At 71.0% G+C, this 40,585-nt stretch carries 44 protein-coding genes and 1 pseudogene (1 of these 45 running past the window's edge); 27 read left to right on the forward strand and 18 right to left on the reverse strand.

Translation table 11 applies throughout. From position 1 onward, the window contains the following. Positions 1–240: the 3' end of an NADPH-dependent FMN reductase gene (locus ACO1BR_RS28290; RefSeq protein ID WP_426797928.1), read on the forward strand. The gene continues 327 nt to the left of window position 1, outside the view; the window shows 240 of its 567 coding nt (coding positions 328–567); the start codon falls outside the window, past its left edge; it ends in the stop codon at positions 238–240. 271 nt (positions 241–511) lie between these two features. Here ACO1BR_RS28290 and ACO1BR_RS28295 read toward each other — a convergent pair whose 3' ends face one another. Together ACO1BR_RS28295 and ACO1BR_RS28300 are read right to left on the reverse strand one after the other, a co-directional pair. Then, a complete protein-coding gene (locus ACO1BR_RS28295; RefSeq protein WP_426797929.1) occupies positions 512–817 on the reverse strand; it encodes a hypothetical protein in 306 nt (101 codons plus the stop codon). A 437-nt stretch (positions 818–1,254) separates the two neighbouring features. Beyond that, the gene (locus ACO1BR_RS28300) at positions 1,255–1,830 is read right to left on the reverse strand and encodes a TetR/AcrR family transcriptional regulator (RefSeq protein ID WP_426797930.1); all 576 of its coding nucleotides are present in this window, start codon (positions 1,828–1,830) and stop codon (positions 1,255–1,257) included. A gap of 122 nt (positions 1,831–1,952) precedes the next feature. On the opposite strand from ACO1BR_RS28300, the gene ACO1BR_RS28305 reads away from it, so the two are divergent. Continuing rightward, positions 1,953–2,366 carry a VOC family protein gene (locus ACO1BR_RS28305; RefSeq protein WP_426797931.1) on the forward strand — a complete coding sequence of 138 codons (414 nt, stop codon included), beginning with the start codon at positions 1,953–1,955 and terminating at the stop codon, positions 2,364–2,366. Positions 2,367–2,395: 29 nt separating this feature from the next. Here ACO1BR_RS28305 and ACO1BR_RS28310 read toward each other — a convergent pair whose 3' ends face one another. After that, positions 2,396–2,812: a VOC family protein gene (locus ACO1BR_RS28310; protein ID WP_426797932.1), complete on the reverse strand. Its 417-nt coding sequence runs from the start codon at positions 2,810–2,812 to the stop codon at positions 2,396–2,398. 358 nt (positions 2,813–3,170) lie between these two features. On the opposite strand from ACO1BR_RS28310, the gene ACO1BR_RS28315 reads away from it, so the two are divergent. Together ACO1BR_RS28315 and ACO1BR_RS28320 are read left to right on the forward strand one after the other, a co-directional pair. Continuing rightward, positions 3,171–3,752, forward strand: coding sequence for a TetR/AcrR family transcriptional regulator (locus ACO1BR_RS28315; RefSeq protein WP_426797968.1), 582 nt, complete (start codon positions 3,171–3,173; stop codon positions 3,750–3,752). Beyond that, positions 3,752–4,126, forward strand: a complete 375-nt coding sequence (locus ACO1BR_RS28320) for a VOC family protein (RefSeq protein ID WP_426797933.1) — start codon at positions 3,752–3,754, stop codon at positions 4,124–4,126. The genes ACO1BR_RS28315 and ACO1BR_RS28320 overlap by 1 nt, the downstream gene beginning before the upstream one ends. Before the next feature lie 158 nt (positions 4,127–4,284). Here the strand turns inward: ACO1BR_RS28320 and ACO1BR_RS28325 are convergent, their stop codons facing one another. The 3 genes from ACO1BR_RS28325 to ACO1BR_RS28335 all read right to left on the reverse strand — a co-directional run bounded on the left by ACO1BR_RS28325 (position 4,285) and on the right by ACO1BR_RS28335 (position 6,234). Next, the gene (locus ACO1BR_RS28325) at positions 4,285–5,271 is read right to left on the reverse strand and encodes an aldo/keto reductase (RefSeq protein ID WP_426797934.1); all 987 of its coding nucleotides are present in this window, start codon (positions 5,269–5,271) and stop codon (positions 4,285–4,287) included. A 157-nt stretch (positions 5,272–5,428) separates the two neighbouring features. Continuing rightward, complete coding sequence (locus tag ACO1BR_RS28330; protein ID WP_426797935.1) at positions 5,429–5,818, reverse strand: winged helix-turn-helix domain-containing protein; 390 nt, start codon at positions 5,816–5,818, stop codon at positions 5,429–5,431. Then, complete coding sequence (locus ACO1BR_RS28335) at positions 5,815–6,234, reverse strand: hypothetical protein (protein WP_426797936.1); 420 nt, start codon at positions 6,232–6,234, stop codon at positions 5,815–5,817. Before ACO1BR_RS28335 ends, ACO1BR_RS28330 begins: the two co-directional genes overlap by 4 nt. A gap of 612 nt (positions 6,235–6,846) precedes the next feature. Between ACO1BR_RS28335 and ACO1BR_RS28340 the strand changes: the two genes are divergently transcribed. Together ACO1BR_RS28340 and ACO1BR_RS28345 are read left to right on the forward strand one after the other, a co-directional pair. After that, positions 6,847–7,731 carry a putative protein N(5)-glutamine methyltransferase gene (locus ACO1BR_RS28340; protein WP_426797937.1) on the forward strand — a complete coding sequence of 295 codons (885 nt, stop codon included), beginning with the start codon at positions 6,847–6,849 and terminating at the stop codon, positions 7,729–7,731. Positions 7,732–7,763: 32 nt separating this feature from the next. Further along, positions 7,764–7,958: pseudogene (locus ACO1BR_RS28345) on the forward strand (maleylpyruvate isomerase N-terminal domain-containing protein); the annotation flags it as partial. Positions 7,959–7,993: 35 nt separating this feature from the next. On the opposite strand, the gene ACO1BR_RS28350 reads toward ACO1BR_RS28345, so the two are convergent. Further along, positions 7,994–8,359, reverse strand: coding sequence for a hypothetical protein (locus ACO1BR_RS28350; RefSeq protein ID WP_426797938.1), 366 nt, complete (start codon positions 8,357–8,359; stop codon positions 7,994–7,996). Positions 8,360–8,556: 197 nt separating this feature from the next. Between ACO1BR_RS28350 and ACO1BR_RS28355 the strand changes: the two genes are divergently transcribed. The 6 genes from ACO1BR_RS28355 (at position 8,557) to ACO1BR_RS28380 (ending at position 13,008) form a co-directional block, all read left to right on the forward strand. After that, positions 8,557–9,153: a dihydrofolate reductase family protein gene (locus tag ACO1BR_RS28355; RefSeq protein WP_426797939.1), complete on the forward strand. Its 597-nt coding sequence runs from the start codon at positions 8,557–8,559 to the stop codon at positions 9,151–9,153. 158 nt (positions 9,154–9,311) lie between these two features. Continuing rightward, positions 9,312–10,223: an alpha/beta fold hydrolase gene (locus ACO1BR_RS28360; RefSeq protein ID WP_426797940.1), complete on the forward strand. Its 912-nt coding sequence runs from the start codon at positions 9,312–9,314 to the stop codon at positions 10,221–10,223. 44 nt (positions 10,224–10,267) lie between these two features. Then, positions 10,268–11,005, forward strand: coding sequence for a MerR family transcriptional regulator (locus ACO1BR_RS28365; protein ID WP_426797941.1), 738 nt, complete (start codon positions 10,268–10,270; stop codon positions 11,003–11,005). Positions 11,006–11,284: 279 nt separating this feature from the next. Then, a complete protein-coding gene (locus ACO1BR_RS28370) occupies positions 11,285–11,737 on the forward strand; it encodes a helix-turn-helix domain-containing protein (RefSeq protein WP_426797942.1) in 453 nt (150 codons plus the stop codon). Between the two features lie 33 nt (positions 11,738–11,770). Beyond that, positions 11,771–12,412, forward strand: coding sequence for a hypothetical protein (locus ACO1BR_RS28375; protein ID WP_426797943.1), 642 nt, complete (start codon positions 11,771–11,773; stop codon positions 12,410–12,412). 248 nt (positions 12,413–12,660) lie between these two features. Next, positions 12,661–13,008, forward strand: a complete 348-nt coding sequence (locus ACO1BR_RS28380) for a DUF2516 family protein (RefSeq protein ID WP_426797944.1) — start codon at positions 12,661–12,663, stop codon at positions 13,006–13,008. 135 nt (positions 13,009–13,143) lie between these two features. Here the strand turns inward: ACO1BR_RS28380 and ACO1BR_RS28385 are convergent, their stop codons facing one another. Next, positions 13,144–14,742: a PP2C family protein-serine/threonine phosphatase gene (locus ACO1BR_RS28385; protein WP_426797945.1), complete on the reverse strand. Its 1,599-nt coding sequence runs from the start codon at positions 14,740–14,742 to the stop codon at positions 13,144–13,146. Positions 14,743–15,119: 377 nt separating this feature from the next. After that, positions 15,120–16,223 (reverse strand): NlpC/P60 family protein, encoded by a 1,104-nt coding sequence (locus tag ACO1BR_RS28390; protein WP_426797946.1) that lies wholly within the window; start codon positions 16,221–16,223, stop codon positions 15,120–15,122. A gap of 388 nt (positions 16,224–16,611) precedes the next feature. Between ACO1BR_RS28390 and pstS the strand changes: the two genes are divergently transcribed. The 4 genes from pstS (at position 16,612) to pstB (ending at position 20,865) form a co-directional block, all read left to right on the forward strand. Next, positions 16,612–17,739 carry a phosphate ABC transporter substrate-binding protein PstS gene (gene pstS, locus ACO1BR_RS28395; protein WP_426797947.1) on the forward strand — a complete coding sequence of 376 codons (1,128 nt, stop codon included), beginning with the start codon at positions 16,612–16,614 and terminating at the stop codon, positions 17,737–17,739. 129 nt (positions 17,740–17,868) lie between these two features. Continuing rightward, positions 17,869–18,858 (forward strand): phosphate ABC transporter permease subunit PstC, encoded by a 990-nt coding sequence (pstC, locus tag ACO1BR_RS28400; protein ID WP_426797948.1) that lies wholly within the window; start codon positions 17,869–17,871, stop codon positions 18,856–18,858. Positions 18,859–18,976: 118 nt separating this feature from the next. Next, a complete protein-coding gene (gene pstA / locus ACO1BR_RS28405) occupies positions 18,977–20,050 on the forward strand; it encodes a phosphate ABC transporter permease PstA (protein ID WP_426797949.1) in 1,074 nt (357 codons plus the stop codon). A gap of 38 nt (positions 20,051–20,088) precedes the next feature. Beyond that, positions 20,089–20,865 (forward strand): phosphate ABC transporter ATP-binding protein PstB, encoded by a 777-nt coding sequence (gene pstB / locus ACO1BR_RS28410; protein ID WP_159508674.1) that lies wholly within the window; start codon positions 20,089–20,091, stop codon positions 20,863–20,865. Between the two features lie 158 nt (positions 20,866–21,023). Here pstB and ACO1BR_RS28415 read toward each other — a convergent pair whose 3' ends face one another. Further along, positions 21,024–22,022, reverse strand: coding sequence for an anion permease (locus ACO1BR_RS28415; RefSeq protein ID WP_426797950.1), 999 nt, complete (start codon positions 22,020–22,022; stop codon positions 21,024–21,026). A gap of 9 nt (positions 22,023–22,031) precedes the next feature. Then, positions 22,032–22,652 carry a DUF47 domain-containing protein gene (locus tag ACO1BR_RS28420; protein WP_159508676.1) on the reverse strand — a complete coding sequence of 207 codons (621 nt, stop codon included), beginning with the start codon at positions 22,650–22,652 and terminating at the stop codon, positions 22,032–22,034. Positions 22,653–22,846: 194 nt separating this feature from the next. Between ACO1BR_RS28420 and ACO1BR_RS28425 the strand changes: the two genes are divergently transcribed. Beyond that, entirely contained in the window at positions 22,847–23,287 is a 441-nt protein-coding gene (locus ACO1BR_RS28425; protein ID WP_426797951.1) for a metal-sensitive transcriptional regulator, read from the forward strand. Between the two features lie 59 nt (positions 23,288–23,346). Here the strand turns inward: ACO1BR_RS28425 and ACO1BR_RS28430 are convergent, their stop codons facing one another. Both ACO1BR_RS28430 and ACO1BR_RS28435 read right to left on the reverse strand, forming a co-directional pair. Beyond that, entirely contained in the window at positions 23,347–23,532 is a 186-nt protein-coding gene (locus ACO1BR_RS28430) for a hypothetical protein (RefSeq protein ID WP_426797952.1), read from the reverse strand. Positions 23,533–23,691: 159 nt separating this feature from the next. Then, positions 23,692–24,552 (reverse strand): hypothetical protein, encoded by an 861-nt coding sequence (locus ACO1BR_RS28435; protein WP_426797953.1) that lies wholly within the window; start codon positions 24,550–24,552, stop codon positions 23,692–23,694. A gap of 171 nt (positions 24,553–24,723) precedes the next feature. On the opposite strand from ACO1BR_RS28435, the gene ACO1BR_RS28440 reads away from it, so the two are divergent. After that, positions 24,724–24,909: a hypothetical protein gene (locus ACO1BR_RS28440; protein WP_426797954.1), complete on the forward strand. Its 186-nt coding sequence runs from the start codon at positions 24,724–24,726 to the stop codon at positions 24,907–24,909. A gap of 242 nt (positions 24,910–25,151) precedes the next feature. Then, positions 25,152–26,729: an FAD-binding oxidoreductase gene (locus ACO1BR_RS28445; protein WP_426797955.1), complete on the forward strand. Its 1,578-nt coding sequence runs from the start codon at positions 25,152–25,154 to the stop codon at positions 26,727–26,729. A 97-nt stretch (positions 26,730–26,826) separates the two neighbouring features. Here ACO1BR_RS28445 and ACO1BR_RS28450 read toward each other — a convergent pair whose 3' ends face one another. Together ACO1BR_RS28450 and ACO1BR_RS28455 are read right to left on the reverse strand one after the other, a co-directional pair. Beyond that, positions 26,827–27,555 carry a phosphatase PAP2 family protein gene (locus ACO1BR_RS28450; RefSeq protein ID WP_426797956.1) on the reverse strand — a complete coding sequence of 243 codons (729 nt, stop codon included), beginning with the start codon at positions 27,553–27,555 and terminating at the stop codon, positions 26,827–26,829. 219 nt (positions 27,556–27,774) lie between these two features. Beyond that, positions 27,775–28,764: an NlpC/P60 family protein gene (locus tag ACO1BR_RS28455; protein ID WP_426797957.1), complete on the reverse strand. Its 990-nt coding sequence runs from the start codon at positions 28,762–28,764 to the stop codon at positions 27,775–27,777. Between the two features lie 216 nt (positions 28,765–28,980). Between ACO1BR_RS28455 and ACO1BR_RS28460 the strand changes: the two genes are divergently transcribed. The 7 genes from ACO1BR_RS28460 to ACO1BR_RS28490 all read left to right on the forward strand — a co-directional run bounded on the left by ACO1BR_RS28460 (position 28,981) and on the right by ACO1BR_RS28490 (position 37,195). Then, positions 28,981–29,103, forward strand: coding sequence for a hypothetical protein (locus ACO1BR_RS28460; protein ID WP_426797958.1), 123 nt, complete (start codon positions 28,981–28,983; stop codon positions 29,101–29,103). Positions 29,104–29,332: 229 nt separating this feature from the next. Next, complete coding sequence (locus tag ACO1BR_RS28465; RefSeq protein ID WP_043265539.1) at positions 29,333–29,641, forward strand: hypothetical protein; 309 nt, start codon at positions 29,333–29,335, stop codon at positions 29,639–29,641. 634 nt (positions 29,642–30,275) lie between these two features. Next, positions 30,276–31,127 carry a hypothetical protein gene (locus ACO1BR_RS28470; RefSeq protein ID WP_426797959.1) on the forward strand — a complete coding sequence of 284 codons (852 nt, stop codon included), beginning with the start codon at positions 30,276–30,278 and terminating at the stop codon, positions 31,125–31,127. Further along, positions 31,117–32,427: a hypothetical protein gene (locus ACO1BR_RS28475; RefSeq protein WP_426797960.1), complete on the forward strand. Its 1,311-nt coding sequence runs from the start codon at positions 31,117–31,119 to the stop codon at positions 32,425–32,427. Before ACO1BR_RS28470 ends, ACO1BR_RS28475 begins: the two co-directional genes overlap by 11 nt. After that, positions 32,424–33,986, forward strand: coding sequence for an SCO6880 family protein (locus ACO1BR_RS28480; RefSeq protein ID WP_426797961.1), 1,563 nt, complete (start codon positions 32,424–32,426; stop codon positions 33,984–33,986). The genes ACO1BR_RS28475 and ACO1BR_RS28480 overlap by 4 nt, the downstream gene beginning before the upstream one ends. Positions 33,987–34,025: 39 nt before the next feature. After that, positions 34,026–35,495 (forward strand): ATP-binding protein, encoded by a 1,470-nt coding sequence (locus ACO1BR_RS28485; RefSeq protein ID WP_426797969.1) that lies wholly within the window; start codon positions 34,026–34,028, stop codon positions 35,493–35,495. Between the two features lie 161 nt (positions 35,496–35,656). Further along, entirely contained in the window at positions 35,657–37,195 is a 1,539-nt protein-coding gene (locus tag ACO1BR_RS28490) for a TraM recognition domain-containing protein (protein ID WP_426797970.1), read from the forward strand. A gap of 104 nt (positions 37,196–37,299) precedes the next feature. On the opposite strand, the gene ACO1BR_RS28495 is transcribed toward ACO1BR_RS28490, so the two are convergent. Beyond that, positions 37,300–37,959: a TetR/AcrR family transcriptional regulator gene (locus ACO1BR_RS28495; RefSeq protein WP_426797962.1), complete on the reverse strand. Its 660-nt coding sequence runs from the start codon at positions 37,957–37,959 to the stop codon at positions 37,300–37,302. Then, a complete protein-coding gene (locus tag ACO1BR_RS28500) occupies positions 37,956–39,017 on the reverse strand; it encodes a saccharopine dehydrogenase (RefSeq protein WP_426797963.1) in 1,062 nt (353 codons plus the stop codon). Before ACO1BR_RS28500 ends, ACO1BR_RS28495 begins: the two co-directional genes overlap by 4 nt. A 118-nt stretch (positions 39,018–39,135) precedes the next feature. On the opposite strand from ACO1BR_RS28500, the gene ACO1BR_RS28505 reads away from it, so the two are divergent. Further along, a complete protein-coding gene (locus ACO1BR_RS28505; protein ID WP_426797964.1) occupies positions 39,136–39,804 on the forward strand; it encodes a 4'-phosphopantetheinyl transferase family protein in 669 nt (222 codons plus the stop codon). A gap of 48 nt (positions 39,805–39,852) precedes the next feature. Here ACO1BR_RS28505 and ACO1BR_RS28510 read toward each other — a convergent pair whose 3' ends face one another. After that, positions 39,853–40,380, reverse strand: coding sequence for a GNAT family N-acetyltransferase (locus ACO1BR_RS28510; protein ID WP_426797965.1), 528 nt, complete (start codon positions 40,378–40,380; stop codon positions 39,853–39,855). Between the last annotated feature and the right edge of the window lie 205 nt (positions 40,381–40,585).

The raw sequence follows: 40,585 nt of genomic DNA on the forward strand, positions 1-40,585 counted from the left end.
GGCGGGATCTCCGGTGGCCTCCGTGCGGTCGAGCAACTGCGCCTGATCTTCGCCGAGTTGCACGCCACAACGGTCCGCGAGACGGTCAGCTTCGTGCTCACCGCCAAGCCCTTCGACGAGGCGGGGCAGCTGCGCGACCCGGCGCCCGCGGCCCAGGCCGCCGACGCCCTGCTCCGCCAGCTGACCTGGTGGGCGGTGGCCCTCAGGGAAGCGCGCACGGTGCGCCCGTACGCCGCCTAGTGCCGCAGTAGCCGTCTGCCCTCAACGTTGTCGATCTCCCGCACGCGTTCCGCCATCCCGTCAGCGTGGCGGTCGATTGGGGCAGGTCATCCCAGACCGGCCGGCTCGCGATCCGGCGGAAGGACCACGGCTTCAGCTTCACAAGCCGGGCAGGAGCGGAGTCGAAGCCCATTCTTCGGTACGGCCGGGCCGGGTTCCTGCGCCTGCCGTCGGCCGCGATCTCCCGGCCCCCGCACGAAGCGGGTGCCGGGAGGGAACGGCTGCGAGAACCTCACAGGCCGCCGACGCCGACGCCTTCGTTGCCGTTGCGGCCGAGGCCGCCGACACCGACGGTGGCGCAGGCGTCGACGCCGCCGACGCCGACGCCGACGTCACGGGCGCCGTCGCCGACACCGCCTACACCGACGCCGCCGCCGTGGCCGTGGCCGCAGCCGTGACCACCGCCGTGGCCGCCGCCTTGCGCTTGCTGGGTGACCGCAGGGGCCTGGGACTGGTCGGGCGCGGCGTTGGCTATACCGGCGCCCAGGAGGCCGGTGAGGGCGGTAGCGGCCAGTACCGTGGCAGTCGAGCGGAACATGATCAGATCCTTTCGGTTCCCCCCTTTTGTCCCGCCCATCCTCACCGCGGTCGGACGGTTCTGCCGGTCGGCGCGGGCCATCGCGGTGACGTCGCCCGGTGTCGGTTCCAGCCCCGAGCCTCTCCGCACCGCCCTGCGCGGGGCATGCTCAGCCAACGCTCACGGCCGCATGTCGCGGTGCCAAACCCCCACGCAGCCGCGACGGCGACCGTACGTGGCCTGGACCGCCGCGGCCCCCGGCGGCGGGCGCAACTGGTCCGCAGCGGTGCGCGCGGTCCCTTCGGTCGCGCGCGAGAGACGCACGAAGCGTCCGACGCGCAACAGCTACAGCGCCGGCAGCCTCAGCTGCGCGCGCTCTGATGGTGTCGATCACACATCAGGCTGTCGATCGACGTGGCGCCTGGAGCCCGAGGAGGCGAACGTCGCCTGACGGGGCCCTAGTCGGGCCCGATAGTGCGGTCGACCAGCGCCGCGATCAGCCCGTCGGTCTCCCCCTCCGGCACCACCCCGGGCAGCGTGAGCTGCTCCAGCATCAGTCCGGTCATCGCGAGATAGATCAGAACCACGGCGGTACGGTCGCCCGGCAGTCCGCCCTCCAGGTGGAAGCGGATGTCGTCGTCCAGCGTCTCGCGGATGACCTGGGTCAGCGCCGTCCGCAGCTCCGGCCGCCGGGTCGCCTCCAGCCGCAGTTCCAGCATCGCCAGGTATCCGGTGCGGTTCTCGGCGACCCGGCGGTTGATCCAGCGCATCAGCTCGGCGACCAGCGCCCGGGTCGGCGGCGCCTGCATCACCGCGGTCACCTCGGCCGGATCGGGCGCGATCCGCTGGTGGATCTGCCCGGTGACCTGGGCCAGCAGATCGTCCCTGCTGGCGAAGTAGTTGGAGGCGGTGCCCACCGGCACCGCCGCTTCCGCGTCGACAGCACGGAAGGTCAGCCCCCGCGCCCCGTCCCGCGCCAGCACGTCGATCGCGGCGTCCAGCAGCGCCGTACGCCGCTCCGGGTTTCGCACCATGCGGACCTCCTCTTTCCCCTTCCGGAAACTTTGCCACGCCAAAGGACTTGCAACCACTACAGTCAGAGTACTACAACTGGAGTGGTTGCAATCGTGCGGCTTCCATTGCGGAGGGGACCCCCATGCGTTTCACCAAACTCGGCACCGCCCTGCTCACCGACGACCTCACCGCCAGCGTCCGCTTCTACATCGACCACTTCGACTTCGAGCCGCTGGTCGACCTCGGCTGGTACGCCAGCCTTCAGCACCCCCAACACCCCGACTTCGCACTGGACTTCATGGTGCGCGGCCACGAGTCCATGCCCGAGCGGTTCCGCGCACAGGAGACCGGCGGCGTACTGCTGGGGTTCCTGGTGGCGGATGCCGCCGCCGAGGAGGCCGCACTGCGCGCCAAGGGCGTCCCCATCGCCGAACCCCTGCGGGACGAACCCTGGGGTCAGCGCCGCTTCAACGTGTGGGCCCCGGAAGGAACCCTGATCGAGGTACTCCAGACCATCGACGCCGACCCGGACTGGATGGCCGCGCAGGGCCTGTAGGGGCGCAGGACCTGTAGGGGCGCGGCCCCTCACGCGCCCCCTTCGGCGGGCCGCTGCTGCACCGCCCAGCCGTTACCGTCGGGGTCACGGAAGTAGACGAACGAGTTCCACGCCCCGCCGGGCCCGTCGGCCATCTCCCCGTTCTCCACGTGCTGCACGGGCCCGACCGCCACCCCGCGCGCGATCAACTCGCCCCGGGCCGCGGCCACATCGGACACCACCAGTTGCACACCCTGCACCGATCCGGGGCTCGCCCCGGCCACACCACTGCCGGCACCGAGGACGATCGAGCACCCGGAACCCGGCGGGGTCAGCTGCACGATGCGCACACCGTCGCCGAGCGAGATGTCGTGGTCGACGACGAACCCCACCCGCTCGCTGTAGAAGCGCTTCGCCCGTTCCACATCGCTGACCGGAATCGGTACCAGCTCCAGCTTCCAGTCCATGGTGCGCCGTCCTCCCGTTCGGTCGGGGGCTCGCAGGGGGTGGGACCGGCGGCCGGGGTGAGCGGTCAGGCGGTGGTGGGTCGCGAGTGGTGGCCGGCGGTATTTCCACACTTCGGGAGAGCTCGTTGCAGAGAGTTGCCGCAAGGAGTCGCTGCAGAGACGCACTGCTGAGAGTCGCTGCTGAGAGTCGCTGCAAAGAGTTTAGGGATGTCCGCGGGCGTACGCCTGTTGCGCGAACCCTTGACGGAGTGAGCCCTCACTCCGTACCGTGGAGCGCATGACACCACCCACAGCTCCCCAGGAGTCCCCTGCGCCCCGACGCCGTGCCCCGGGCATGAACGTCGAGCAGCGCCGGGCCATGATCGTCGCGGCGACGCTGCCCCTCGTCGCGGAGTTCGGTGCGGCGGTCACCACCAGTCAGATCGCCCGCGCCGCCGGCATCGGCGAGGCGACCATCTTCCGCGCGTTCAAGGACAAGGACGAGGTGTTGGACGCCTGCGTGGCAGAGGCCGTCGGCACGGAACACGTGCTGCGCGAGCTGGCCTCCATCCCCCTCGACGAACCGCTGGACGCACGGCTCACCGAAGCCGCCGAGGCGCTCTGCGCCCACATGGAGCGGATGGGCGCCGTCGTCGGCAGTCTCTACGCCTCCGGGCACCGCCGCGGCCGCGACCGTACGCCCGACGCCGGGCCCGGTGAACGCCCCCCGCAGGACAGCCGGGCGCAGTCCCTCGCCGCGCTGCGCGAGGCCGTGGCCGAGCTGATCGAACCCGACCGGGACGCGCTGCGCCTGAGCCCCGAGCGCGTCGCCTCCGCGTTTCTGGGCCTGCTCTTCACCCGCATGACCACGCCGGTGAACGAGGCAGATGCTCCGCTCGCCCCCCAGGAACTCCTCTCCGTACTCCTCCACGGCACCCTGAAGAGCCCCGGGGGCAACTGATGGCCGTCACCCTGAACCACACCATCGTCCCGGCCACCGACCACCGCGCGGCGGCCCGCTTCTTCGCCTCGGTCATGGGCCTCCCGGAGCTCCCGCCGGCCGGCCGCAACGGCCACTTCGCCCCGGTGCGGGTGAACGAGACGCTCACCCTCGACTTCATGGCCGTCCCGGACCCCGAAGGGCATCACCTGGCCTTCGACGTCGACCCGGAAACCTTCGACGCGGTCCTGGCCCGCCTCCGCTCCGCGGGTATCCCCTACGGCAACGACCCCGCCCACCCGGACAACCACCGCATCGACCACCCCCTGTGCCCCCGCGGCCTGTTCTTCGTCGACACCGATCGCAATCTCTATGAAGTGATGTCGCCGGCCTGACGGTAGGAGGGGCTGGTGGCCCCGGTTCGAGGGGCGAATTCAGGAGCCACCGGCCTTGAGAAACGGACCTGCGGGGCGAGCGACGACGCCCGGCGGCCCGGGGGCGAGGGACATCGCCTCCCGGGCCGCCGCCCGCGCGGCGCACGCCTCGCGACGCGTCACCGGCCGACGAACGTCATGTTCACCTCGTCGTAGCGCGTGCCGGCTATCCGGTCGAGCGGAGCCGCGGCGTCGATGGTGTCCAGCTCCTCGGCGGACAGCGTCACCTCCAGTGCGCCCAGGTTCTCCTCCAGGTACTTCTGGCGGCGGGTGCCCGGAATCGGGACGACGTCGTCGCCCCGGTGCTGGACCCAGGCCAGCGCCAGCTGCCCGGCGGTGACGCCCTTCTCCGCGGCGAGTTCGTCGAGCTTCTCCACGATGGCGAGGTTCTGCTCCAGGTTGCCGTCGGCGAAGCGCGGCTGGGTGCGGCGCACGTCGGTCTCCGCCAGCCCCTCGACGGAGGTGTAACGACCCGTCAGGAAGCCCCGGCCGAGCGGCGAGAACGGGACCAGGCCGATACCGAGTTCGCGGCACACCGGCGCGATCTCCCGCTCCAGATCCCGGCTCCACAGCGACCACTCACTCTGCAGCGCGGCGATCGGATGCACCGCGTGCGCCCGCCGGAGGGTCTCCGGGCCCGCCTCGGAGAGCCCGAGGTGCCGCACCTTGCCCGCCGCGACGAGTTCGGCCATCGCCCCTACGGTCTCCTCGATCGGAACGTCGGGGTCGACACGGTGCTGGTAGTAGAGGTCGATGTGGTCGACGCCGAGCCGGCGCAGCGACGCGTCGCACGCCTCGCGCACGAAGGCGGCGTCACCGCGGATCCGGGTCGGCTCACCGAGCCGGTTGGCGAAGCCGAACTTGGTCGCCAGCACGACCTCGTCCCGCCGCCCGGCGATGGCCCGGCCGATCAGCTCTTCGTTGTGTCCGGCCCCGTAGAAGTCGGAGGTGTCCAGCAGGCTGACACCGAGGTCGAGCGCGTGGTTGATGGTCGCGATGGACTGGTCGTCGTCCGAGGAACCGTAGCCATGGCTCATTCCCATGCAGCCGAGTCCCTGGGCGGAAACGGCCAGTTCGCCAAGGTGACGGGTGGAAATCTCCGACATGCTGCTGCCTCCTGGCACGTGCTGCGCATGCGGTGGCGAGGGCCACGGCGACTGCGGCGGTGATGTGGCTGCGGATGTTCCGCATTCCGTTGCAGACGGTATGAGTTGGAGAGCGCTCGAAGTCAACCGCGGCCCGGAACCGCCGACTCGGCCGCCGTCAGCCGCCACCGCCGGCTATCGCCCGCAGCGCCTGGCAGTGTGCCGCGAACGCGGTCCGGCCGTCCCTCGTGAGGGAGAGCCAGGTGCGCGGGCGCTTGCCCACATATCCCTTGGTGACCGCCACATAGCCGGCCTTCTCCAGAACGGCCACCTGCCGCGACAGGACCGAATCGCTCACCTCGACCGTGTCGCGGACGAAGGCGAACTCGGCTTTGTCGGCGGCCGCCAGGGTCGCCACGATGGAGAAGCGCACCGGGGCGTGGATGACCTCGTCGAGCCCATGGCGCGGATGGCCGCCCGCACCTCCCGCACTTCCCGCGCGCGGGGCCGCCCCGGCCGACGCCGCGGCCTGAGGCGGCGGGGTGGTCGCACTGTGCGGATCCGTCACCGCCGGGCCTCCAGATATCCGCCTATCAGGCCGGGGAGGGCAACCACCGCCGCTCCCACCATCCACCAGGCCGCGACCCCTTGGAACCAGATCAAGCCCGGCACCAGCACCGCCCCATGGAGCAGCCCCCATGCGCCGATCATCGCGTTCCGCCGCCGCCCGAACCCCAGCCGGGCGACGGACTGCCGCATCTCATAGACCGAAAGCCCGGCCATGGTGGCACACCAGATGCCGACACCGGCCGCGACTCCGTACGGCGGCTCCAACAGGCCGATGGCCAGCACCAGCAGACCGGCGGCGAGACCGTAGATCACCTGGTAGCGCACATACCACTTGCCGCCCTCGCGGACCGTTGAACCCAGCTCCTGCGCGCGGGCCAGCGCGGCTGCCGCGTCGCTTGAGGCGTACTCCCCCATGTCACTTCCCCCTGACTGCTTCGTCCGACCGTTTCGTCGACGTCGTTGCCTTCTTCGACGTAGTCGTCTTCTTCGTCGTCTTCGTCGTCTTCCTCATCCGCTTCGTCTCGCGGATGCCATCTCGCCTACTACGTCGTCGCGTTCGTCCGCCTGCTGTGCCGCGGTCTCCCGCATCCGACACTCATCATGCTGACAAGTACTTTCCAATATGACAAGTACTTTCCGGCCATCCGCCCGCGAGGGAAGGCCGGCGCGCCGGAAGGCGGGGGCATGGCAGGCCCGCCCCGATGGACACGGGCGACAACAAGGCGGGAGTGGCTGAACCGCAGCCACTCCGGACACCGCGGACCGCGGCGCCGGCGGCCGTTTCGTGGCGGCAGGGAAGGGAGTTCACGGGGGACACGGCCCAGGTCAGGTACTGTTGCCCCGGCCACTGGCGCATCCATGCACCGGTGCGCGCAGGCCGTCAGCGCACTACCCGAGGAGGTGAGACCGATTCCCCGCCAGACCAGGCAGGTGCTCCCGTCTCATGTCCGTGCGTCCACCCGATTCAGGTGACCGACCGACAGACATGACCCGGGAAGCGCCCATCGGCGCCCCGAAAGGTTCCCCATGTCGTCACTCTCGTCATCACATCCTGTTTCTCCGTCGCCCCTCCCAGCCGGGCTCTCCCGCTCCGCCGTCGTCACCGCGCTCCGTAGCGCCGGCTGTGTCTTCGCCGAGGACGAGGCCGAACTGCTGATCTCCACCGCGGCCAGCCCGGCCGACCTCGCCGCCATGGTGGTGCGGCGGACGGCCGGGCGCCCCCTGGAACACGTCCTCGGCTGGGCCGAGTTCGCAGGGCTGCGGATCTCCGTGGACCCCGGGGTCTTCGTACCGCGGCGGCGCACCGAGTTCCTTCTCGGCCAGGCCGTGGACCTGGGCCGCCGGGCCGCCGGGCGGACCGGGCGCGGCACGGTGGCCGTCGACCTGTGCTGCGGCTCCGGCGCGGTGGGTGCCGCGCTGGCCGCGGCGCTGGACGGGGTCGAGCTGTACGCCGCCGACATCGATCCGGCGGCGGTGCGCTGCGCCCGCCGCAACGTGGCCGCGGCCGGCGGCGAGGTCTACGAGGGCGATCTCTTCGCTCCGCTCCCCGCCCGCCTCCGGGGCCGTATCGACGTCCTGGTGGCCAACGTGCCGTACGTCCCCACCGAAGAGGTCGGGCTGCTGCCCCCGGAGGCGCGCGAGTACGAACCGCTGGTGGCGCTCGACGGCGGCGCGGACGGGCTCGATGTGCTGCGCCGGGTGACCGCCGAGGCGCCGCGGTGGCTGGCACCCGGCGGCCATCTGCTGGTCGAGACGAGCGAACTCCAGGCGCCGCAGGCCGTAGAGACCTTCGCCCGCAACGGTCTGACCGCCGGGGTGGCCACCTGTGACGAGCTCTACGCCACGGTCGTCATCGGCACCCGGCCGGACGGTAGAGGGGCGGACGGCCGAGAGGCGGCGACAGGCGGCTGAGCGCTGTCAGTGGCGCGATTTACGGTGGTGGCATGGGTCCGCCGAGCCTTGACCGCCACGGTGCCGAAATCACGGCACGGACCGCGCTGTTGACGTCCCATGTCGACGGCGCGGACTTCGCGACGCCCGTCCCCGGCTGCCCCGGCTGGACGCTCCGCGAGCTGATACGGCATTTCGGCGGCGCCCATCGCTGGGTGGAGCGGATCGTACGGACCAGGGCGGCGTCCCCCGTCTCCGAGGAGCAACCCCCTTCGCCTACCGTTCAGTTGCTGCTGCCCCCGGCGATCGCGTCGAACAGCGGCCAGCCGTCGAGTTCCGTCACGCCGGGGGCCGACGGCAGCCGGCCGCGCGATCGCGCCGCGTCGAGGAGTCGGCGTACGACGCCCGGCTCGTGCAGGTTGAGCAGCCGGCGCCGATCGTCCATCACCGCCCCGGAGTGCAGCAGCCCGTCGGGCACCCACCGCCCCGGGCCGGCCCGGAAGACGATGCGGAGCACCGCCCGGGTGCCGTCGCGGCGCAGCGAGAGGACCTCGCTGCAGGGCGTCTGCCCGTCGTGCCGGTGGCGCACCGACCACAGCCAGCACTCCTCGCCGACGGTCAGCCGCCGGAGCTGGTGGTCCTTTCTCACCCGCCCCACGGTAGGCCGGAGGCGGCGGCGCACGCGCGGCGGTGTCAGGACACCGGTGGGCGCGGGCGTGCCAACACCGGTGGGCGCGGGTGTGCCACATCACGCCCGCGGGTTCCCGTGCGCGCGATGATTTCGGCGCGACGCGGCAGTCTCCCTGCCGTCACCCTTGAAAAACGAAGACCCGAGGAGCGAATCCCATGCGCATCGTGATCAGCGAGTTCATCAGCCTGGACGGCGTCGTACAGGCGCCGGGCGGCCCCGAGGAGGACACCGACGGCGGCTTCGCCCACGGCGGCTGGTCGCACCCGTTCTTCGACCCGGAGGTCGTGGGCGGCGCCTTCGCCGACGCGCTGACCAAGGCCGAGGCGCTGCTGTTCGGGCGCCGTACGTGGCAGACGATGGCCGCGGCGTGGCCCGAGCGGGCCGGCGACCCGTTCGCCGACCGGATGAACGCCATCCCGAAGTACGTGGTGTCCCACACGCTCGGCGACGACGAACTGACGTGGGATCACACCACCCGCATCCCCGGTGACGAGGCCGTCGCCCGTATCCGGGAGCTGCACGGCACCGAGGGCGGCGACCTGCTGGTCATGGGGAGCCCCACCCTCGTCCGCACCCTGCTGCGCGAGGGCCTGGTCGACGAGCTCCGGCTCGTGATCATGCCGGTGCTGCTGGGCGGCGGAAAGACGATCTTCCCCGACGACGGTGCGCAGCGCCCGCTGGAGCTGGTGTCCACGGTCACCAGCGGCACCGGCGTCCACGTGTGCACATACCGGCCGGCCGCGAAGGGGTAGGGCAGGCGCGGGGGGGCCGTAAGGGGCCCGCCCCCGGCGGCGAACCGGGTCGGCGTCCGCGTACGTCGCGGCGACTGCGGGCGCGTACCGCGCACGTTTCGGGTGCGGCGGCGGAAGGGGTTGACCCTGCCCCTGCGTCAGGGTTGGAGCCTGGTCGCATGACGAACAACAGCACTTCCTCGACGCGGCTCGCGCCGCCGATCGGAGGGTTCCAAGAGATCGGCGGCCGTCGCGTTTTCGTGCATCGGTCGGGCAGCGGCGGACCGGCCGTGGTGTTCCTGCCGGGCGCCAGCGCGGTCGGCCTGGACTATTTCGGTGTCCAGCAACAGGTTTCGCAGTTCACCACCGCCGTGGTGTACGACCGCGGCGGCACGGGCTACAGCGATCCCCTCCCGCTGCCGCGCACCGCCACCGCGGTCGCCACGGAACTGCGCGAGCTGCTGCGCGCCCAGGACATCGCCGCCCCCTACGTTCTGGTGCCGCACTCCCTCGGCGGCTTCTACGCGCACCGGTTCGCGCAGCTGTACCCGCAGGACGTGGCCGGGCTGGTCTGGTTGGATGCCCTGCACCGCGACTGGGACGACTTCATGCCGCCCGCGGCGGGTCTGGCCGCGGTCGAGCAGATGGCACCTGATCGGGAGCAGTTGGAACGGATGCGCCCGGCCCTGCGCGAGATGAACGCCGAGTTGCTCGCGGACTACCCGGAGCACATACGGCAGGCGCTGATCGATGCCAAGGTGAGTGACGCATGGACGCACGCCGGCGTCGCCGAGCGCACCAAGTTGGCCGAACTCGCCACCGAGCTGCGGGCCGGGCCGAACCTTCCCGACGTCCCGTTGGTCGCTCTCACCGTGGTCGGCACCGACCCCGCCCAGCAGGCGCTGACGTCGGAGCGGACGCTGCGAGCGATGCACGACGGCCACACGAGGATGGACGCGGCCCTGGTGAGCGCGGTCTCGGACGGGGAACAACGCGTCCTCTCCGACACCGTCCACCACCGGCTCTGCTTCGACCGGCCCGATGCCGTGGTCCAGGCGATTCGCGACGTCCTCGACCGAGTTCGCCCCTAACTAGACTCGGCGCGACCACGTTTCACGAAGACCCGAGGGGGACGGTGCTCACGATCAGCCAGCTCGCGGCAACCGCCGGCGTGACCGTGCGCACCGTTCGCCACTACCACCACGTCGGGCTGTTGCCCGAGCCCGAGCGTGATGCCTCCGGCTACCGCCGCTACAGCGCGCAAGCGGCGGTGGATCTCATCCGGATCAGGACCCTCGCCGATGCGGGGGTGCCGCTGGCCCGTATCGACGCGATGCTGCATGCGCACCCCGCCGAATTCGCCGCGGCGGTCACCGAGCTCGACGCCGCATTGCAGCGCAAGATCGACCAGCTCGCCGAATACCGCCGCCGGATCGCCGAACTGGCCGGCGGCGAAAGGCTCGTGCTGCCCCCTGAGGTGGTCGCCCTCCTGGACCGGATGCGCGGTCTCGGGGTCGGCGAACTGAGGGTACGGGTCGAACGCGACGCGTGGATCCTGATGCAGGCGCTGGATCCGCACGCCGTGCCGCAGCGGCTACGGGAGAAGAACGCCGGCTTCGACGACCCCGAGACGACGCGCCTGTATCTCGCCTGTGATCAATCGGTCGACTGGGATCCGCACGATCCACGCCTGGACCGGCTCATCGACGACCTGGACGCATGGGAGATCGCACACGAACGGGACGGCACCGGGGCGGGGTACCTGAAGCTGGTCTCCTCCCGGATCTCCGAGGCATCACCGGCATGGCAACGCATCGTCGATGCGCTCGCCCACCGCGCCGAGCAGCGCCGAACCGCCGGGCACGACAGCTGAAGCCGGTACCCCGGCCAGGTGCCGGGGTACCGCGGCAGCCGCTGTCCCGGCACCGGACCGGGCACGCTGGTCGGCCACTTCGAGCGTCGCAGTCGGCCGGCCCGACGAACGGCCGGTTGAGGCCCGGCCGATGGCTGCGCATGCGGGTGCTCCAGCTTCAGGCGTCGAAGCAGCGGCGGGCGGTCCGAGGAGGACACCGACGGCGGCTTCGCCCACTGCGGTACACACTCCAGCTAGCGCTTGCTTGCAAAAGTTAGCACCAGCGTGCACCATCGAGACATGGCATCACTCAATGTCGGCAATCTCGGCGAGTTCCTGCGGGAGCAGCGGCGCACCGCGCAGCTGAGCCTGCGGCAGCTGGCCGATGCCGCGGGGGTGTCCAACCCGTACCTCAGCCAGATCGAGCGCGGCCTGCGCAAGCCGAGCGCGGAGATCCTGCAGCAGCTGGCCAAGGCGCTGCGGATATCCGCGGAGACGCTGTACGTCCAGGCCGGGATCCTCGACGAGCGGCGCGGTCTGGACGGTGTCGAGGTGCAGACCGCGATACTCACCGACCCGTCGCTGAACGAGCGGCAGAAGCAGGTGCTGCTCCAGATCTACGAGTCCTTCCGCAAGGAGAACGGGATCGCCGGCGACGGCGCGGACGACAGCGGCGCGAGCGGCCGAGAGGACGGCTCCGGCGCGACGCACCCCCATGAGGCAGAGGCCGACGGCGGCCCGCACGCCACCTGAGCAACCGCATTCGTTTCCAGGAGGAACCACGTCATGGCCATCAACACCGATGACCTCCGCAAGGCCCTGACCGACGCGACCCCGCTGTACGCGCTGGCCGGCACCGCCGATCTCGCAGCCGAGAAGCTGGGCGAGGTGCCGCAGCTGGTCGAGCGGATCCGGGCCGAGGCGCCGAAGCGCTTCGAGTCCGTCCGCAGCACCGACCCCAAGGACGTCCAGGCGCTGGTCGCCAAGCAGGCCAAGGAGGCCCAGGACAAGCTCGTCGAGCTGCTGGGCTCGCTGGACGGCGACCTGAAGAAGTTCCGCGACCAGGCCCAGGAGCTGGCGCTGCGCGGCGTCGGCCGGGCCGCCGAGGTCGCCGTGCAGGCCCGCGAGACGTACGACGAGCTGGCCGAGCGCGGCCGGGGCGCCGTGCAGACCTGGCGCGGCGGGGCCGCCGAGCAGGTCGAGGAGCTGGCGGTGGCGATCGAGCCGGAGCAGGCGGACAAGCGCGACGCGAAGAACAGCTCGGAGGCCGCCGGCCGCCCGAAGACCGTGCCCGCCAACGGGGCCCGTACCGAGGCCAAGGCCACCGCGTCGACGCAGCCCCGGCCCGCCGGTGCCAAGAAGCCCGCCGCGCAGCGCAAGCCGGCGTCGGGCCCGGCGCGGAAGAACACCCCGCCGACCTCGAAGTGAGCCGGAGCACGGGACGGCACGGCGGCGGCCGGCCTGCTGTGCGCGGCTGACCGATCGGCGGCACCCCGGGATCGCAGCGGATTCCCGCGGATCCGAACGGGCCGGGCACTCCTCACGTGTCCGGCCCGTTGTGCGGGTACGGTGGGCGCAGAGGTTCGGGCAGAAGGTCCGGCGGAAGTTCTAGCGGCCACTAGAGACCGAGTGACAGACCGAGATTTCTGGCGAACGGCCAACGGGCGGTGGATGGCGTGCTGATTTACGGGTTCCAGAGCATTCTGAGCTGGGTGCAGCTCGCCCTCGGCGTGTTCGCCGCGGTGATGCTCGTCGACGCGGCGGTGCGCCGCGAGGACGCCTATCGCGCGGCGAGCAAGCAGAACAAGGGCATGTGGCTGATCTTCCTGGGGCTCGCCACGGCGCTGCTGTTCCTGCTGCCGCTGATGTCGTTCCTGCCGATCATCGGCGTGATCGCGGTGATCGTCTACACCGTCGACGTCCGCCCCGCGCTGCGCGGGGTCACCGGCGGCGGGCGCGGACCGCGGCGCGGCGGCGGCTCCAGCTCGGACGGTCCCTACGGGCCGTACAACGGCCGCCGGTGAGCACACCCGAGCGCGGCGACTGACGACAGACCGGGCAGGTCCCCCCGAGGGACCTGCCCGGTTTCGTCGATGCCGTGGTAGTACGTCCGGTGCCCGGCCCGCCGTCCCGTCCCCGCCAGGCCCGCCGTCCCGTGCCTAACGGCGGGCGAGCAGCAGCACGGCCACGTCGTCGGTGAGTTCCCCGCCGTTCAGATCGCGCACCTCGCGGACCGAGGCGTCCAGCAGTTCCTCGCCCTGGAGGCCGGCGGCCAGCTGGCGGGTGACGAGTTCGGCCATGCCCTCCTGGCCGAGGCGCTGGTTGCCCTCGCCGATGCGGCCCTCGATGAGGCCGTCGGTGTACATCATCAGGCTCCAGGAGCTGCCCAGTTCGACCTGGCGGCGCGGCCAGCGGGCGTCGGGCAGCAGCCCGAGCGCCGGGCCGCCGAACTCGTACGGCAGCAGCTGCGGCTGCTCCCCGGCGCGGGCCAGCAGGGGCGCGGGGTGGCCGGCCAGGCACAGGCCGGCCCGGCGGCCGTCCTCGGAGATGTCGACGGTGCACAGCGTCGCGAAGATCTCGTCGTCGGCGCGCTCGTTCTCCAGCACCTTCTGGAGGGTGGCCAGCAGCTCGTCGCCGTACAGCCCGGCGAAGGTCAACGCCCGCCAGGCGATGCGGAGTTCGACGCCGAGCGCGGCTTCGTCGGGGCCGTGGCCGCAGACGTCGCCGATCATGGCGTGGACGGTGCCGTCCGGAGTGCGGACGGTGTCGTAGAAGTCGCCGCCCAGGAGGGCGCGGCTGCGCCCGGGGCGGTAGCAGGCGGCGAACCGCAGGTCGGAGCCGTCCAGCAGGGGCGTCGGCAGCAGGCCGCGCTCCAGGCGGGCGTTCTCCTGGGCGAGCATCCGGGACTCGGTGAGCTGGCGCTGGGCCAGGTCGGCGCGTTTGCGTTCCACGGCGTAGCGCACCGCGCGGCTGAGCACCGCGCCGTCCAGCTCGTCGCGGAAGAGGTAGTCCTGGGCGCCGACGCGCACCGCGTCCGCGGCCCGCTCGGCGTCCGTCTCGCAGGTGAGGACGAGGACGGCGTGTGTGGGGGCCATCCGCAGCACGTCGTGGAGCGCGCCCAGTTCGTCGCCCCGGGCGGCGTCGGCGGCCCGCTCCTCGCCGTCGGTCGGGGTGAGGTCGAGCAGGATGCAGTGCACGTCGTCGGTGAGCAGCCGCTCGGCCTCGGTGAGGTTGCGGGCGGTGCGCAGTCGGACCTTGCGGCCGGCCCAGTCCCACATCTCCGGGACGTGGTTGTTCGGGTCCTCGCCTATGAGGAGCAGGGTCAGGCCCTGGGGCGTGGACACCTGGGGACGGGAGTCCGGGGTGGCCGATTCCTCGCGGGTGGACTCCCCGCCTGCGGCGCCCTTGGCCGGGGACCCGTCGGACGTGGCAGGGGTCACCACACCGGTCGCGGGGTCGGCGGCATGGTCGTCGGCCGGGTGGGCAGCATCCTCTTCGGCCGAAAGTCGACGCTCGGTGGCCTGGTGCGGAAGCCGGGACTCCGGCAGGTCCTTGGGCAGCGGGGAGGGGCCGGTGGCCGTAGGGGACGCCGCCAGGGGCGTACCGACCGCCTCCGACGTGCGCACAGTCCCGAGGGAGCCCCCGTGCGCCGGCACGCCGACGGCCGCCGCGCGGGTGTTCGCCGCGCAGCCGTCGTCCACCGGTGCCGCCTGGTGCGGCAGCACGACCGACCGCCGGTGCGGTGCGGGTACGGGCATGGGTCTGCTTCCTTCCCTCCCCCCGAGGGGTGCGGTGGTGCGCCGACCGGCACATCACCACGTCCGGCTCAGCCGCGCTCGTCGGTCGAATGAGTGGGGTTCTGCCGGGCGTCGAATGGCGACCATAGCGCCAGTACGGCCCGGCATGGAATGGGCCACGGCAATCCGCCAACGTCATATGCCGCGGCCCATAAGCGATTTCACCTGGGGCGGGCGGAAATCGGAATGACGAACATCACCCCGGACGACCGCATTCAGCTACGGGTCCACTACGGATGGGCACCCGTTCGCACCCCGCGAGCACTCCTCCGAAATTAAACAATCCGGCCCTTCACGCCGCCATTCGGCAAATATTGGCCGGCCGAAAATGTCCGGGATCACTCCGCCCCGCTATTGACACCGCCGCCGGAATCGCCGTCGGGGCGTACGACGCCGAGGATCGGCATCGAGCCGGCACCGGTGATCGTCACCTGCCGCCCGGGCCGCGGCGCGTGCACGATCGCGCCGTCGCCGAGATACATGCCCACATGGCTGGCGTCGGAGAAATAAATGATCAAGTCGCCGGGCCGCATTTCCCTGAGCGCCACCCGCGGCAGCTGCCGCCACTGCTCCTGCGAGGTCCGCGGAATCGTCCGGCCGGCGGCCTGCCAGGACCGCAGGGTCAGCCCGGAGCAGTCGAACGTGTCCGGACCCACCGCCCCCCAGACGTAATCCTTCCCGATCTGCGCGGTCGCGTACGAAATCGCCTTCTTGCCCTGATCGGACGCTTTGTTGGTGATCTCCTTCAGTACGCCGGAGTCGAGCCATTTCTGCTGGGCCAGCAGCGCCTGGTCGTCCTCCAGTTTCCGCAGCCGGTCCTTTTCCTTGGCGGCCAGCCGGGATTCCAGCGCTTTCGCCGCGTCAATCTTGCTATTGATCTCCTTGCGGGCCGCGTCCTTCTTCTTGCGGTTGGCCTCCAGTTGCTCCCACCGGTCACTGGCGGACCGCGCATAGCCCTCCAAGTCTCTTTTCAGGTGCGTGAGTTGGTAGATCACGCCCTTGGCCGCCTGCTGCCCCTTGCGGGCCAGGACGGCGTTGTCGAGAAAGGCTTCCGGGTCGGCGTTGAGGATCAGCTTCGCCTCGGTGGGGATCCCGCCGCCGCGGTACTGGGCACTGGCCAGCGCGCCGGCCTGACGTTTGAGGGCGGCGAGTTTGCGCTGCGCGCCGTCGATGGTGCGGGCCAGGTTGACGATCTCCTTTTCCTGGAGCCGTACCTGTTCCTCCGCGGCGTCATAGGCGTCGGTGGCCTGCTCGGCCTTGCGGTAGAGGCCCTCGATCTCCTTGCGGACGTCCTCCAGGTGCCGGGCCTCGCCGGTCGGGTCCGGACTGCGCTGCGCCGCGGTCGCCGTGCCGCCGAGCAGCCCCGTCGCGCAGAGGACGACCGTGGTGCAGACCGCCAGCCGGCCACCTCTGACCGCCCGCGCGGCCCTTACGCCCCGCACCGCCGTTCCGCCCCGTACGCCCCGTACATCCCCATCCTCACCCTCGCCCCGAACGCCCTGTCGTGCCCCCTGGCTCCCCACCAGTCACCTCCGGTCGTTCCGCACCGATTCGTGCGCGCTCCTTCGGCGCGGATGCTGCCATACCGACCGGTACTTCAACAGAGCGACGAGCCGTTTTGTACGGGATACGGAGTGCTTCTCGCCTCGCACCCAGCTGACGGCCGAGGTTCACCGTGCGTTCACTCCGCTCCATCGGCCGCTTCACCTGATCTACCTAATTTCGGCCGTACCGAGTGCGCGTCACGCCGGAAGGCAACGTGATGCCGCCCTATCCCGTCACCACCCGCACGCCGAGGAAACGGCGCGCACCAGGAAGGAACTCTCGACAGTGAAGCTTCAGCGCAAGAACCGGGTTCGCGCCCTCGCCGTTGGCGCTCTCGCCGTCTCCGGTGCCCTGGCCCTGACCGCGTGCGGCTCCGACAACACCAGCGGCTCCAGCGGCGGCAGCGGCAGCTCCGCCAAGGCGGCCAACATCAAGTGCGACGGCAAGGGCAAGCTCCTCGCGTCCGGCTCGACGGCGCAGAAGAACGCCATGGACGTCTGGGTGCAGAGCTACTCGGGCGCCTGCTCGGGTACCGAGATCAACTACCAGGGCACCGGCTCGGGTGCCGGTGTCACCACCTTCCTCCAGGGCCAGACCGCCTTCGCCGGCTCCGACTCGGCGCTCAAGCCGGACGAGATCGCCAAGTCGAAGGCCGTCTGCAAGGGCGGCCAGGCGATCGACCTGCCGATGGTCGGCGGCCCGATCGCGGTCGGCTACAACGTCCCCGGCGTCGACAGCCTCGTCCTGGACGCGCCGACCCTGGCGAAGATCTTCGACTCGCAGATCACCAACTGGAACGACCCCGCGATCAAGAAGCTGAACCCGAGCGCCAAGCTCCCGGACCTCAAGATCCAGGCGTTCCACCGCTCCGACGACTCGGGCACCACCGACAACTTCACCAAGTACCTCAAGGGCGCCGCCCCCGACGCCTGGAAGCACGAGCCGGGCAAGAAGTGGGAAGGCACCGGCGGCCAGGCGGCGTCCGGCTCGGCCGGCGTCTCCTCGCAGGTCAAGCAGACCAGCGGCGCGATCTCCTACTTCGAGCTGTCCTACGCGACGTCCGGCAAGATCCCGACGGTCAAGATCAACACCGGCGCCAAGGCCCCGGTCGAGGCCACCGTCGACAACGCCTCCAAGGCGATCGCCGAGGCCAAGCCGGCCGGGCAGGGCAACGACCTGGCGCTGAAGCTCAACTACGCCACCAAGGCCGAGGGCGCCTACCCGCTCACCCTGGTGACGTACGAGATCGCCTGCGACAAGGGCAACAAGGCCGACACCCTCGCCGCGACCAAGTCCTTCCTGACCTACGTCTCCGGCCAGGACGGCCAGAACGCCCTCAAGGCGCTCGGCTACGCCCCCATCCCCAACGAGACGATCGACAAGGTCCGCAAGACCGTCGCCTCGCTCTCCTGACCTTCCGGGCGGCGAGCCCTCGTTCCCGTACGGACCGGAGCCTTCCGGTCCGTACGGCCACGGGGCCGCCGCCCGTCCGGTGCACCGCCGCGCCAGGAGCCCCCGCGGGCTCCGCAGACCGGAGAAACCATGAACTACTCAGCGCCCCCCATAGCCAACACGCCTCCACCGGCGACCAGTTCGGTCTCCGGCAAGGCGGTCCGCCCCGGTGACCGGATCTTCCTCGGGCTCTCCCGCGGCTCCGGGATCGCCCTCCTGGTGATCATGGCCGCCATCGGGGCCTTCCTCACCTACCGGTCCGTGCTCGCCATATCCGGCGACAAGGCCAACTTCTTCACCACCCTCGACTGGAACGCCGCCGGCCTGGAGCCCAAGTTCGGCATCGCGGTGCTCGCCTTCGGCACCGTGGTCAGCTCGGTCGTCGCGATGCTCATCGCGGTCCCGGTCGCGGTCGGCATCGCCCTCTTCATCTCGCACTACGCGCCGCGCAAGCTGGCCTCGCCGCTCGGCTACGTCATCGACCTGCTCGCGGCCGTCCCCAGCATCGTCTACGGCCTGTGGGGCGCGCTCTTCCTCGTACCGCACCTCGGCGGCTTCTACGGCTGGCTGAACGACTACCTCGGTTGGACCGGGATCTTCAGCTACAGCGACGGGGCCGCCCGCTCGCTGTTCACCGTCGGCATCCTGCTCGCGATCATGATCCTGCCGATCGTCACCAGCGTCAGCCGCGAGGTCTTCCTGCAGGTCCCCAAGATGCACGAGGAGGCCGCGCTGGCCCTCGGCGCCACCCGCTGGGAAGTCATCCGGATGTCGGTGCTCCCCTTCGGCCGCTCCGGCGTCATCAGCGCCTCGATGCTGGGCCTGGGCCGGGCGCTGGGCGAGACGATGGCCGTCGCCACGGTCCTCTCCCCGAGCTTCCTGATCAACGCCAGCCTGCTGGACCCGGGCGGCGGCACCTTCGCCCAGAACATCGCCAGCAAGTTCAGCGAGGCCGACACCTTCGGGCAGAACGCGCTGATCGCCTCCGGCCTCGTCCTCTTCGTGATCACGCTGCTCGTCAACGGCGCGGCGCGCCTGATCATCGCCCGCCGCAAGGAGTACTCGGGGGCCGCGGCATGAGCTGGGGGAACCGCCCAGCGGTAGCTGGGGGAGCACGCGAGGCCGCCCGGCCGCAGACGATCACGACCGCCGCACCTCTGCGCCGAGCGGGCGCAGAAGCGAATGAAGAGGGTGCAGCATGAGTGTCACGACAAGCCACCGCCGCCGCCGGGTCGCCGCACCCCGCAGCGCCCTCTCCCTCAAGCAGGCCCGGCTCCCCCGCTGGACCCCGCCGGTCCTCGCGCTGGTCGCGGTCGGCGCCGGCTGCGGCATCGGACTGGGCGCCGGCCTGGACAGCACCGTCCAGTGGGGCCTGATCGCCGCGCTGGTCTTCATCTTCGGGACGTACGTGCTGACCGCCGCCGTCGAGGGCGCCCGCCAGGCCAAGGACCGGCTGGCCACCAGCATGGTCTGGATCGCCTTCCTGCTCGCCGTCGTGCCGCTCGCCTCCCTCCTGTGGGAGACGGTCGCCCGCGGCAGCAAGGTCCTCAACGGCTACTTCCTGTCCCACTCGATGGGCACCCTCCCGGACGCGATGCCCGGCGGCGGTATCTACCACGCGATCATCGGCACCCTGGAGCAGGTCGGGCTGGCGACCCTGATCGCCGCGCCGATCGGTCTGCTGACGGCGATCTACCTGGTCGAGTACGGCCGCGGCAAGCTCGCCCGGGTCGTCACCTTCTTCGTGGACGTGATGACCGGCATCCCCTCCATCGTGGCGGGACTCTTCATCCTCTCCGTGTGGATCCTGATCCTCGGCTTCGGCCCGTCCGGCTTCGCCGGCTCGATGGCCCTGGCGATCCTGATGATGCCGGTCGTGGTCCGCTCCACCGAGGAGATGCTCAAGCTCGTCCCGAACGAGCTGCGCGAGGCGTCCCTCGCCCTCGGCGTCCCCAAGTGGCGCACGATCCTGAAGGTCGTCCTCCCCACCTCGATCGGCGGCATCACCACCGGTGTCATGCTCGCCATCGCCCGGATCACCGGTGAGACCGCCCCGGTGCTGCTCCTGGTCTGGGGCGCGAAGACGATCAACAACAACCCCTTCGAAGGCGCCCAGCAGTCGCTGCCGCTCTACGTGTTCCAGCAGTGGCAGCAGGGCTCCGACGCCTCGTACGACCGCGCCTGGTCCGCGGCGCTCGTGCTCATCGCCTTCGTCATGATCCTCAACCTGGTGGCCCGCGGCATCGCCCGCTGGAAAGCCCCGAAGCACTGACCCGCGGCGCCCCGCCTGAGAAAGAAGCAGTGATTGACATGGCCAAGCGAATCGACGTCAGCGGCCTGAACGCGTACTACGGCACTCACAAGGCCATCGACGACATCTCCATGACCATCGAGCCGCGCTCGGTGACCGCCTTCATCGGCCCCTCCGGCTGCGGCAAGTCGACCTTCCTGCGCACCCTGAACCGGATGCACGAGGTCACCCCCGGCGGCCGGGTCGAGGGCAAGGTGATGCTGGACGACGAGAACCTCTACGGCTCCGGCGTCGACCCGGTCGCGGTCCGCCGCACCGTCGGCATGGTCTTCCAGCGCCCCAACCCCTTCCCGACGATGTCGATCTTCGACAACGTCGCGGCCGGGCTGCGGCTGAACGGCTCGTACAAGAAGAGCCGGCTCAAGGACATCGTCGAGAAGTCCCTCATCGGCGCCAACCTGTGGAACGAGGTCAAGGACCGCCTCCACAAGCCCGGCTCCGGCCTCTCCGGCGGCCAGCAGCAGCGGCTGTGCATCGCCCGCGCCATCGCGGTCGAGCCCCAGGTACTGCTGATGGACGAGCCCTGCTCGGCGCTCGACCCGATCTCCACCCTCGCCATCGAGGACCTGATCGGCGAGCTGAAGGAGCGCTTCACGATCGTCATCGTGACGCACAACATGCAGCAGGCCGCGCGGGTCTCGGACCGCACCGCGTTCTTCAACCTGGCGGCCGTCGGCAAGCCCGGCAAGCTGATCGAGATCGACGAGACCGAGCGGATCTTCTCCAACCCCTCGGTCCAGGCCACGGAGGACTACATCTCCGGCCGCTTCGGCTAGGGCGCACCGCCGGGCCCGGCCGCGAGGTCCCGCCCGGCCCCCTCCGCGTCCTGCGGTGCTGCATGGCGGTGCCACCGCATGACGAAGGGCCCGCCCCTCCTTCCCGGGGGGCGGGCCCATTCTGCTTGCCGCGGCCGGCGGCCTGCGGTGACGTTTTGTCAGCCGAAGGCCAGCCGGATCAGCCAGTACGCCAGCCCGGCGACCAGCGCCGCCGCCGGCATGGTGATGAACCAGCCCATCACGATGTTCTTGGCCACGCCCCAGCGCACCGCGCGCGAGCCCTTGGTCGAGCCGACGCCCATGATCGAGGCGGTGATGACGTGCGTGGTGGAGATCGGCGCGTGGAACATGAACGACGCGACGTACATCACCGAGGCGGACGTGGTCTCCGCGGCGAAGCCCTGCGGCGGGTCCAGCTCGATGATCCGCCGGCCCAGCGTCCGCATGATCCGCCAGCCGCCCGCGTACGTACCGAGCGACATGGTGATCGCGCAGGCCAGCTTGACCCACAGCGGAATGGCGTCGTTCGGCTTCTCGATGTCAGCGATGACCAGGGCCATCACCACGACGCCCATGGTCTTCTGCGCGTCCTGGAGGCCGTGGCCGAGGGCCATGCCCGCCGCCGAGACGGTCTGCGCTATGCGGAAACCGCGCTTGGCCTTGTGCGGATTGGCCTTACGGAACAGCCACAGGATCAGCACCATCACGAGGTAGCCGAGGATCAGCCCTATCACCGGCGAGATGAACATCGGCAGGACGACCTTCGAGATCACCCCGGACCAGATGACCGTCGTGCCGCCGGCGAGCGCCGCACCGACCATGCCGCCGAACAGCGCGTGCGAGGACGACGACGGCAGACCGAAGTACCAGGTGACGAGGTTCCAGACCACCGCGCCGAGCAGCGCGGCGAAGAGGATGCCCATCCCCTTGCTGCCGTGGGGAGACTCGATCAGCCCTTCGCTGACCGTCTTGGCGACGCCGCTGCCCAGGAAGGCACCGGCGAGGTTCATCACGGCCGCCATCGCCAGCGCGGCCCGCGGGGTCAGCGCCCTCGTCGACACCGAGGTCGCGATGGCGTTCGCGGAGTCGTGGAAGCCGTTGGTGTAGGTGAAACCGAGCGCGACCGCAATGGTCACGACGAGCGCGAAGGTGTCCATGGCCGGCGCTCAGGACTCCTTGACCGCGATGGTCTCGACCGTGTTGGCGACGTGCTCGAACGCGTCCGCCGCCTCCTCCAGGATGTCCACGATCTGCTTGAGCTTGAGTACCTCGATGGCGTCGTACTTGCCGTTGAAGAGGTGGGCCAGCAGCTTGCGGTGGATCTGGTCGGCCTGGTTCTCCAGGCGGTTGACCTCGATCCAGTACTCGGTGAGGTTCGACATCGTGCGCAGGTTCGGCATCGCCTCGGCGGTCAGCTCCGCCGCCCGCGCCAGCACCTCGATCTGCTGCTCGATGCCCTTCGGCAGTTCCTCGACCTTGTAGAGGACGACCAGGTCGACCGCCTCTTCCATGAAGTCCATGATGTCGTCGAGGGACGAGGCGAGGTTGTAGATGTCCTCGCGGTCGAACGGCGTGATGAACGAGGAGTTCAGCTGGTGGAAGATCGCGTGCGTCGCGTCGTCTCCCGCGTGCTCAGCCGCCCGCATCCGCTCGGAGATCTCTGCCCGTGCGGAGGCGTCCGCCCCGAGCAGTTCCATCAGGAGCTTGGAGCCCGTGACGATGTTGTCCGCGGATGCGGCGAACATGTCGTAGAAGCTCGTCTCCCTGGGGGTCAGACGAAAGCGCACGTGAAATCCTCGGGGTGCATCGGATTCGGTCGAGTTGATGCTAGGCGCATCATCCAGCCACAGCTAACCGGCATTCCTTCAGTGTCGCCCATCGGGCAGCATGCTCTGCACGGGGTACCTCGGGTGCCCGCAAACTTCGCTACGATATACCTACCAGGGGTATATGGATCGCCTCAATACCACGGGAGATGGCCATGACGACCACGGACGCCGACACCAACGGCAGCACCGCAGCCGCCGCGGCCTGCCACGGCCCCGCCCCCGAATCCGCCCCCCTCGACGGCCCCGGCGCTGTGACCGACAACGCTGCACAAACCTCCCCGCACGGCACGCACGGCTACGCCAAGCAAAAGGACGCGCACATCAAGCGACTGCGCCGTATCGAGGGCCAGATCCGCGGGCTCCAGCGCATGCTCGAGGAGGACGTCTACTGCATCGACATCCTCACCCAGGTCTCGGCGAGCACGAAGGGTCTGCAGTCCTTCGGCCTCCAGCTGCTGGAGGAGCACCTCCGGCACTGCGTCGCCGCCGCGGTCATCGAGAGCTCCGCTCCGGGCGCCGTGAAGGGCCCCGAGGCCATCGACGCCAAGGTCCAGGAGGCGACCAGGGCCATTGAGCGGATGCTGCGCACCTGAGCGTCCGACGACCGGTCCGGCCACGTCGGATCAGGTCGGGTCGGGTCGGATCAGGTCGGTCAGGAAGTCTCGGCCGCCTCGCGGTCGGCCCCGTCCACGTGCAGCACCTCGTCGATCCGGTCCGCACTGAGCCGGTCCTCGTTCGCCGCGGCCGCCGCGATCATCAACTCGCCGGTGAGGTCGATCTCGGCGAGGGCCACATGGTCCTGAACCGTCGGATGGCGATGGGCGGGCACGTCCAACACCTCCTCTTTCGAGCGCCTTCCCACGCCTGTGGTGGTTACCCGCCAGCGTAGGGACGGCCGCACGCCCCGCACATGGCACGGAAGGACCATTTCCGCCACCAGGCAGAGACCTCCGGCGCATGCCACGGGCATACCCACCGCCCCCCAGAGCGGCGGCACCTAGGGCTTCGCCGCCGCGATCTTCCCGGAGTAGATGTCCCGCCGGTCCGGCAGCCGCACCGCCGACTTCGCACCGAATCCGTACAACTCGGTCGTGGAGGTCACCAACGCCCCCTGCGGCGAGCCGTTGGCGAACCGGAACCGCTCCCGCACCCTGCGCAGCCGCCCGGCCTCGTCCAGATACGCGTCGAACGGCACCACGGCCGTGGTGAACCCCTTTTCCGCCGCGACCAGCGCCGGCCTCGTCCGCGCCGACGCCGCGCCCGCCGCCGCGGTCAGATCGGTCGTCCCGCGGTAGTGCCGCACCTCGACCCCGCCCAGCCGCTCCGGCCCCTGATACGTCACCTTCCGCGCCCCGCGCAGCAGTTCCGCGGCGGCCAGCGGATCGGTCGCCCCGCCGGTGACCAGGTTCCCGTCGGCCAGCGAGGCGGTGTCCACCCGCACCCACTTGTCGGCCGGCACCCCCGCGCCGCGGTTCTTCATGAACAGCGCACCGGGCGCCAGGATTTCCGTGATCGGCTGATGGCCGCCGCTCGGTTTGCCCTTCAGATCCGGCAGCACCACCCGCAGCTGCCCGCTGCCGGCCGCGAAGTCGTAGTTCCCGGCGCCCCGGATGGCCACCCGGGTGCCGCCGCTGACCGTCTCCATCTCCGACCGGACCTTGGCGGAGCCGGCCCTGGCGAGGGCATCGGGGCTGTGCCGCACCACCTCGGCGGCTGCCGCCCGGGGAGGCGCCGCCTGGTCGTCCGCGGCGGCGCCGCTCGGTGAGCAGCCGGTCGCCAGCAGCCCCGCCATCAGTCCCGTCCCGCACACCACGGCCGTGGCCACCGCACCGCCGCCGCGCCTGTCCTGCACCACCATGCGTACGAGCCCCCTCGGCCGCTGTGTCCGGGACCGCCTGGGCCGGCCGGTCCGCTCGGGACGGTCGGACGTTCCGCCGCCCGCTCGACTGACGGTGCGTCGACCGATCCTTTCAACGACTGTTCCGGGGGCTCGTCACGCAACGGAACCTGGGACGCGTAGCGTGGCGGGGTGCCCGACCGACCCCCGCACCGCGTCGTCACCGTCGAACGCGGATCCTTCTGCCTGGCCCGCTGCGACTGCGGCTGGACCGGCATGGCCCGCCGCGCCCGCTCCCAGGCGCGTACGGACGCCGAGCGCCATCTCGCCGAGGCCGGGGGCGGCCCGGAGCCGTCCGCCTGCCGCCCCGTGGAATGAGCCCGTCCGTTCCGGGAACCCGTCACCCCCCGCGCCGCATCTGAGTAGTGGGGGACACAAGAGCACCGCGCGGTAACGGATTTCGCTCACGACACCGGACGGCGGGGTGCCCCGGCGGATTTCGGCCACAGGGGAAACGCGGCCCCGCCGGGTGCGGTGTCCCGGCACACGCCCCACGACCACGGCCGGCCCACCGGCCGGCAGGGGCCGGACCGTACGACAACCAAGGGGGATTCATCCCAGTGAAGCGGCGCACACTCCTCACGGCCGGCGGCCTGGCGGCCACCTCCCTCGCCCTGGCCACCGGCTGCGACGGCCCGTCCGGCGGGGCCGACGCCGCCTCCGGCACCACCGCAGGCGCCATGAACACCGCGGCCTCCGCCAAGACCCCCGCCACCCAGGCGTCCTGGAGCGCGCTGGGCAAAAGCCTGGACGGCCCGTTGATACGTGCCTCGGACGCGGCGTACACCACCGCCCGGCGCCTCTACAACACCCGCTACGACGGGCTCAAGCCGTCCGCCATCGCCTATGTGAAGCACCCCGGCGACATCGCCGAATGCCTCTCCTTCGCCCGCCGCTACAACGCCCCGATAGCCATACGCAGCGGCGGCCACTCCTACGCGGGCTACTCCAGCGGCAACGGCAAGCTCATCCTCGACGTCTCCTCGCTCGCCAAGGTCGGCGCGCCCTCCGGCGGCGTCACCCGGATCGGCGCCGGCGCCAAGCTCATCGACGTCTACGAGGGCCTGGCGGCGCACGGGGTGACAGTCCCCGGCGGCTCCTGCCCCACCGTCGGCATATCCGGCCTCACCCTCGGCGGCGGCCACGGCGTGGTCTCCCGGGCGTACGGCCTGACCTGCGACAGCCTGGTCGGCGCCACCGTCGTCACGGCCGACGGAAAGACCGTCGACTGCGACAAGGACCACCACCCCGACCTCTTCTGGGCACTGCGCGGCGCCGGCAACGGCAACTTCGGCGTGGTCACCGAACTCCGCTTCCGTACGCACCCGGCGCCCCGCGCGGTGATGGGGTACATGACCTGGCCGTGGGCCAAGGCCGCGGCGGTGCTGGGCTCCTGGCAGAAGTGGGGCCCGGTGCAGGCCGACGAGATATGGTCCACCGCCCACTTCGACGCCCGGCCCGGCGGCACCCCGGCCGTCTCCGTCGCGGCCTTCTCCCTCGGCAGCCGCGACGACCTCCAGAACGCCGTCGACAGGCTCGCCGACCAGCCGGGCGGCCCCGGCCCGGCCACCTCGGTGCACCTCACCCCGATCGGCTACCTCGACGCGATGGAGACGTACGCCGGCTGCTCCTCCAAGTCGAACGCGCAGTGCCACATGCCGGGTTCGCTGCCCGGCCACACCGGGGACGGCCGGCTGGGCCGGGAGACCTACGCCGCCCGCTCGCACTTCTTCGACCGCTCGCTGTCCGCGGACGGCATCCACACCCTGCTGGCCCAGATAGAGAGCGGCGGGCGCAAGGGCGTCGCCGGCAATGTCGCGCTGACCGCGCTGGGCGGGGCGGTCAACCGCGTGGGCGCCTCGGACACCGCCTTCGTCCACCGCGGATCGCGGTTCCTGGCCCAGTACTTGACGTCCTGGCCGGCCGACGGCACCCCCGGCGCGCGGACCGCCTGGCTGGATGCCTTCCATGGCGCGATGCAGCGCCATTCCTCCGGCGCCGCGTACCAGAACTACACCGACCCCGGTCTGTCCGACTGGAAGTCCGCGTACTACGGCAACGCCGCCACCCGCCTCGCCCAGGTCAAGCAGACCTACGACCCGCAGCGGCTGTTCAGCACCTTCGCCCAGGCGCTCTGAGGCCCCGCGCACGCGGATGGCCCGGCTCCTCCAGGAGGGGCCGGGCCATCCTCGCCCGCCAGGTCTTCGCCGCGCCGTCCGCCGAACTGAACGGCCGTCAGGCCGCCAGGTCCTTGTCCCGCTCGTCGTGCCGCCGCACCGCCGGCTCCGTGGCCACCACCGGGCCGCCCTCACCGCCGCGGCCGGCGGGTGCCGCCTCCGGCGCCGGTACCCCCGGGGCCCGCACCAGCCAGGCCAGCCGCGACCGGCCGACCGCGCTCGCCAGCGGCACCAGCAGCGCCTGCGCGAGCGGCGCCAGCAGCAGCGCGACGGCCGTGCCGAGGGCGAAGCCACCGATGACGTCGGTCGGGTAGTGGACGCCCATGTAGACCCGGCTGAAGCCCTCCAGCAGCGCCAACCCGATCCCGATCAGGCCGTACTTGCGGTGCGCGATGAACAGGCCGACACCGACCGCCATGGTGAGCGTCGCGTGGTCGCTGACGAACGAGAAGTCGGTCTTGCCGGGGATCAGCACGTCGAGTCCGGCGTGCTCCTTGAACGGCCGCGGGCGCTCGACGAAGCCCCGGATCGGGATGTTGGCCAGCAGCGCCAGTCCGGCGGCGAACGGCGCCCACAGCAACCCGGCGATGGCGGCCGGCCCGTCCGGCCTGCGCCGGGCGGCCCACCAGGCGATCAGACACAGCACTCCGAGGGCGGCGACGATGCCGTACTCGCCGAGAAACTCCACCGCGCGGTTGACCCAGTGCGGGGCAGCCTTCGCAAGGCCGTTGATGCCGTCGAGCACGTCGACGTCAGGGTTCGGCCCCTCCAGTGCGAGTCCAGCCATCTGACGTGGCCCCTTATCTTTCGCGCGCGCGAGCGCCGTGGTGTGCTGCCAACCCCCGTTGCCCCGTCGTGTGGTCGTCGAGCGTGTGCGGCCTACGAGCCCTGCTGTGTCCCCACGCCAGGGAAACGCGCCGCCCGCCCCCGGCGTTCCACTCTCCACCGGATGATCACCAGGACGTTATCGAAGCTTGATTCGTCCTCGCAGTTCAGGGCCTTATGTTCACGCAGCGTTTCCGGCGGGGAGCGCTTTCGCGCCATCGGAGGTGACGCGGGTGGCGCCGATGTAGTCCGGCGTGTCGATCTTGTCGAAGCGGATCACCGCCCCGGTGTAGGGCGCGTTGATCATGTACCCGCCGCCCACGTAGATCCCCACGTGGTGGATGGACCGCGGGTCGTTCAGGTCGTTCGCGAAGAACACCAGGTCCCCCGGGAGCAGTTCGTTCCGGTTCGGGTGCGGCCCGGCGTTCCACTGGTCGTTCGCCACCCGCGGCAGCTCGATGCCCACCGAGTGGTACGCGGCCTTCGTCAGCCCGGAGCAGTCGAACCGCCCGCCCTGGTCCGCCGTCCCGTCGCCGCCCCACAGGTAACGCTTGCCCAGCTGCTCCTGCGCGAAGTAGATGGCCGCCGCGGCCTGGTGGGAGGACGCCACCGGCCCGGTCGGCGCCTCGAAGCTCTTGGCCAGCGTCGTGATCGACTTCACGTAGCCCTGCGTCTCGCCGTACGGTGGCACGCCGTTGTACTGGATGACGCGGTACGCACCGGCGTTGTACGCCGCGAGCATGTTCTCCGTCGCGTTGCCCGGCGCGTCCTTCACATAGCGCGCCAGCTCGCAGTCGTACGAGGCCGCCGACGCGATCGCGTCGGCGGGGTTCCATATGTCCTTCTTGCCGTCGCCGTCCCCGTCGACGGCGTGCGCCGCCCAGGTCTCGGGGATGAACTGGGCGATCCCCTGCGCACCCGCCGGACTCTGCGCCCGCGGATTCCAGCCGCTCTCCTGATAGAGCTGCGCGGCCAGCAGCGCCGGGTTGATCGCCGGACAGAGATTGCCCCACTTCTGGACCATCGGCTGGTACGCGGCCGGCACCGCCCCCTTCGCCAGCCCGACCGCCCGGCCGGCCGCCCCCGCCAGCCCCGCCGCCGCACCGTACGTACCGATCACGAGCAGCCCGACCAGGCAGAGCAGCAGCCCCACCCCGATCCCGCTCGCCATCCAGAATTTCCGCACCCCCCAACCCTCCCCCATTCAGGCCCGGTTCACAGCGGTTTCGACGCGCTCCACGCGAGATGCCGCCGCACCGCGGCGCACCCGGCGGCGCAGGGGGCGGCCCGGGGGGCGCTGCCCAGAAGGTGCGATTCCACACATCCCGTACCCCACTGCCGCCGGATGAGCGACACTGCACGGACGACGCGAGACAGGGCGGGAGCAGTGGACCCCAACAATCCGAAGCAGCAGAGCCGGCACCTCTGGTTCCGGGTGGGCTATTTCCTCTTCGCCATCCACCTGGTGGCGCTCCTCATGATCTTCGCGATGTCGCACGCCCCCCAATAGACCGACACCCGGCGATCATTGCTCAGCGTTATGCACCGTGATACACACGGTGAGACAATGCGGCCCCACGGGCGGCACCCGCCTCCCCGCACACGCCACTCCCACGGGATCCGTCAAAGAAAGCCGCCGAGTCGCCATCTGATGGCGACTTTGTCAGCGAAGATAGAGAGCGATCCGCGCCGTGCGGCGCGGGCACACAACTACCCATAATAGGGCGGTGAGTTCACACATGTTCATGGCGGCCTCAAAAGGCGACATCACCACCATCATCGGCGGAATCGCCCCGGACTGGGGGCCGTTCGGCAGCCTGGGCAACGAGGCGCGCGTCATGGTCGAAGTGATCATGGCGGTCGCGATCCTGCTCTGCCTCGGCATCGCCATCTGGGGCGCCGCCAAGCAGCGCATCGGCGCCACCGCGCTCCGCGACACCTTCAGCGCCGAACAGGGCAAGGGCCTCATCGTGGCCGGCCTCACCGGCGTCTTCATCATCGGGTCCCTGGGCACACTGTTCACCATCGTCTACGGCATGGCGGTCTAGCCCTCCACCCAGCCCCCCAGCACGGCGGCCGGACACCTCGGCCACCGGACGTCTCCGGCGCCCCTCAGACGGGGCCGGGCCCCCACCCCTGCGCCCTGCCCCTCGCCACCGGTCACCACACCGCGCATCCAGGCACGCGCCCGTCCCGGCGCCGCCACCCCTGCGCCCCCGCCCGCCATCTCTCCGCCGCCCCGTGCCCACTCGTACCCCCACAGGTCCCACCTCCCCGCCCGAGGCCCCATGCTGACGTCCACTCACCCCGGTCCGACGGGCCCCGTGCCACGGTTGTGCCACCCCCGCCACCAGCGGGCCGATTGGGCTGCCCGCACCGCGGGGACAGGTGCATCCGGGGGCCAGTCCGGAAACAGGTCCGCAGGCGGGTCCGGAACCGCGTCCGGAGTCAAGTGCGGACACCAGCAGGCCGTGGCGGACGCCGGGGGGACGATGGGCACAAACAGCCCAGAGTCCCCCATTCGCCGCTGCCGCCCAGCATCTGAGGAACCGTCACCGTGAGATGTACTCGTACCACTTCGCCCGAGCCGCCGCCCACGCGGCTACGGTCATATGAAGGCGGCACAACAACAGCACGGACGGCGGCAGCGGCGACGGCGGCGGCAGAGGGGGCGCAGACGCGATGAGCATCGGCGAAGACGGCGGCTACGGCGACGACCGTGGCTCCGGCACGGGTCAGACACGAACCAGACTCCCCGACGGCGAGGGCGACCCCTACAGCGCGGCCCGCCGTTCCCGGTCCGGCCTCTCCAGCCGCAACCTCGTCACGATCGTCGGCGTGGTCGTACTGCTGATCGCGGCCATCGCCTTCGCCAACCGCGGCGGCAGCGGCAACAGCGAGACCGCCGCCGGCTCCGGCGACTCCGCCAAGGGCCCGGCCGCCGCCCAACCGACGGCCCCCACCGGCACGAAGCCGGTCACCGGCAAGAACGGCGGCATCGCCTCGGGCTTCGCCAAGACCCAGCAGGGGGCGGAGTCTGCGGCGGCCAATTATGCGGTGGTGTTGGGGTCCACCAACATGTTCAACACGGACCAGCGGCACCAGATCGTCAATGCCGTCATGGCTCCGTCGGCCGTTGCCGCATTCCAGGACAAGCTCGACAAGGCGTACACGCCGGACTTCTTCAAGAACGTCGGTCTGAAGCCTGACGGAACCGCGCCGGCCGGCATGACGTTCGTCTCCCGCACCATCCCGGTCGGTACGAAGGCGACGGCCTTCTCCGCCGACCGGGCAACGGTCGAGGTGTGGTGCACCGGCCTGCTCGGCATGGCCGGCGACGGATCCACCAAGCCGGTCACCACCAGCTGGTTCACCATCACCATGCAGCTCACTTGGACCGGCAACGACTGGAAGTCGCTGGCGCATTCACAGAAGGACGGCCCTGCGCCGGTCAGTGGCGATGTCCCCGCGTCCGGGGCGAAGGAGATCGCGGGAGCGGTCCAAGGGTATGGAGGTTTCACGTATGCCCGGTAGCCCGCAGCGCCGCCGCGCTTTTTCCCTCGCGTCCGCGGTGACAGCTGTCCAGGTCGCGGCGATTCTCCTTTCGGCCCGCGCCTTCGCCGCCCCGACCCCGACGCCCAGCAACAACCCCTGCGACCTGATCCACGGCCCCGCCAAGGACTACTGCCAATCCGGCGACAAAGCCGGTTCCGGGGCGCCGAAGTTGCCGACGAACAATCCGCTCGACAACAACCCCCTCGATCCCCTCGACTCGTTGGCCAAGGGGTGTGCGAAAGCCGCCGCGTGGATTGTCAACAAGCTGTCGGAGGCGGTGAATGCCACCTCTCAGGTGGATTTCACGAATGCCGCGTTCCTGCGGCAGTACGCGGTCGTCTTCGCCGCGTCCACCGTGCTCACGCTCGTGCTGTGGCTGCTCGCCGTGGCCAAGCGGGCGGTGCGCGGGGTGCGGCTCACGGAGGCGATCAGTGAAGCCGTCGGGTTTCTCTGGCTGACCGTACTGGCGTCCGCGTTCACGCCGTTGATTCTCTACACGGTGGTCTCGGCGACCGACGGGGTCACCGAGATCATCGCGAAGGCGACGGGGGCCCAGACCGATACGTTCTTCGGGGCGTTCTCGCAGGCGCTGACCAAGGGGACGGACATCGGCGGCGGGCCGATCATGCTGATCGTGGTCGCGCTGGTGTCCGTGCTGGCCGCGGGGGTGCTCTGGCTGGAGCTGGTGATCCGGGCCGCGCTGCTGTACGTGGGGGCGTTGCTGGGGACCGTGGTGTACGCCGGGCTGGTCGACAAGAACATGTGGGGGCATGTCCGGCGCTGGGCGGGCATCATGATCGCGGTGATCCTGGTCAAACCGGTGATCGTGATCGTGCTGGGAGTCGCCGGGGCACTGTCCGGTGACAAGGGGCCGAACGCGTTCTCGGCCGTGGTGTCCGGGCTGGCCATCATTGTGCTGGCGATCTTCGCCAGTGCGGTGATCTACCGCTTCGTGCCCGGGTTCGGGGACGAGATGGTGTCGGCGCGGACGAACAAGGGCCGGGCCACGGACGGCAGTCAGGCGGCTGCGATGATCTCCTCCCCGGCGGCGCTGGTGTCGCAGGGGATCAAGACGCACAGTTCCCGCCGCTCCGGCGGGGACGGCGGCGGCCAGCCGCAGGGCGGGCAGTCCCGGCCGGCCGACGCGGTGGCCGGCGGGGTGTCCGCGCACGGTTCCCGTACCGGCGGCGGCTCGTCCACACCCGCTCCGGTGCCCCGTCCGAACCCCGGTCCGAGCGGCGCCCGCACCGGCAGGACAGCAGGAGGTGAGGGGCGTTGAGCACGCCGTCCCATCCGATCGCGCCGCGGCGCACCTATTTGATCGGGCGCGCCCGGCCCAATGCCATCGTGGGCAAGAACCGCGAGACCGGCGAGATCGCGCTGATCATCGTGGGGGCGTTCCTGGGCATGATGTGCGGGCTGCTGGTGCCCTCGCTGCCGTTGCGGATCGCGTCGCTGACGGGCTTTCCGATGGTGGGGCTCGCCGCGGTGTATGTGCCGTACAAGGGGCGGACGTTCTACAAGTGGTTTGAGATTCGCCGGAGTTTTCGGCGTACGGTGCGTAATGGGGCGGTTTACCGCTCCGGTGCTGCGGAGGCTGGCGTGCGGCTTGACGGACGGGAAGTGGAGATCGGGCCACCGCCCGGTATCGGGCGGATCAACTGGCTGGCGGCGCCGTTCGGGCCGGACGAGATCGCGGTGCTGCTGCATGCCGACCGGCGGACGGTGACGGCCGCCATCGAGATCGAGGGGCCGGGCGTCGGGCTGCGGGACAGCGAGGACCAGGAGGCCCTGGTCGACCGGTTCGGCACGCTGCTCAAGCATGTGGCCAACGGGGACGGGTTCGTGACCCGGTTGCAGATGCTGGCACGGACGCTGCCCGCCGACCCGGACGCGCATGCCAAGGACGTCGCCCAGCGCGGGGACGCCCAGTCCCCCCGCTGGTTGCAGGAGTCGTACGACCAGTTGCAGTCCATGGTCTCCACGTCCTCCGAGCAGCACCGGGCGTATCTGGTGGCCTGTATGCACTACACGCGCGAACTGGCGGCCGAGGCGCACGCCATGGCGCGGGCCGCGCGGGCGACCCGCGGCGGGCTGCTGCGCCAGAAGCTGGACCGGGACGCGGGTCTCGCGGTGGTGATGGCCCGTGAGTTGACCGATATCTGCGCCCGGCTGGCGGAGGCGGACATCCGGGTCCGCCAGCCGCTGGGGCAGGCCCGGTTGGCGTCGCTGGTGCACTCGATGTACGACCCGGACCACCCGATCGACCATATCCAGGCGATGAGTCGGCGCAACGCCTGGCCGGCCGAGCTGGACGCGATGGAGCCGACCTATCTCCAGGCGAAGACCCGGGAGTCGTCGACGCGGGCGCCGTGGTGCCACGCCACCGCCTGGGTCAAGGAGTGGCCGCTGACCCCGGTGGGCGTCAACTTCCTGGCCCCGCTGCTGGTGCACACCCCGGATGTGATCCGTACGGTCGCGGTCTGCATGGACCTGGAGCCCACCGAGGTCGCCATCGAGCGGATGCTGACGGAGAAGACCAACGACGACGCGGAGGCCAGCCGTGCGGCGAAGATGAACCGGGTGGTGGACCCGCGGGACGTCGCGCACCACGGGCGGGTCGACCAGCGCGGCGAGGACCTGGCGTCCGGCGCGGCCGGGGTCAACCTCGTCGGCTACATCACCGTCTCGTCCCGTTCACCCGAGGCGCTGGCCCGCGACAAGCGGACCATCCGGGCCTCGGCCGGCAAGTCCTACCTCAAGCTGGAGTGGTGCGACCGTGAGCACCACCGGGCGTTTGTGAACACCCTTCCGTTCGCGACCGGTATCCGCCGCTGAAACGCCGCTGAAGCCCTGGGAGGCGCGTACGTCATGGCCATGCTCGATCCGCTCGGTGCCCTCACCGAGGCCTTCACCAGCTTCCTGTTCGGGAAGGTGGAGACGACACGGCTGCCCGTACGCACCTCCACCGGCCAGGCGCAGGCGGTCTATCTGCCCACCGCCGCCCCCGGCCTCGGCGACTCCGGCGTGATCATCGGCCGCGAGGTCTACAGCGGCAAGGGCTATATCTACGACCCCTTCCAGTTGTACGGGCAGCAGCTGCCGGCCCCGCACTGGCTGGTGCTCGGCGAGTCCGGCAACGGCAAGTCCGCGCTGGAGAAGACCTATGTCCTGCGGCAGTTGCGGTTCCGCGACCGGCAGGTGGTCGTGCTGGACGCCCAGGGCGAGGACGGCGTCGGCGAGTGGAACCTGATCGCCCAGGAGCTGGGGATAACCCCCATCCGGCTGGACCCGACGGCCGCCCTGAACGGCGGGATCCGGCTCAACCCGCTCGACCCCTCCATCACCACCACCGGCCAGCTGGCCCTGCTCCGGACGATCATCGAGGTCGCGATGGGGCACGGCCTGGACGAGCGCTCCGGCTTCGCGCTGAAGGTCGCGCATGCCGCGGTACTCAGCGAGCACGAGGACACGGAGGGCGGGGACGACGACGAGGCCCCGGTATCCCGGCCGCGGCGGCAGCCGGTGCTCACGGACATCGTCGAGCAACTGCGGCACCCCGAGCCGGCCTCCGCCGAGGCGATGAACGTCGACATAGACGACGTCCGCGCCTGGGGCCTGGACGTGGCGCTGGTGCTGGACCGGCTGGTCGACGGCGACCTGCGCGGGATGTTCGACGGCCCGACGACGGCGGGCATCGACCTGGACGCGCCGCTCATCGTCTTCGACCTGTCCCACATCGACCGCAACTCCATCGCGATGCCGATCCTGATGGCGATCGTCGGCGTCTGGCTGGAACACACCTGGATCCGCCCGGACCGCAAGAAGCGCATCTTCCTGGTCGAGGAAGCCTGGCACATCATCAACTCCCCGTTCGTGGCGCAGCTCTTCCAGCGCCTGCTGAAGTTCGGCCGGCGACTGGGCCTGTCGTTCGTGGCGGTGGTCCACCACCTCAGCGACGTGGTCGACGGGGCGGCGGCGAAGGAGGCCGCGGCGATCCTGAAGATGGCGTCCACCCGCACCATCTACGCCCAGAAGGCGGACGAGGCGCGAGCCACGGGGCGGGTGCTCGGCCTGCCCCGCTGGGCCGTGGAGATCATCCCGACGCTGACCCCCGGTATCGCCGTCTGGGACGTCAACGGCAACGTCCAGGTCGTCAAGCACCTCATCACCGAGGCCGAGCGCCCGCTGGTCTACACCGACCGGGCGATGACCGAGTCCTCCGCCCTGCCGACGGACGAGGCGCGGGCGATCTCGCTGGCGGCGGACGCGGAGGCCGAGGCGCGCGCCGAAGCCATCGCGATGGAACGGCAGTTGAGAGACGAGTCGAGCGAGACGGTGGCGTGACGCGCGGATACGACGAGGACGGATACGGCCGCCCACGGTACGACGACGGCCGCGGCCGGGACTACGACGACCGGGGCTACGACGACCGGGGCTACGACCGCAGAGGCTACGGCGGCGGCTACCGCGAGGGCCCCGGCGGCGACCGGCCCAGAGGGCGGGGCATCCCCGACTCCCTGCTGGTCGGGCTGCTGGCCTTCCTGCTGGGGCTGACCCTGGTGGTGTGGACGGCGACCGGACTGGCCGGGCTGTTCGCGCACGGTGCCTGGCCGGACGGCGTCTCGTATCCCGGTACGCCGATCGCGCTGCAGCATCTGGTCTCGGCGCCGCACGACATCACGGCCGCCTGGCCCGGCACCCCGAAGGACCAACTCCCGGGATACGGCCTGTTCTGGGGCATCTTCATCGGTGAGCTGATGGTGCTGCTGGTGCTGTCGATCTTCACGCTGGGCACCATCGCCCGCTACCGGGCCGTGCGGGCGGCGCGGCGGGCGAAGCGGCGCCGGGAGCGGGGCGGAGCACCGGGCACCGCGGAGCCGGCCGCGCGGGAGACCGTACGCGAGGCGCCGCCGGTAGCGCCACCCGCAGCGGCACCGGCCGCGACGCCCGCCGCCGCCCGGGAGACCCCGCCCGCGGAGCCGGCGGCCCCGGCGGTTCCGGTGTCCCCGGCGGTGGCGGAACCGGTCCCCCTCGCCGTCCCCGCCGCCGTCCCCGAGCAGCGCGCGACAGCCGCCCCCCATGGCCCGGAGCCCACCCCCGCCGCGGAACCCGCCCTGCCCCGCGTGCAGTTCGGCAGCGACCGCGCGGTCGCCCGGGCCGCGGCCCTGGCCGCCGCCACCGCCGCCCCCGGGCCCCTGATCGTCGCCACCACCGACCCCGCCCTGTGGTCCGAGACCAAGGACGCCCGCGCCAAGCTGGGCCCGGTGCTGGCCTACGACCCCACGCACCGCCTGGACACCCCGGCCCGGCTGCGCTGGTCGCCCACCTCCGGGTGCGAGGACATCGCCACCGCCACCGCCCGCGCCACCGCCCTGCTGGCCCCCGTACGCCCGGCGAGCACCCTGGACTCGGCGGTCGCGGACGCCGCGCAGACACTGCTGCGCTGCTGGCTGCACGCCGCGGCGCTGGACGGCCGCCCGTTCCGCCAGCTGCACCGCTGGGCGCACGCCGCCGGCGCCGCGCAGGAGCCGGTGAAGATCCTGCGCACCCACCCCAAGACGTCCGCCGGCCAGGCGGGCGAGCTGGAGTCGGCGCTCACCGCGCATGCCGAACGCCGGGAAATGGCCAAGGAGTTGGTCGGCCGCGCGCTGACCGCGCTCTCCTCGATCCATATCCGCGACTCCAGCAATCCGCTGCGATCGGATGCGCTCGTTCTTGAATCATTCATCGATGAGGGGGGAACGCTTTACCTGGTGGGCGAGTCCATCGAGGATCCGCGCACCGACCCGGGTGCGATGCCGCTGATCACCGCACTCCTCTCGCACGTGGTCGAGCACGGCCGCCGCATGGCCGAACGGTCATCTGACGGTCGGCTCGACCCACCACTCACCCTCGTCCTGGACGACATCGCGGCGCTCGCCCCGCTGCCCGCCCTTCCCGGGCTGCTCACGACGGGCCGCTCGCGCGGTCTGCTGACCCTGGCCACCATGCGCTCGCGGGAACAGGCCCGCGCCCGCTGGCCGCAGGACGCCCTGCCGATCTGAGGGACCGTCACGGTGCCGAGTTCGGCACCGTGTCATGGCCCGCGAACAAGCCGCCCGCCCGACACCACCGGACGGCGGCCACACCGCCCCGCCGCCCCGGCACCTCAGTCGTGGAGCAACCGCACGGCCTGCTGCGTGAGTTGTGCGTCCATCGCGCCCGACCGGCTCCCGGCGATCCCCGACCTCATCAGGGCCGCCCCCTCGACCAACGCCACAAACGTCTCGGCCCGCGCCCGGCACAGCTCGGCCGACCAGTGCGGCCGCCCCTGCTGCACATACGCCTCCACATGGGCCACGTACTTCCGGTAGAACTCCCGGACCACCGCGGCGATCTCGTCGTCCCGCGCCGCCAACGCCCACACCTCGACATACAGCCGGACCAGCTGCGGATCCTCCTGCTCGGCCAGCACCACCGCCACCACGTCGGCGGGGTTCGCCCGGCCCTCCTGGATCTCGATGACCGACGGATCGTCCCGCTTCAGCCGCAGCCCGGTCGTCTCCGCCAGCCGCTCCAGCGACCGGTCCAGTGCCCGCTCCAGTACGGCCTTTATCAAGTCCGCCCGGGTCGGGAAGTAGTGCTGCAGATGCCCGACCCGCACCCCCGCCTCACCGGCGATGGCCCGCAGCGACGCATCCGCGTTCCCCTTGGCGACCAGCACGGTCTCCGCGGCGTCCAGCAGACTCGTCCGCCGGATACTCCCCTGCCGCGTCAACTGCGGCTTGCCGCCGGCGCGCTTCTCGCTCTCCTCGCTCTCCTCGCTCATGACACCGCGACCTCGACCCCCGCCTTCTCCAGCGCCGAGACGACGTCCTGTGGCACCGGCGTCATCTCGGGGAACACCACCCCGCCCGGCGCCGCGGCACCGTCCTCGCCCAGCACCCGGCGCAGCCCCAACAGCCCGCCCAGCGCGGTCAGATGAGCCTGCCCCGCGGTGTCCTGCAGCACGGCGGTACGGCGCTCGCCGGCCCGCCCCCGGACATCGATCCGCAGCAGCGCACTGCCGCCCTCGCCCGGCGAGTACAGCATCGACCGCCGGGGCTTCTCGAACCTGTCGCCCCGCCCCCACCGGAAGAACCCGGTCTTCTTCAGCGCGAGCAGCGAGGACGTCGACGAGTTGGCGCTGAACCCGATCCGGGTGATCGCCGTGTCGACCCCCAGCGCCAGCGGCAGCGTGAACTGCTCCGGCGTGTCGATCCGCGCCACCTTCGTCCGGTGCTCACCGATCGCCACGTAACCGGCCCCGGTCAACGGCATGATCATCCGCCGCCGGCCGTCCTCGGTCACCTCGTAGTCCAGCCCCAGCCGGTCCATGAACTCCACCGAGTCGGTCCCCGCCCGGTCCTTGAGGTCGTACCGGACGGCGATCTCCACCGCCGACGCCCCACCCAGCTCGGCCGCCAGCGCCGCGGTGACCAGCGCGGTCACCCCGCCCATCCAGCTCGACGACAGCAGCACCGGCGCCTTCGGCGGATGCACCGCCGCCACCGCCGTCGCCCGCTGCAACCGCGCCGTCCACCGGGTGATGTCCACATACGGCACACCCCCGCGGATCGCCGCCCGCAGCACCCGGTCCTCCGGGTCGTTCACCGTAGTGATCACGGCCCGCACCCGCGCCGAGAACGGCTCCGGATCACCGAGATCCCAGCGCCGCACCTCCGCACCGACCTCATCGGCCAGCGCCCGCCCCTTCTCCGGCGTACGCCCCGTGAGCAGCAACGGCCAAGAGGGAGCGGCAAGCCGGGCCAGCTCGCCGCCGACGGTCCCGTAACCGCCGACCACGAGCACCGGACCTGTCACATCAAGCTGGATGTCATCGTCCACACCGCAGACACTAGGTCACGCGACCTAGAATCTCCACCCGCCTCTGTCGGCCACGTCACATAAAGTCGCAAGCCCACCGCCCCGCCGACCGGCAGCCACATCAGAGGAGTTGGGCCCGATGCTCATCGAGAACGTCCTCCCCCCGACCGCCATCGGCGAGGACGCCCTCGGCGACCCGCCCCCGGCCACGTCCCCGCCCCTCTTCCCCGTCGAGGAACAGCAGATCGCCCACGCCGGCGACAAGCGCCGCCGCGAATTCACCACCGCCCGCCAGTGCGCCCACCGCGCCCTGACCCGCCTGGGCCTCCCGCCCACACCCCTGCCCCCGGACCCCACCGGCGCCCCCGCCTGGCCCCCCGGCATCACCGGCAGCATCACCCACTGCGACGGCTACCGCGCCGCCGCCGTGGCCCACACCACCGACATCCCCCACCTCGGCATCGACGCCGAGCCGCACGCCCCGCTACCGCCCACCGTCCGCGAGGGCATCACCACCCCCGCCGAACGCACCCACCTCCACCAACTCCACGGCGCCCACCCCGACATCCACTGGGACCGCCTCCTCTTCAGCGCCAAGGAGTCCGTCTACAAAACCTGTTCCCGCCTCGCCCCCCGCCCCCTCCAGTTCCAGGACGCCGAGATCACCTTCGCCCCCGACACCCACACCTTCACCGCCCGCCTCCTCCTGCCCTGGCCCGCCGACGTCCCCGCCCCCCTCCTCACCGGCCGCTGGCACACCTCCCACGGCATCGCCCTCACCGCCACCACCCTCCCCCGCCCCACCTGACGCCCCTCACCCCGTGCTCACCGCCTACTTGGCCTACTTGCTCACCCCCTACGCCGCCCTCCGCACCACCATCTCCACCTCCCGCGCCGCCGCGTTCTTCGGATCAGCCATCGTCCGCCCGCTCGCCACGAACCCCAGCCCCCGATACAGCCCCGCGGCCCGCCCGTTCTCCTCATGCACCCACAGCCGTACGCACTCCACGACCGGCTCCGCCAACCCCCACGCCCACTCCATGGCGGCCCCGAACAACCCCCGCGCCAGCCCCGTCCCCCGATACTCCGGCCGCACGTACACCCCCACGACGTCCACCGCCGGCCCGGCCCCGCTCCCCTCGACGAACGCCGTCACCATCCCACCCCAACGGCCACCCCCGTCCTCCCCGACGAACGTGACGATCTCCCGCCCCTCCGCACTCCACCGCGCCCGCTCCCGCCACTCCTCATCCGGCAGCGCCGACGCCTTCTCCAAGGTCTGGTTGAACGCAACGTCCGCCACCGGATCCGCCAACGCCGCCAGCCGCAAATCCCTGAGCCGCCGCCACTCGTCCGCCCGCACCGCCCTGATCAGGTAATCCATCACCACACCTTCCCAGCGCCCGCACCCGGCCGGCGGCACAACGCAAAAAAGCCCCGCCGGAAACCGAAGTTCCCAACGGGGCTTGCCACACAGGGCTTTCCCACCATCAGGGCTTACCCGCAAACACAGAAAGGCCCCGCACCATACGGTGCGGGGCCTCCCCACAAAGATTGTTCGGCGGCGTCCTACTCTCCCACAGGGTCCC

The organism is Streptomyces sp. YGL11-2 (assembly GCF_050054615.1).
In the GTDB taxonomy this organism is placed as follows: Bacteria; Actinomycetota; Actinomycetes; order Streptomycetales; family Streptomycetaceae; genus Streptomyces.

Excerpts from the sequence above, each read along its gene's own strand:
- ACO1BR_RS28450 (WP_426797956.1), bottom strand. The coding sequence starts at position 27,555 with ATGGCTGGACTCGCACTGGAGGGGCCGAACCCTGACGTCGACGTGCTC.
- pstA (WP_426797949.1), top strand. The coding sequence starts at position 18,977 with ATGAGTGTCACGACAAGCCACCGCCGCCGCCGGGTCGCCGCACCCCGC.
- ACO1BR_RS28340 (WP_426797937.1), top strand. The coding sequence starts at position 6,847 with ATGTCGTCACTCTCGTCATCACATCCTGTTTCTCCGTCGCCCCTCCCA.
- ACO1BR_RS28325 (WP_426797934.1), bottom strand. The coding sequence starts at position 5,271 with ATGTCGGAGATTTCCACCCGTCACCTTGGCGAACTGGCCGTTTCCGCC.
- ACO1BR_RS28415 (WP_426797950.1), bottom strand. The coding sequence starts at position 22,022 with ATGGACACCTTCGCGCTCGTCGTGACCATTGCGGTCGCGCTCGGTTTC.
- ACO1BR_RS28320 (WP_426797933.1), top strand. The coding sequence starts at position 3,752 with ATGGCCGTCACCCTGAACCACACCATCGTCCCGGCCACCGACCACCGC.
- ACO1BR_RS28425 (WP_426797951.1), top strand. The coding sequence starts at position 22,847 with ATGACGACCACGGACGCCGACACCAACGGCAGCACCGCAGCCGCCGCG.
- ACO1BR_RS28310 (WP_426797932.1), bottom strand. The coding sequence starts at position 2,812 with ATGGACTGGAAGCTGGAGCTGGTACCGATTCCGGTCAGCGATGTGGAA.
- ACO1BR_RS28375 (WP_426797943.1), top strand. The coding sequence starts at position 11,771 with ATGGCCATCAACACCGATGACCTCCGCAAGGCCCTGACCGACGCGACC.
- pstB (WP_159508674.1), top strand. The coding sequence starts at position 20,089 with ATGGCCAAGCGAATCGACGTCAGCGGCCTGAACGCGTACTACGGCACT.
- ACO1BR_RS28370 (WP_426797942.1), top strand. The coding sequence starts at position 11,285 with ATGGCATCACTCAATGTCGGCAATCTCGGCGAGTTCCTGCGGGAGCAG.
- ACO1BR_RS28385 (WP_426797945.1), bottom strand. The coding sequence starts at position 14,742 with ATGCCCGTACCCGCACCGCACCGGCGGTCGGTCGTGCTGCCGCACCAG.
- ACO1BR_RS28510 (WP_426797965.1), bottom strand. The coding sequence starts at position 40,380 with ATGGATTACCTGATCAGGGCGGTGCGGGCGGACGAGTGGCGGCGGCTC.
- ACO1BR_RS28435 (WP_426797953.1), bottom strand. The coding sequence starts at position 24,552 with ATGGTGGTGCAGGACAGGCGCGGCGGCGGTGCGGTGGCCACGGCCGTG.
- pstC (WP_426797948.1), top strand. The coding sequence starts at position 17,869 with ATGAACTACTCAGCGCCCCCCATAGCCAACACGCCTCCACCGGCGACC.
- ACO1BR_RS28475 (WP_426797960.1), top strand. The coding sequence starts at position 31,117 with ATGCCCGGTAGCCCGCAGCGCCGCCGCGCTTTTTCCCTCGCGTCCGCG.
- ACO1BR_RS28465 (WP_043265539.1), top strand. The coding sequence starts at position 29,333 with ATGTTCATGGCGGCCTCAAAAGGCGACATCACCACCATCATCGGCGGA.
- ACO1BR_RS28335 (WP_426797936.1), bottom strand. The coding sequence starts at position 6,234 with ATGGGGGAGTACGCCTCAAGCGACGCGGCAGCCGCGCTGGCCCGCGCG.
- ACO1BR_RS28470 (WP_426797959.1), top strand. The coding sequence starts at position 30,276 with ATGAGCATCGGCGAAGACGGCGGCTACGGCGACGACCGTGGCTCCGGC.
- ACO1BR_RS28455 (WP_426797957.1), bottom strand. The coding sequence starts at position 28,764 with ATGGCGAGCGGGATCGGGGTGGGGCTGCTGCTCTGCCTGGTCGGGCTG.
- ACO1BR_RS28505 (WP_426797964.1), top strand. The coding sequence starts at position 39,136 with ATGCTCATCGAGAACGTCCTCCCCCCGACCGCCATCGGCGAGGACGCC.
- ACO1BR_RS28360 (WP_426797940.1), top strand. The coding sequence starts at position 9,312 with ATGACGAACAACAGCACTTCCTCGACGCGGCTCGCGCCGCCGATCGGA.
- ACO1BR_RS28315 (WP_426797968.1), top strand. The coding sequence starts at position 3,171 with ATGATCGTCGCGGCGACGCTGCCCCTCGTCGCGGAGTTCGGTGCGGCG.
- ACO1BR_RS28295 (WP_426797929.1), bottom strand. The coding sequence starts at position 817 with ATGTTCCGCTCGACTGCCACGGTACTGGCCGCTACCGCCCTCACCGGC.
- ACO1BR_RS28495 (WP_426797962.1), bottom strand. The coding sequence starts at position 37,959 with ATGAGCGAGGAGAGCGAGGAGAGCGAGAAGCGCGCCGGCGGCAAGCCG.
- ACO1BR_RS28300 (WP_426797930.1), bottom strand. The coding sequence starts at position 1,830 with ATGGTGCGAAACCCGGAGCGGCGTACGGCGCTGCTGGACGCCGCGATC.
- ACO1BR_RS28305 (WP_426797931.1), top strand. The coding sequence starts at position 1,953 with ATGCGTTTCACCAAACTCGGCACCGCCCTGCTCACCGACGACCTCACC.
- ACO1BR_RS28485 (WP_426797969.1), top strand. The coding sequence starts at position 34,026 with ATGCTCGATCCGCTCGGTGCCCTCACCGAGGCCTTCACCAGCTTCCTG.
- ACO1BR_RS28355 (WP_426797939.1), top strand. The coding sequence starts at position 8,557 with ATGCGCATCGTGATCAGCGAGTTCATCAGCCTGGACGGCGTCGTACAG.